The 57,671-nt window shown below is 41.6% G+C and carries 58 protein-coding genes, 2 pseudogenes and 1 riboswitch (1 of these 61 running past the window's edge); of the genes and pseudogenes, 14 read left to right on the top strand and 46 right to left on the bottom strand.

The window, feature by feature from the left end; all coding sequences use genetic code 11:
* From BLS15_RS27265 to BLS15_RS27195, 14 genes are all read right to left on the bottom strand, one after another.
* Positions 1 to 595: the 5' portion of a penicillin acylase family protein gene (locus BLS15_RS27265; protein ID WP_090514695.1), read on the bottom strand. Its footprint begins 1,817 nt before the window's first position; the window shows 595 of its 2,412 coding nt (coding positions 1-595); it begins with the start codon at positions 593 to 595; its stop codon lies off the left edge, out of view.
* Between the two features lie 453 nt (positions 596 to 1,048).
* Entirely contained in the window at positions 1,049 to 1,291 is a 243-nt protein-coding gene (locus BLS15_RS29710; protein ID WP_254777415.1) for an acetamidase/formamidase family protein, read from the bottom strand.
* Positions 1,292 to 1,570: 279 nt separating this feature from the next.
* Entirely contained in the window at positions 1,571 to 2,323 is a 753-nt protein-coding gene (locus tag BLS15_RS27255) for a class I SAM-dependent methyltransferase (RefSeq protein ID WP_090514692.1), read from the bottom strand.
* Positions 2,324 to 2,488: 165 nt separating this feature from the next.
* Positions 2,489 to 2,974: a hypothetical protein gene (locus tag BLS15_RS27250; RefSeq protein ID WP_139170730.1), complete on the bottom strand. Its 486-nt coding sequence runs from the start codon at positions 2,972 to 2,974 to the stop codon at positions 2,489 to 2,491.
* A 57-nt stretch (positions 2,975 to 3,031) separates the two neighbouring features.
* The gene (locus BLS15_RS27245; RefSeq protein WP_090514687.1) at positions 3,032 to 3,940 is read right to left on the bottom strand and encodes an RCC1 domain-containing protein; all 909 of its coding nucleotides are present in this window, start codon (positions 3,938 to 3,940) and stop codon (positions 3,032 to 3,034) included.
* Positions 3,941 to 4,113: 173 nt separating this feature from the next.
* A complete protein-coding gene (locus BLS15_RS27240; RefSeq protein WP_090514684.1) occupies positions 4,114 to 4,857 on the bottom strand; it encodes a hypothetical protein in 744 nt (247 codons plus the stop codon).
* Between the two features lie 344 nt (positions 4,858 to 5,201).
* The gene (locus BLS15_RS27235) at positions 5,202 to 5,465 is read right to left on the bottom strand and encodes a CPCC family cysteine-rich protein (protein WP_090514680.1); all 264 of its coding nucleotides are present in this window, start codon (positions 5,463 to 5,465) and stop codon (positions 5,202 to 5,204) included.
* Positions 5,466 to 5,671: 206 nt separating this feature from the next.
* Positions 5,672 to 6,070, bottom strand: a complete 399-nt coding sequence (locus BLS15_RS27230) for a DUF4259 domain-containing protein (protein WP_175460853.1) — start codon at positions 6,068 to 6,070, stop codon at positions 5,672 to 5,674.
* A gap of 144 nt (positions 6,071 to 6,214) precedes the next feature.
* Positions 6,215 to 6,634 carry a DUF7674 family protein gene (locus BLS15_RS27225; protein WP_175460852.1) on the bottom strand — a complete coding sequence of 140 codons (420 nt, stop codon included), beginning with the start codon at positions 6,632 to 6,634 and terminating at the stop codon, positions 6,215 to 6,217.
* A 238-nt stretch (positions 6,635 to 6,872) separates the two neighbouring features.
* On the bottom strand, positions 6,873 to 7,127 hold the full coding sequence (locus tag BLS15_RS27220; RefSeq protein WP_090514674.1) for a hypothetical protein: 255 nt from the start codon (positions 7,125 to 7,127) through the stop codon (positions 6,873 to 6,875).
* Between the two features lie 300 nt (positions 7,128 to 7,427).
* Positions 7,428 to 8,234: a hypothetical protein gene (locus BLS15_RS27215; RefSeq protein ID WP_090514671.1), complete on the bottom strand. Its 807-nt coding sequence runs from the start codon at positions 8,232 to 8,234 to the stop codon at positions 7,428 to 7,430.
* 994 nt (positions 8,235 to 9,228) lie between these two features.
* The gene (locus BLS15_RS27210) at positions 9,229 to 9,762 is read right to left on the bottom strand and encodes an SF0329 family protein (protein WP_090514668.1); all 534 of its coding nucleotides are present in this window, start codon (positions 9,760 to 9,762) and stop codon (positions 9,229 to 9,231) included.
* Positions 9,763 to 10,361: 599 nt separating this feature from the next.
* Positions 10,362 to 10,622 (bottom strand): DUF4240 domain-containing protein, encoded by a 261-nt coding sequence (locus BLS15_RS29705; protein WP_254777414.1) that lies wholly within the window; start codon positions 10,620 to 10,622, stop codon positions 10,362 to 10,364.
* Positions 10,623 to 11,060: 438 nt separating this feature from the next.
* Entirely contained in the window at positions 11,061 to 11,978 is a 918-nt protein-coding gene (locus BLS15_RS27195; RefSeq protein ID WP_028532040.1) for a LysR family transcriptional regulator, read from the bottom strand.
* Between the two features lie 119 nt (positions 11,979 to 12,097).
* On the opposite strand from BLS15_RS27195, the gene hutG reads away from it, so the two are divergent.
* Both hutG and gltS read left to right on the top strand, forming a co-directional pair.
* Positions 12,098 to 13,078 carry a formimidoylglutamase gene (gene hutG, locus BLS15_RS27190; RefSeq protein ID WP_175460851.1) on the top strand — a complete coding sequence of 327 codons (981 nt, stop codon included), beginning with the start codon at positions 12,098 to 12,100 and terminating at the stop codon, positions 13,076 to 13,078.
* A complete protein-coding gene (gene gltS / locus BLS15_RS27185) occupies positions 13,062 to 14,252 on the top strand; it encodes a sodium/glutamate symporter (protein ID WP_028532042.1) in 1,191 nt (396 codons plus the stop codon). The genes hutG and gltS overlap by 17 nt, the downstream gene beginning before the upstream one ends.
* A 208-nt stretch (positions 14,253 to 14,460) precedes the next feature.
* Here gltS and BLS15_RS27180 read toward each other — a convergent pair whose 3' ends face one another.
* Both BLS15_RS27180 and BLS15_RS27170 read right to left on the bottom strand, forming a co-directional pair.
* Positions 14,461 to 14,727, bottom strand: a complete 267-nt coding sequence (locus BLS15_RS27180) for a GNAT family N-acetyltransferase (RefSeq protein WP_021255870.1) — start codon at positions 14,725 to 14,727, stop codon at positions 14,461 to 14,463.
* A 269-nt stretch (positions 14,728 to 14,996) separates the two neighbouring features.
* A complete protein-coding gene (locus BLS15_RS27170) occupies positions 14,997 to 15,473 on the bottom strand; it encodes an ankyrin repeat domain-containing protein (RefSeq protein WP_090514659.1) in 477 nt (158 codons plus the stop codon).
* Between the two features lie 424 nt (positions 15,474 to 15,897).
* Between BLS15_RS27170 and BLS15_RS27165 the strand changes: the two genes are divergently transcribed.
* Both BLS15_RS27165 and trxA read left to right on the top strand, forming a co-directional pair.
* Positions 15,898 to 16,269, top strand: a complete 372-nt coding sequence (locus BLS15_RS27165) for a MerR family transcriptional regulator (RefSeq protein ID WP_028532044.1) — start codon at positions 15,898 to 15,900, stop codon at positions 16,267 to 16,269.
* A 2-nt stretch (positions 16,270 to 16,271) separates the two neighbouring features.
* Positions 16,272 to 16,589, top strand: coding sequence for a thioredoxin (trxA, locus tag BLS15_RS27160; RefSeq protein ID WP_028532045.1), 318 nt, complete (start codon positions 16,272 to 16,274; stop codon positions 16,587 to 16,589).
* A 424-nt stretch (positions 16,590 to 17,013) separates the two neighbouring features.
* Here the strand turns inward: trxA and BLS15_RS27150 are convergent, their stop codons facing one another.
* From BLS15_RS27150 to BLS15_RS27120, 8 genes are all read right to left on the bottom strand, one after another.
* Positions 17,014 to 17,403: a hypothetical protein gene (locus tag BLS15_RS27150; protein WP_021255866.1), complete on the bottom strand. Its 390-nt coding sequence runs from the start codon at positions 17,401 to 17,403 to the stop codon at positions 17,014 to 17,016.
* A 103-nt stretch (positions 17,404 to 17,506) separates the two neighbouring features.
* Positions 17,507 to 18,394 carry a CPBP family intramembrane glutamic endopeptidase gene (locus BLS15_RS27145; RefSeq protein WP_021255865.1) on the bottom strand — a complete coding sequence of 296 codons (888 nt, stop codon included), beginning with the start codon at positions 18,392 to 18,394 and terminating at the stop codon, positions 17,507 to 17,509.
* 70 nt (positions 18,395 to 18,464) lie between these two features.
* Positions 18,465 to 20,399, bottom strand: coding sequence for a serine hydrolase domain-containing protein (locus BLS15_RS27140; protein ID WP_090514656.1), 1,935 nt, complete (start codon positions 20,397 to 20,399; stop codon positions 18,465 to 18,467).
* 183 nt (positions 20,400 to 20,582) lie between these two features.
* A complete protein-coding gene (locus tag BLS15_RS27135; protein ID WP_090514653.1) occupies positions 20,583 to 22,931 on the bottom strand; it encodes an ABC transporter permease in 2,349 nt (782 codons plus the stop codon).
* Position 22,932: 1 nt separating this feature from the next.
* Positions 22,933 to 23,694: an ABC transporter ATP-binding protein gene (locus tag BLS15_RS27130; protein ID WP_028532048.1), complete on the bottom strand. Its 762-nt coding sequence runs from the start codon at positions 23,692 to 23,694 to the stop codon at positions 22,933 to 22,935.
* Between the two features lie 29 nt (positions 23,695 to 23,723).
* Complete coding sequence (locus BLS15_RS30125; protein ID WP_139170732.1) at positions 23,724 to 23,810, bottom strand: DUF1543 domain-containing protein; 87 nt, start codon at positions 23,808 to 23,810, stop codon at positions 23,724 to 23,726.
* The gene (locus tag BLS15_RS27125) at positions 23,811 to 25,070 is read right to left on the bottom strand and encodes a HAMP domain-containing sensor histidine kinase (RefSeq protein ID WP_021255861.1); all 1,260 of its coding nucleotides are present in this window, start codon (positions 25,068 to 25,070) and stop codon (positions 23,811 to 23,813) included.
* The gene (locus BLS15_RS27120; RefSeq protein WP_021255860.1) at positions 25,067 to 25,753 is read right to left on the bottom strand and encodes a response regulator transcription factor; all 687 of its coding nucleotides are present in this window, start codon (positions 25,751 to 25,753) and stop codon (positions 25,067 to 25,069) included. Before BLS15_RS27120 ends, BLS15_RS27125 begins: the two co-directional genes overlap by 4 nt.
* Before the next feature lie 115 nt (positions 25,754 to 25,868).
* Between BLS15_RS27120 and BLS15_RS30120 the strand changes: the two genes are divergently transcribed.
* The 4 genes from BLS15_RS30120 to BLS15_RS29895 all read left to right on the top strand — a co-directional run bounded on the left by BLS15_RS30120 (position 25,869) and on the right by BLS15_RS29895 (position 28,946).
* A complete protein-coding gene (locus BLS15_RS30120) occupies positions 25,869 to 25,973 on the top strand; it encodes a terminase gpP N-terminus-related DNA-binding protein (RefSeq protein ID WP_269321442.1) in 105 nt (34 codons plus the stop codon).
* Between the two features lie 74 nt (positions 25,974 to 26,047).
* Entirely contained in the window at positions 26,048 to 26,764 is a 717-nt protein-coding gene (locus tag BLS15_RS27115; protein WP_021255859.1) for a CAP domain-containing protein, read from the top strand.
* A 233-nt stretch (positions 26,765 to 26,997) separates the two neighbouring features.
* Positions 26,998 to 28,494, top strand: a complete 1,497-nt coding sequence (putP, locus tag BLS15_RS27110; protein WP_021255858.1) for a sodium/proline symporter PutP — start codon at positions 26,998 to 27,000, stop codon at positions 28,492 to 28,494.
* Between the two features lie 329 nt (positions 28,495 to 28,823).
* Complete coding sequence (locus tag BLS15_RS29895) at positions 28,824 to 28,946, top strand: hypothetical protein (RefSeq protein WP_021255856.1); 123 nt, start codon at positions 28,824 to 28,826, stop codon at positions 28,944 to 28,946.
* Between the two features lie 269 nt (positions 28,947 to 29,215).
* Here the strand turns inward: BLS15_RS29895 and BLS15_RS27095 are convergent, their stop codons facing one another.
* The 10 genes and pseudogenes from BLS15_RS27095 to sdaAB form a co-directional block, all read right to left on the bottom strand.
* Positions 29,216 to 30,748 carry a vanadium-dependent haloperoxidase gene (locus BLS15_RS27095; protein WP_028532049.1) on the bottom strand — a complete coding sequence of 511 codons (1,533 nt, stop codon included), beginning with the start codon at positions 30,746 to 30,748 and terminating at the stop codon, positions 29,216 to 29,218.
* 124 nt (positions 30,749 to 30,872) lie between these two features.
* Positions 30,873 to 31,302 (bottom strand): annotated as a pseudogene (locus BLS15_RS29700) (DDE-type integrase/transposase/recombinase); the annotation flags it as partial.
* 36 nt (positions 31,303 to 31,338) lie between these two features.
* Positions 31,339 to 31,959: a GNAT family N-acetyltransferase gene (locus BLS15_RS27090; RefSeq protein WP_021255854.1), complete on the bottom strand. Its 621-nt coding sequence runs from the start codon at positions 31,957 to 31,959 to the stop codon at positions 31,339 to 31,341.
* A gap of 37 nt (positions 31,960 to 31,996) precedes the next feature.
* A complete protein-coding gene (locus tag BLS15_RS27085; protein ID WP_028532050.1) occupies positions 31,997 to 32,572 on the bottom strand; it encodes a TetR/AcrR family transcriptional regulator in 576 nt (191 codons plus the stop codon).
* Positions 32,573 to 32,784: 212 nt separating this feature from the next.
* Positions 32,785 to 33,420 (bottom strand): annotated as a pseudogene (locus BLS15_RS27080) (alpha/beta hydrolase family protein); the annotation flags it as partial.
* Between the two features lie 64 nt (positions 33,421 to 33,484).
* Positions 33,485 to 34,714 carry an aminopeptidase gene (locus BLS15_RS27075; protein WP_021255851.1) on the bottom strand — a complete coding sequence of 410 codons (1,230 nt, stop codon included), beginning with the start codon at positions 34,712 to 34,714 and terminating at the stop codon, positions 33,485 to 33,487.
* A gap of 264 nt (positions 34,715 to 34,978) precedes the next feature.
* On the bottom strand, positions 34,979 to 35,683 hold the full coding sequence (locus BLS15_RS27070) for a helix-turn-helix transcriptional regulator (RefSeq protein ID WP_028532051.1): 705 nt from the start codon (positions 35,681 to 35,683) through the stop codon (positions 34,979 to 34,981).
* Between the two features lie 210 nt (positions 35,684 to 35,893).
* Positions 35,894 to 37,216, bottom strand: coding sequence for an aromatic amino acid transport family protein (locus tag BLS15_RS27065; protein ID WP_090514650.1), 1,323 nt, complete (start codon positions 37,214 to 37,216; stop codon positions 35,894 to 35,896).
* A 293-nt stretch (positions 37,217 to 37,509) separates the two neighbouring features.
* Positions 37,510 to 38,400 (bottom strand): L-serine ammonia-lyase, iron-sulfur-dependent, subunit alpha, encoded by an 891-nt coding sequence (gene sdaAA, locus BLS15_RS27060; RefSeq protein WP_021255848.1) that lies wholly within the window; start codon positions 38,398 to 38,400, stop codon positions 37,510 to 37,512.
* Between the two features lie 22 nt (positions 38,401 to 38,422).
* Entirely contained in the window at positions 38,423 to 39,121 is a 699-nt protein-coding gene (gene sdaAB / locus BLS15_RS27055; protein WP_021255847.1) for an L-serine ammonia-lyase, iron-sulfur-dependent subunit beta, read from the bottom strand.
* A gap of 589 nt (positions 39,122 to 39,710) precedes the next feature.
* Here sdaAB and BLS15_RS27050 point away from each other — a divergent pair.
* Positions 39,711 to 40,376, top strand: coding sequence for a helix-turn-helix transcriptional regulator (locus tag BLS15_RS27050; RefSeq protein ID WP_021255846.1), 666 nt, complete (start codon positions 39,711 to 39,713; stop codon positions 40,374 to 40,376).
* A gap of 214 nt (positions 40,377 to 40,590) precedes the next feature.
* Here the strand turns inward: BLS15_RS27050 and BLS15_RS27045 are convergent, their stop codons facing one another.
* The 3 genes from BLS15_RS27045 to BLS15_RS27035 form a co-directional block, all read right to left on the bottom strand.
* On the bottom strand, positions 40,591 to 40,917 hold the full coding sequence (locus tag BLS15_RS27045) for an AzlD domain-containing protein (RefSeq protein ID WP_021255845.1): 327 nt from the start codon (positions 40,915 to 40,917) through the stop codon (positions 40,591 to 40,593).
* Positions 40,908 to 41,636, bottom strand: a complete 729-nt coding sequence (locus BLS15_RS27040; protein ID WP_021255844.1) for an AzlC family ABC transporter permease — start codon at positions 41,634 to 41,636, stop codon at positions 40,908 to 40,910. Before BLS15_RS27040 ends, BLS15_RS27045 begins: the two co-directional genes overlap by 10 nt.
* A 79-nt stretch (positions 41,637 to 41,715) precedes the next feature.
* On the bottom strand, positions 41,716 to 42,525 hold the full coding sequence (locus BLS15_RS27035) for a TrmB family transcriptional regulator (RefSeq protein WP_021255843.1): 810 nt from the start codon (positions 42,523 to 42,525) through the stop codon (positions 41,716 to 41,718).
* Positions 42,526 to 43,002: 477 nt separating this feature from the next.
* Positions 43,003 to 43,087: riboswitch (cyclic di-GMP riboswitch) on the top strand.
* A 111-nt stretch (positions 43,088 to 43,198) separates the two neighbouring features.
* On the opposite strand from BLS15_RS27035, the gene BLS15_RS29890 reads away from it, so the two are divergent.
* The gene (locus BLS15_RS29890) at positions 43,199 to 47,317 is read left to right on the top strand and encodes a glycosyl hydrolase family 18 protein (protein WP_217635876.1); all 4,119 of its coding nucleotides are present in this window, start codon (positions 43,199 to 43,201) and stop codon (positions 47,315 to 47,317) included.
* A 166-nt stretch (positions 47,318 to 47,483) separates the two neighbouring features.
* On the opposite strand, the gene BLS15_RS27020 is transcribed toward BLS15_RS29890, so the two are convergent.
* On the bottom strand, positions 47,484 to 48,602 hold the full coding sequence (locus BLS15_RS27020) for an RICIN domain-containing protein (protein WP_231515081.1): 1,119 nt from the start codon (positions 48,600 to 48,602) through the stop codon (positions 47,484 to 47,486).
* 464 nt (positions 48,603 to 49,066) lie between these two features.
* Here BLS15_RS27020 and BLS15_RS27010 point away from each other — a divergent pair, with 464 nt between their 5' ends.
* From BLS15_RS27010 to BLS15_RS27005, 3 genes are all read left to right on the top strand, one after another.
* Complete coding sequence (locus BLS15_RS27010; protein ID WP_028532056.1) at positions 49,067 to 49,654, top strand: TetR/AcrR family transcriptional regulator; 588 nt, start codon at positions 49,067 to 49,069, stop codon at positions 49,652 to 49,654.
* Positions 49,655 to 49,750: 96 nt separating this feature from the next.
* Complete coding sequence (locus BLS15_RS29180; RefSeq protein ID WP_051614044.1) at positions 49,751 to 49,996, top strand: hypothetical protein; 246 nt, start codon at positions 49,751 to 49,753, stop codon at positions 49,994 to 49,996.
* Positions 49,997 to 50,052: 56 nt separating this feature from the next.
* Entirely contained in the window at positions 50,053 to 52,014 is a 1,962-nt protein-coding gene (locus BLS15_RS27005; protein ID WP_175460850.1) for a serine hydrolase domain-containing protein, read from the top strand.
* Between the two features lie 402 nt (positions 52,015 to 52,416).
* On the opposite strand, the gene BLS15_RS27000 is transcribed toward BLS15_RS27005, so the two are convergent.
* From BLS15_RS27000 to BLS15_RS26975, 6 genes are all read right to left on the bottom strand, one after another.
* Positions 52,417 to 52,962: a hypothetical protein gene (locus BLS15_RS27000; RefSeq protein ID WP_028532058.1), complete on the bottom strand. Its 546-nt coding sequence runs from the start codon at positions 52,960 to 52,962 to the stop codon at positions 52,417 to 52,419.
* A 118-nt stretch (positions 52,963 to 53,080) separates the two neighbouring features.
* The gene (locus BLS15_RS26995) at positions 53,081 to 53,803 is read right to left on the bottom strand and encodes an ATP-binding cassette domain-containing protein (RefSeq protein ID WP_021255840.1); all 723 of its coding nucleotides are present in this window, start codon (positions 53,801 to 53,803) and stop codon (positions 53,081 to 53,083) included.
* A gap of 14 nt (positions 53,804 to 53,817) precedes the next feature.
* Entirely contained in the window at positions 53,818 to 54,105 is a 288-nt protein-coding gene (locus BLS15_RS29230; RefSeq protein ID WP_217635875.1) for a hypothetical protein, read from the bottom strand.
* 545 nt (positions 54,106 to 54,650) lie between these two features.
* Positions 54,651 to 55,058 carry a YrvL family regulatory protein gene (locus BLS15_RS26985; RefSeq protein WP_175460849.1) on the bottom strand — a complete coding sequence of 136 codons (408 nt, stop codon included), beginning with the start codon at positions 55,056 to 55,058 and terminating at the stop codon, positions 54,651 to 54,653.
* A gap of 225 nt (positions 55,059 to 55,283) precedes the next feature.
* A complete protein-coding gene (locus BLS15_RS26980) occupies positions 55,284 to 55,664 on the bottom strand; it encodes a hypothetical protein (RefSeq protein ID WP_254777413.1) in 381 nt (126 codons plus the stop codon).
* A gap of 604 nt (positions 55,665 to 56,268) precedes the next feature.
* Positions 56,269 to 56,478 (bottom strand): helix-turn-helix domain-containing protein, encoded by a 210-nt coding sequence (locus BLS15_RS26975; protein ID WP_021255836.1) that lies wholly within the window; start codon positions 56,476 to 56,478, stop codon positions 56,269 to 56,271.
* 170 nt (positions 56,479 to 56,648) lie between these two features.
* On the opposite strand from BLS15_RS26975, the gene BLS15_RS26970 reads away from it, so the two are divergent.
* A complete protein-coding gene (locus BLS15_RS26970) occupies positions 56,649 to 56,936 on the top strand; it encodes a hypothetical protein (protein WP_028532063.1) in 288 nt (95 codons plus the stop codon).
* An 85-nt stretch (positions 56,937 to 57,021) separates the two neighbouring features.
* Here BLS15_RS26970 and BLS15_RS26965 read toward each other — a convergent pair whose 3' ends face one another.
* Entirely contained in the window at positions 57,022 to 57,318 is a 297-nt protein-coding gene (locus BLS15_RS26965) for a hypothetical protein (protein ID WP_254777412.1), read from the bottom strand.
* Between the two features lie 89 nt (positions 57,319 to 57,407).
* On the bottom strand, positions 57,408 to 57,671 hold a 264-nt coding region (locus BLS15_RS26960), incomplete at its 5' end, for an integrase core domain-containing protein (protein ID WP_139170729.1).

The raw sequence follows: 57,671 nt of genomic DNA, 5'->3' as shown, positions 1-57,671 counted from the left end.
CCATGTATTTGCCAATCGTCAAGGAGTCCACAGGCTGCCATTCCGCGGGTTCATACCCCAGAATCGCAAATTCGACCGGAAGTGAATTGGCGGCTTTTGCATGCTTGATGTACTTGTTGACGCCATCCGCATACCATTGCAGCACCTGTCGGGACTCTTTCGAGTAAGCGCCAAGAGAAACCTCTGCCGCACGCCGCAAACTAAACGCCCGGAAAAATTTATCCCGGTCGATAGCCTTAGCCCCCACCACTTCACTTAGCTGTCCGGAAGCCTGTCTGCGGCTCAAATCCATCTGAAACATGCGATCCTGCGCCGTTACGTAACCTTGAGCCATGTAGAGATCATGTTCGTTTTGCGCCTCGATATGCGGAACACCGGAAGCATCCCTCCATACCGTCACTTCCTTTTCTAGTCCAGAAATATTGAGTTTCCCTTGTACGACAGGCAGGCTTTTATTCACGAACCAATAAACGTATCCCCCTGCGCAGGCAAGCAAAAGAACTAAGACCAAAACAATGATTCCGGTAATGCGCGGCCAGCGTTTTTTCTTGTGACGTTTGACGCTCGGAACGGTTACAGCGGCCAAAAGCTTCATGCAGAACCCCCTCTAGACTAATTTGGATATTTGTGGATTATCAACCATTATAAGTGGTTAAGCGCTTACAAACAAGCACAATATCTATTCATAATCATATTAATGAATACTTTGTCTAATGTTCATATTTACGGGTAACGTGAAAGCCGTAAATCATCGGAAACCATATTTGCGAGAATCGATCTAATTCCTGGCTATACACGAGAAAAATGGCGATCGCTCCCGGTTCTATACCGTAGAGTGATCGCCATTTTGTCAGATAAATTGATCTTTTATAGCATGGACAGCACGGCTTTTGGAACTTTACAAACGATGCTGTAGGCGGGGTTGAACACATTGGCCACCTCGTATTCCACAGCCTGGCCCAGGAGCAGGCTTGCTTCCGAGGCAGTCAGGCCGTAGTCTTTCGTCAGTATAACCAGCATTTCTGTCGTTGCATGCTGCAGCGCTTGCTCAAGCGGCCTGGCGTTGCCGATGCAAAAACCAATGCGTGTCCGATTCGCCTCGGGGCCAACCGATTGTTTTCCCCTTCAATACTTGAACAGTGAAACGGACGTCGAGCGATATTTCCAAGCCGGTGCCTACAATTTCCCCACAGCCTTGAACGGCATGCCCGTCCCCAAGATGGAAGAGCGCCCCTCCACAAAAACCGGTATATAGAGTGTAAACACCGGCTACAAGGCCTTTATAGTCCATATTCCCGCCCTTGATACCCCTTTTTTAATCATTCGTCCGTCACTCCCTTCTATTATTTGTCTAGGTAATTGAATTTAGTCTATTCCAGCAATCTTATGATAGACCAATCCATTAGGTGTTGTGCAGTATTGGAAATTTCGTTTACATAAAAGAGACACCTCTTCCGCCTATAAGCAGATTAAAGTGTCTATAATTACATCATCTATTCTCAATACTCTTTCTCTGAATTTAACGGTAAGTGATAACTGTCCATCATAGTTAGCTTTTATCTGGTTTTGACTACAGCTTCCTCGCTTTAAAAATAGCTGTTAACGGAACCATTTGCGATTTTTTTGTCCAATCACTAAGATCGCCTGTTAATTGCAAAGTTTCGTCGTTTGTCTCCTCAATCAATTGCTCAATTACAAAACCTGCCTTCGCCAAGGCGTTTACGTAAGTAGATATTTTCCGGGAGCAGAGTAAAATATTTTTCCCATCAAGATCCCGCTCAGACCATGTTTCATCAAAATAGCTATTTTTAAAATAGACTTTACCTTCTTCAAATGCAGAGCACATATGGATATGGTGCGACCAACTGAATATAAACACCCCATCCTTTTTTAAACATGATGCAACCCTATTAAATGTACCCTGTAAATCCGTTGTCCATCCTATTGCATAAATGGAATAAATATAATCAAAATAATCTGTTGGTAGTCCGCATTCGTCCTCCATTGCCCCACAAATCAGATTTGCTGTGTAACCACTTTCTGAAAGGCATTTCGCTGCCTTCTCAATCTGGTTTTTAGAAATATCTATGCCCCAAAGCTCAGCGCCCTTGTTATTGCCATGATATTTAAGAGATTCACCGTTTCCGCAACCAATATCTAACAGTTTTTTGCCTGTTACATCACCAAATAAGTGTAATTCATTTTCCGTTAACGTATTACAACCGTAATAAGGCAGTACAATCGCTTCTAAAAAATCGTTACCGTTCTCGTCCCAATAACTCTTGTTCGTGTGGTGAATATTGCTAATATCAGTTTTATTCATATGATTACCTCCACGTAATAGAAATGATCTTACTACAATCGTTTACTATGGTTGTCGCCTGATTACAATTCCTTGCTATATGCTCCGTAATTGCTTCTTGCATTCCAGGGGCAAATGCTCCGTGCGTGAATATTATGTGATGCCAGGGACTTCGTTGAAATTACCTCAAAATATTTTTACTATTTGTCTATTTCCTTCTTCATCTTCATACTGAAAATTACTATTATCTATCCAGCCTATTATCCTCTCATAAGGTTTTATTCTCTTTATTTCTTTATATGGTAATTGAAGTGGATTGGAAAAATCATATAATACAATTTCGTATTCATCCGCCCAATAGCATCCCCCTACTACCAATACATCAATTTCGTTCGTATATTGTATTTCTGCCCAACAAAACCCCTTACCCTCGTAAAATTCCTCCGGTACAAAATCAATAACTTTCATGTCTTTTAAATTTACTATTGTATACCCTTGATAATCTTGCCCACATAGTAAATAACTCTCTTTGTCTTTCAGAACCCATTCGAACAGAAAAGTACCTATATTACGTATCAACACAATTTCATTTCCTGTGCTGCATTGTGTTACGATCACCCTAGTATAATCCCATCCTTCATTTTCTTTAGAAATAAAATATTCAATCGTCAACTTATACTCCCACATCTTTTACTATATTCTTCAATGCCCATTCCCCCTAGATTTCATCTATCGTCTCTTGTAATTGCCGGGCAGTTGGATGCCGCGCCAGCCGCTTACATCGCATTGACCATATTTATTATCACCCACAGCAACCATCCTTCCGTCAGATGTTAGGCCGAGAGAATGAGCGCAACCTGCCGCTATCGCCACAATATCGCGCCAGTTACTTACATTGCATTGGCCATACTCATTCCAACCCACAGCCTCAACCGTTCCGTCTGATTTAAGGCCGATGGTATGATAACTACCTACCGCTATCGCCACAATATCGCGCCAGTCACTTACATTGCATTGGCCATACTCATTCCAACCCACAGCCTCAACCGTTCCGTCTGATTTAAGGCCGACGGTATGAAGGTAACCCGCCGCTGCCGCCACGATGTCGCGCCAGCCACTTACATTGCATTGGCCATACCGATTATTACCCACAATCGTCACGGTGCCGTTTGATGTAAGCCCTACGGTATGCCAGTCACCCGCTGCTACCGCCACAATATCACGCCAGTCGCTTACATTGCATTGGCCTTCATTATTTCGACCCACAGCAACCACCGTACCATCCGATTTAAGCCCAACGGTACGACGCCACCCCGCCGCTACCGCTACAATATCGCGCCAGTCTTCTACTTCACATTGGTTATGTTTATTCCACCCCACTGCCTCAACCGTTCCGTCAGATGTAAGACCTACTGTATGAGCATTACCCGTATTTGTCGCCATATGTACATTTCCAGCTGCAACCATCACAATATCGCGCCAGCCGCTCACATCACATTGGCCGTATTTATTATCACCTATAGCCGTCACCGTTCCGTCTGATTTAAGACCAACGGTATGACGACGACCCGCCGCTATGGTAACTTTAGGCCACGATTTTATCTTTGGAGCTGCTTCAATCTGTGAAGTGTAATCCATGTGTTACCTCCATGAACAAGAACTATTTTGGAAATACGTTGCTTCTGTCTTATGCTCATAGGGGCTCTCAGATAAGGTTTTTGTATCTACTACGAACCCGAACCCTGGAGGCTTAAGGTACGCATGCGCCGGGTCCGACGGACTTAGCCTCGTAGGATTGTCCTGCTGATATCTCAAAATTTGTATATATGTATATTTGTATAAAGTCCTTGATAAAGATGATCTTTTAAGATTTGTTCAATATTATCATTATTATTTATAGTGGTTGTATACATTTTTTCATTGTCCTGATAAGTATATGAAAATTGCAATTCATAAACCGGATAGGTAGATAAAAAATGTGCACCAACTTCAGAACACGTTTTAGCAAATTCCTCCTTTGATAATTTTCTTTTCCCTTCCCAACCAATATGAACAACCAGTACCAGATCTCCGCTACTGTTGTGAACATATTGAATATTTCCTTTGCCAAACATATTATAATAGGCATCTTCATCAATTAATTGATGAAGAATATCGACTTTAGCCGTAGGAATAATTTCTCGAACCTCATCATTAAATTGATCTTCTGCATCAGCTTGTAATGCCCAAAACAAAAAGTCATCATTCCTCAAACCATTAAACATATTTAGGTTAACATAGAATTTAATTTCTTGTTTTTTATTTTGGGTATATACGGGAATTTTATACCAGCCATCTAATATATTGCTTATAATACTCTGACTGGGCCAACCAATACTTATATCCATATCAGAATATTTCTTTTCGAGGTAACTTACTGCTTGTTGACGGGCTACCCAATAAAAAGAAAGGTGAATCACTAATATTAGTGTAGTAATAACTAGAACTATCAATACAAATGTTTTTTTTATTTTGATCACTACTTTCGCCAGTTTCTTATAAGTTCCTGTATCCACGACAACCTACCGACTTTAGGGTTTCGCCCGAAACCCGGCCGCGATGCGGTTAGTCGGTGCGGATGTGTCCGCGATCCACTTCCCTGCCGATTGCTTCTCGGGGGCCGAGGAGCCGTCAGGATCCAATACGTGAATGCCGTGTTTAGGTGAAGTTCCTGTCTTCTTCGAGTAACCACAACCTATATCATTATTATTCTCTTTGAAAAGAGAACTAAAAATGAATTGAAAACCGTATACTTTCGGCTCATAATTTGTAGTATTGTTAGATAGGCTGTTATGAAGGTGCTGGCTTCGCAGAAATACAATTAAGTTATTTCGTTTTTCTATTAATCTCTTATAAGATCTTAAATTTTCTTTGATCCTTCATATACATCATCTTTATTTGGTTTTCTTACGAATTGTTTACATCTCTCTTCACATGCTCCGAACTTAAGGAAATTATATTGTCCCTGTCTTAATGAAGCTACATTAGCCCCACCTTCATAGTCAGGATCATCAAATTGAACTCCATCATCTTCCCAAAAACAAATCTTACAGATGGCATATGTTCCTGGCGGTTCTTCATCAAGTGTTCTATAACCACAACATGGACAAGTATATTTGTTCATTTTTTCATTTCCTTTCAATGATTTCAGCACTTTTACCTAACGTTTTTGTATCTACGAACCCGAAAGGCTTAAGGCACGTACACGCTGGGTCCGATGGACTTAGCCTCGCAGGGTTGTGAGCTACTTCTTCGCGTACACTTCTTTCGAACCAAGGACGCAGCCCGCAGCGTAGATACGGTGTTATGTGAAGTTTCCGACATCTTGAATCAACCTAACATTAATCTCCCTTCTAATTCTTTGATAATCTTTACCCATTCCTCAAATTTTTCGGATCCTTCCCTTAATCCTCTTAATTCTGATTCATCTAAGATTTTCCCTAATGCTTTTTGAGAATGTACTAATAATTCTTTGCCTTGGCCTTTATGACGGTTTATCCAGTTTTCAAGTTCTTCATCATATTCTTCATTTCCTGGTCTATCTTGCAAGGCAGCAAGTATTTCTATCGCTCCAAGTGCAATTTCTGCAGTATATGATTCTATTTCACTATCATCAAGCACCATTTCAATTGATTCAGTAATTAAACTTAAATCTTGTGTTTCTAAAAGATCCTCTACCCAATCTAAAACAGTATCATTTTCAAGAATTCCATAACCCCAAGCTCCCATGTTCATCATCCTCGCTTTTATTTATTCTTAATTTTTTTGTATTTTGGGAATTTCACTTAACTCGCCGGGTACGACGAACTTAGCCTCGCAGTGTGAATACGGTGTTAGCTGATGTCACCGACTTCTTTGAATTAACCTAAAGCTCTATTTTTCTTTTAGTGGACCTCCAACATATTCTGTATTCCCATTCCAGAAATCAATTAAGTGTTTCCACCATTTCAGTGATTCTTGTTTTAAATAGGTTTCAAAGCTCTTATAGTCTATATTCTCGTGGTCTAAATGGTGTTGAAGACTTTCTAAGAATCCTATGGTAGCTAATTCTTTTACATAATCATCTCCATTGATATGTAACTCTTCAATCACATCAAAGATTCTATTAAAATCCTCTGTCCTCTTATCTATATATAGATCAATAATAAAATGATTAAAGTCAGATACTTCTAAATAATATAGTCGTTCATCACCTGGTTCGTAATTCTCTTTGAAGTATTGCTGCGCTCTACTTCTATATGAGGGGCAAGCCTGTATTAGCAAGTCAATAATCTGTTCTTGATTTATCTTCAATGGATTCACCTACTAGAGTATATTTACATGTTTCGGTGATTTCAGATAACGTCTTTGTATTCACGACCCTCACTGGCTTAAGGGGCGAATTCCCCGGATAACGACGGACTTAACCTCGCAGGGCTGTGAGCTGATTCCGCTTCTCTGCTGACCTTATTTTGCGAACCCAGGGCATAGCCTGCAGCGTAGATAATGTGTTAGGCGACGGATCTCTGAGTTACCAAAAAACACTTCTCTTTTAATCCTCATCGCTTTTTACTTCTCGAAGGCTTTCATCATCACCTATTATTTCAAGTACTGGTTTTTCAAATGCTTTCATAACAAAATTCAAATTACTTTTTAGATCTTCTTCGTTTCCCCCACTTAGGACATTCTTGCCCCAAATCCATGATGTTGGTCTATCATTTTCATAATATACTTCACACACTTCGTAAGAATACAATTCCTCACTCCATTTTTTCTTTATTACTCTATAATTCCAATAGTTTTTCATTTATGTCTCCTTAGTTAAAGCCGTTAATTCGATAGTGAAGTCACCTATTGAATTTGTATTATCGTTTTTCAAAGAATCTTATATATAAACTTTCCACATTGATCTGCCGCCTAACGTTATTGTATCTACGAAACCGAAAAGCTTAAGGAAGCGAACGCGACCGGATCCGACGGACTTAGCCTCGCAGGGTTGTTCGATGATCTGCTCCTCTTCACTTCTTACGAACCAAGGGCAAAGCCCGCAGCGTAGATACGTTGTTATCTGAGGCTGGTGTCTACTTAGGATTAACAATCGCGAACTTTAAACTATTATTTCTAACTGGTTATTAAATAAGTTCTTCAATTTTGGAACTACCTTTTTAGTAAAACAATCATGATTATATGTCCTTATTAAGAGTACCATCCCATCAAAATCCCCATCATTTAATCCATGCTCTTCTGTATATTCTAGGAAATAGTTGTAATCAGCTGGATTTTTCTCGCTATCTGTTATTACACATGAGAACCACCAATCAGTTTTCTCCAAAGTCCCCATTATGTCTTCAGGTGATGTAGAATTAAACCATATAATTCTCTTTAGATGTTGTGGTTTCTCATACTGAAACAGCCAATCAGTATTAGTAGTTATCGTTCTACTATTAATAGACTCCTGTAGACCAAGATCTTGTTCGTGTAATTCAGTATGAAATCGAAGATTGTACAAAAGTTCCTTAATAGAATTTATTAAATCATTGTCTTCTTCTTTAAGATGTTCTAATTTCTTATCCCGAAATTCTTTTAGTAAACTTATTTTTAACTCTTCCTCATTTTCTACGGACTCAACTTGAGAATAATAGTATTTAAATAAATGATCACACATAGTTGCTTCAAGTTTCCCATCAGGATCAAATAAAACATTATAGTGAAAGCCAGACAACTCATTTTCTGCAATCATTTCTTTATGTGGTTCTAAATTTTTATCATATTCACAATAAGGGAAAAGTATTAATTGATTCTCATCATGAAATGCCATAATAATTTCTACTAATTTTGGAAAGCAGCTTGGGCCAAAACCCAGATCATATCCGTGCTCAAATCTGTATGGATACGTATTTAGAAGTAATTTCATCAACGGTTCACCCTAGTTCTCTTTTATGTTTTTAATAGTCCATACACCGGTTTCAGATAACGTTCTTGTATTCGCGAAACGACCGGGGTTATCTGCCTGATCCTACTTCTCCGTACCACCTCAGACAGACCAAGGAGCCGGCAGGCGACGCTGTGTGAAAACGATGTTATCAGTAGTTGACACTTCTCTTAACTACTTACAATAATCTATTATTACTATCAAGACTATCCCTAATAGCCCGATCAATTTGTTCTCTGGTTACAATCAGTAAGTTTGAGGTATCATAAGTATTCTTATTAGCATTCCGAAGATAATGAAGGTATCTTATAAGCCGAACAAAAGCCATTAATTTCTCTTCCGACCATGGTATTACTACACCGAATCTACCTAAAGCAGAAGCATTAATTGCTCCCCCCCATAAGGTGTTTTCTACTTACATTATTTTCTATCTCAATTACCATGAAACACCTGGCGTTGTGATTCATATGTATAATATCTTCATACTCAGGTAAGTAAACAAAATCATCATTTATTAGCCTAATATTCCGTCTATTATAGTCATACAACGATCTTATGAAAACTCCAATATCACTACGATTTAGCATTCTATCGTACTGATAACCATTGTTCTTGGGTTGCGAATGGACCTACTGCTACGTCTATTCGTGGTGCGTATATCGAGAGTCCTCGTTCATCATTCATAGAAGACCACTCTGACTCAGCGAAACAACCCCCAAATAAGATATTAAGCCGTGTAACCAAATCAGTTTGGTAGTTATGAATTTTTATTTTTCTTATGAATTTTCCTTGACTATCCCTCATCATACCTATCCTTTTAGTCAATTTCTTACAACGTTTTTGTATCTACGAACCCGAGAGGATTAAGTCGCATCACGCCGACGACGTACTTAACCTCGCAGGTTGTTTACTGGGTCACCTCCTCGAAATGCCTCTTGCAGTCTAAGGACTGCACGGCCCGATCTTAGATACGTTGTTAGACGAAGTTCCCCTCATCATCGATTAAACCTTCAACTTTAAGTCTTATATTTCTAAATTTATTAACTATTATGTTACTATCTACTTCAGTACTTCTTAGTCTTCTCTTACCTAATCTCTTATCAAACCAAGATATAGCTTTAATTATAGTATTTTGTGATATCATGGCTTCATCAATCGATAGATGTAAGTATTCTTCGATTGCTTTATAAAATTCAAATTGATTGTGTATACCTTGTATCTCCATTTCTTTATCCGCGATATTATACGCTTCATAATACGCTTTCTTCTGGTCTGGATCTCTCCAATCTAGAGAATTAGTTTTTTCTCGTATCCTATTTGCTGTAGTATTAAATTTATATCTCAACTTAACAGTACAAAAATCATGAATGATTTCATCATCAAAAGTGACCCACGATCTTCCAACCCCATCGTGAGATCTCCTATATCTTGTACTATTGAATTTGACTCGATCTTTAAGAGATTCGCATAGTTTTGATTCAAGTTGTTCTTTCATCTTGCTCCATTGCAAGTACTTCACCTCGATTTCAAGGAAATTTCGTCTAGCGTTCTTGTATTCATGAACTCGAGAGCCTTAATCCCTGACGGGGCGGTTCGCAGGGTTATTTCATCAATTTAAATCACTTGAATATCCTTAATTTTGGAATTTCATTGATTGTGTATAAATTATTCAAAATTTATCTTCTAGCAATTAGTTACCCCACATAAATCTCTAAAAATATGTTTTGTAAAATTAAGTCCCAAGGTAATAAACGATATCAAGATAACTAGAAGTAATATTAGAAACACTATAAACGCTCTCTTTACTTTTCTTCTTTGTCTATTTAATTTATAGTCTTCACTTTCTTTCCATCTATCATCTATCATTAAATTAGAAGACCTCCCAAGAATTTAAATGACCTTGTCGAATCTCACATAACGTTGTTGTATTCACGACGTCCACCTTAAGCCTCCTATGTAAGCGGATTGTCTCCGAATCTTCCCCATAATAATGGATATCTTACCTCTAGGTCTTCTTCTTCCCAATCAATTTCGATCTCTATTGGTTCAAATTTATATCCTCTGGCTTCTAATTCATCTAAAAACTCTGTATTAATTTCGTCATCATACTCAAATTCCGTTTTTTTGATAAGTGTATGCATCTGATGCCACTGATAAAATCTCTTCTAATTGAGGTGCAAATACATCTTCTTGTAAATTATCTTCCGTCAGATATTCAGCCAAATATTCAGGATTTTTTAATGCCTTATTGTATACTTCTTCTCCTCTAGAAATTAGCCAACTTCTGAAGTAGTCAAATCCATCATCGGAACATCCCCCCATTATTACGAAAGCTGCTCCCCATAATGAAGGTGTATAGGACTGATCCATCTTGTTCTTAAACTCTATTTCAGTTTTTTGTTTAACTAATTCATTGGTTAACCACTTTTTTGCGAACTTCGCAAAGACCCTATATACGGTAAAATCTACGAATTTCGCAATTACCTACAAAGTCGTGAAAATGTACGAACCTCCCTTCCTCGAAGGCAGTTACTCTCCTGCATTTCATTTTCCCCTCCCATATATCACTATTATCCGGCTGAACAGACTCATAACGAGCCGAATGGGATCGTTGCTGACATGCGTGTAAAACGCTCCGTTGTTCGAGAGTTCGGATACTAAGAAGCTCCTGAATATCCGCACTCTGTACCCGCTTTCACCTCCTCCGCCTACAGACAGATAGAAGTGTCTCTGAAAAGAACGATGTACGCACATCCTTTTTTTATTGACGATTCTTGTGCGCTTTTGTTTGAACTCATTTAAAATCCTTCATATCTCTTCAATAAGATCCGTTGCTTTATGCCTCAGCTCAAAGTTACGTTGAATCTCTTCCAAAAAGCATTGAACCGCAGGTGCCAAATACCGATTCTTCATAACCATCAAATAGACGGTACGTTCCAACGCAGGCGAATACAACGTTTTGCGGACAATCGATTCATCCTTCGGTTCAACTAAATAATTTTCTGGAATAATAGCAAGCCCAAGATTCTCTCTTACCAATGTCAAAGCGGTCTCGAACCGCTCGATTTCGAATTTGATGTTCGGTGATGCTTGCTCAAGCGCAAAGGCTCTCAAAATATCTTCTCTCGTCTGGAATCCTTCCATGCTAATAATGAAGGGTTCTTTCTCCAACTCTTTGAATGTAATGGAATCCTTCTGGGCTAAAGCGTGTTCCCGATGCAGCACTAGGACTAACCTTTCTTTATACAAAGGGAGCGATTCAATATCGTCTTCATGGATGCACTGGTTCGTAATGACGAGGTGGGTATGGTATTTCCGCAAGGAATCGACCACCGCCTTTCTGCTCAGTACCTCGAACAGCTTAATATGCATCGAAGGAAAGCGGCTGTGATATTCACGGATCACTTGGGGCACCCATTGCCTTACGGACTCGATCATGCCAATCACGAGCTCCCCTCTTCCGGTCAGCTTTACTTCCTCCATCTCTTTTTTCAAAATGTTCATTTGGGAGAGCAGGCGAATCGACTTCTCATACAACACGCTGCCCGCGTCCGTCAGTTCGATTTTTCTCGTGCTTCGTTCGAACAACGGTGATCCGACCTCATGCTCCAAGTTTTTAATAGCGTTACTTAAAGATGGCTGTGATATATGCAGTTTTTGCGCGGCTCTGGAATAGCTCAACTGATCGGCAACCGTCACAAAATAATGGAGTTGTTTGATATCCAGAACGATCTTCCTTTCTCTATTTATAGCTAAAAGCTATTAATATATTTGTATTATATATTTAAATTTATAAGAATGTCATCATATAATGAAACAACAGAATACGAGAAAGGGTGGGGTCATTGCGAAAATCGATTGGAGCCGATGTATGGGTCGGCCGAACGGATCATGCAGAGAGAAGAAGCAGCTTCCGCTACCATCAAATTGTGGAGCGGATGGAGCTGGATGCACCATGGGAAACCTTTTCTCCAAACACTTGCGCCATCATCGGATTTGAATGCGAGGAAGGCGTTCGGCGCAATCAAGGGAGATTAGGCGCAGCGAACGCTCCGAATGCGATCAGGCAAGCGCTCGCAAGTCTCCCCTGGAGTACAGCGGAAGATCATCACCTTGTCGATGCAGGAAATGTGACTTGTTCCAATGACAAGCTTGAAGAAGCCCAGGCAGCATTGGGCCATGCCGTATTTGACCTCTTTTCCAAATCCGCTACTCCCATTATTTTAGGCGGAGGACATGAGACGCTATATGGACATTATTTAGGTGTCCGTCAGCATATCGGACCAGATGCTTCACTAGGAATTATCAACATTGACGCCCATTTCGACCTACGCCCCTACGACACTCAGCCATCATCAGGAACAATGTTCCGCCAAATAGTAGAACAGGATCACAACAGCAGCTACTTTGTGCTTGGCATCCAGCGTTTCGGGAATACACAAGAATTGTTCGACAAGGCGGACGAGCTCGGTGCCCGCTACATTCTAGAAGAAGACATGCATGAAGGACAGATGGATAACATCCTTTCATCCTTACGTACGTTCATCGAACAACAAGATTATGTCATGCTCACCCTTTGTACCGATGTTCTCAATGCGGCATTTGCGCCAGGAGTCAGCGCTCCCTCTCCTTTCGGATTAACGCCGATGGTCGTTCGTACCCTTATTCGCACAGTCGCCGCTCATAAGAAAACGCTTTCTTTTGATATTTGTGAGGTGAATCCGGTTGTTGACGAGAACGGGAGAACCATAAAGCTGGGAGCATACTTGACGAATGAAGCAATCATGACATTTATGGGGAGGAACACTGATGACGCTGGCGCTTAATCAAGTGAATACGATATTTTTAGCTGTAGCCCTGCTTGTACTTGGAATCTTTTTTGTCAGAAAATCGGGAGTACTGCAAAAGTTTTGTATTCCAGCGCCTGTTGTCGGTGGACTGCTGTTTGCTATCCTAGCTACGATCCTGAAAACGACAGGTCTATTAGAAATTACCTTGGATACTTCGCTCCAAAGTCTATTCATGCTCACGTTCTTCACCACGGTAGGATTGGGAGCAAGCTTTCAACTCATCAAGTTAGGTGGCAAATTGCTCGTCATTTACTGGCTTGCCTGCGGATTCCTCGCTTTGGCGCAAAATGTAATCGGGGTTTCCCTCGCCTCCTTATTCGACATTCATCCGCTTATTGGGATGATGGCAGGAGCCGTGTCTATGGAAGGCGGACATGGAGCGGCAAGCGCATTTGGACAAACCATTGAAGATCTGGGAATCCATTCGGCATTGTCTATTGGGATCGCGTCAGCTACCTTCGGTCTTATCGCAGGCGGTCTGGTTGGCGGCCCGACGGTAAAATATTTGATAGCGAAATACAACCTGAAGCCGACGGAAACAAATGAAGAAGCAGCAGCGAGCGTAGAAGCATACGTTCAACCGATAACGACAAATTCCTTCTTCATCCAAGTGCTGCTCATTACATTCTGTATGGCGCTTGGCACGTATTTGGGAGAGCTGTTCACGTCAGCGACAGGCTTTGTCCTTCCTGGATATGTCGGAGCCATGTTCGTGGCTGTTATCGTCCGCAACATCGTGGACAAATTTAATCCGAATGCCATCGACATGAAGAGCATCAACCTAGTAAGCGACGTTACACTTGGCATCTTCCTGTCCATGGCGCTTATGAGCATCAAGTTGTGGGAAGTGGCGGATCTTGCCCTTCCGATTCTCGCCATCGTGCTGGTCCAAGTCCTCTTTATCGTTCTGTTCGGGATATTTGTTTTGTTCAGGTTGCTGGGCAAAGACTATGACGCCGCCGTGATGGTTGCCGGGTTCACCGGACATGGCCTCGGCGCCACGCCTAATGCAATGGCCAATATGGCCGCGGTAACGGAACGTTTCGGTCCTTCCCGCAAAGCGTACCTGATCGTTCCCATTGTAGGAGCCTTTCTTATCGATGTGTTTGCCATGCCGATCATCATTACGACGCTGAATTTATTTAAATAGGTTACTCAGTGCTCTTTTAGGGATCACCATTCAAAACAAAAAGACCTCCAGCCCACGATGTGGAACTGGAGGTTTTACTGTATTTGCGCAAATGCCATTACTGTTGGTTTGGAGTAAATTTTTCCTTCTGAATTTTTGTGTTTATTATGGGTCGAGACGTTGAAAGCTTGCATTTCTTTCCGAGAGATCCTATTCTACATGGATTCTGTTATAGGGTTACATATTCTGCTTCCCCATACGGCATATTTTCAATATCCATCAACATTTTTTCAAAAGCAAGTTTGCCATATCCTTTCCCTTGATAACTCTTATCAATCATAATATGCCATATAAAATAGCTCTTCTTCCCGTAAAAATCTTTATTTTCAAATGATTCATGATCCAACGTATCATAAATATACATCAAAAATCCAACCGCAACTCCATTGGCATAAATGGCAATGGGAGCCGCCGGTATCCCATCTGCGTTCAACATATGCGCGTCTGTAGACTTCCTCGCTTCCCTATGTCTCGATTTCAGAATCATACTCGAAATCAATTATACGGTCGATATATATTCCTGGATTGCGTAAGAAGCTTTCCCAAGTCATATCATGCAAAATATATACCCTCTCATGTTCAATGTCCACACTGACAAACTTGTTCAAACTTGGGCACCATGTGAAAAAGCCAAATGCGTCATAATTATCTACCTCTAACACGAGATTATACAATTCATAGTCATAATACACGAAACGCACAACATCAAAAATGATCAGTTATTGTAGTGTCAGCACCATTTTGAATGAAATATGTAACGGCCTCTAATTGCTCACCCTGCACAGCAGCAATTAGGGGTGTAACGCCATGACAATATGAATGGCTATCCGTTATGTAACAGTTGATGTCCACACCTTTACTTACAAGAAGTTCTATAAAATGATTTCTGCCGTCATAAGCACAACCGATAAGCGTGCTCTCACCTGTAATTCTTAGATCGATTCCTAAGTCAATTAGCGCGTAAGCACCTGTTTCATTGTTGAATGCAAGAGCCCTGCTAAGTGCAGAGTGTCCAACATGATTAATTGCATTTATATCCGCACCCTTAGAAAGCAAATATTCAAATAGACTACGATCTGCACATCTAGCAGCATTGACCATTACATCACTCGAGAGTATCGTGCCGAAATCAATGAATAATCTTGCAATTTCAATTTGTTCATAATCAAAAGCACATTCCAAGTAAGAATCATAACAGCTCACGGACTGATTGGGTTTAATCCATCTTGTAAAAGCAATCGAATACGTTCTATGTCACCTTCTTTTATGAGCTTTCCTACTAGCTCGGATTGTTCCATATTATCATTCATCTCCTTATTCATTAGACACAGACACAAAGATATTCATTTCTCTACTCTTTCTTAATTTCCAAGCCTCTCGCTCTCAGACTCCCATTGCTTCTCACACGATCTGAAGCTGTCCAATCCTAAGTATAACTACCGATCATGTTATTGGAATAACATTATCAATCGGGACTTAGTATTTACGATGGCCATTAGCTTGGTAAAACAACTATTTTGGATACATTACATCAAGTAGTGGTTGACCTTAACACTAGTGTCAGGGTTTATAATGAAGAAGAATCATTCGTGAAGGGGATTTGAACATGAGAATCGGTGAACTTTCCGCCCGAACTGGGGTTAGCCTTCGCTCACTACGTTATTATGAGCAGCAGGGATTGCTTACTCCCGCTAGGCATACGAATGGCTACCGCGAATATTCAACGTTTGCGGAAGAACAAGTTCGCACCATTCAGTTTTATTTAAGCCTTGGACTTACAACGGAGCAAATCGCCGGATTTCTGCAATGCGTCCTCAAGAATGAAGAAGCCTTCTGTCAAGAAGTGCTCCCGATATATGAGCAAAAGCTTGCGGAAATCGACGAGCAAATCCATCTTCTTCAATCTATAAAGTCCAATCTGCAAGAGCGCATCCGCTTCATTATGAAGGAAAGACAAACAACGAACCGGGAGGAATAACGATGAGTATATACGAAGTTAATGAACAATCATTTCGCGAATCTATTCGCGAACAAGGGGTTACACTTGTTGAATTCGGAGCAACTTGGTGCCCGCCATGTAAAGCGCTTCTGCCAATTCTTGACGAGTTGGATCATCAATATGGGGAACGGGTAAACGTAGTCAAGGTAGACTGTGACGACTCCCCTGCCATCGCGTCTGAATACCGCGTTATGTCTATGCCGACCGTCATTATGTTTCATAACGGCGAGCCGGTAGAGAAATTAGTCGGACTCCGTCCAAAAAGTGTGTATGAAGCGCTGATCGAGCGATACGCTTAATTTCAGGAGCTCCATTTCTTATGGAACAAAGAAGGGCATTTCTGTCCTGTTTTTATCCATGACTGAGCCGATCCCCGTAAAATAGACAGTAGAATAAAATGCTTTAACAGTCTTAGCTCGTGCTTCCATCGGGCTAAGGCTGTTTCGTTTTTGCTGTAACCCGCAGTGATATCTGCTTTTTCCACTACTAGATCCCTCATTCAATTCTCCAACCATGTATATCATCTTGGAACGCCGATATGCCGCTGCGTAATTTCACCATGCCTGTCTTCGTAAATAATTTCAACCTGCCGCCAAAGTAATTTTCCTGATGCATATTCACCATCACAACATCAAGGGCTCAAGCATAAAAATATACCCCCGTAAAAAACTACGTGGGGTATATTTTTTCAACAAAAAGTATTCTATTTGAGGTCTGATCCATTTAATTAATGAAATTTTGAGGAACACATTCACGAACACCAGCATTTTTCAATGAGTTAAATAAAGCTGCATCGATGATTAATATAACATTGTTGTCACTTCCATTTTCTAAATCATAGATTACCCAGTATGCGTTATCTACTGTAAAAATACATTTTCGTTCTAATTTAAATCCAGGTGGTACAATTGGAAGTGTCGCAACTGGTACACACTCGTTCGTATCTCCTTCAGCACTGATAAAATTGAAAGTTTGCTGGTCAATTTCATAGATATTAACCGGATCAATCTCCACACCTTTATCTGGAACTGTAATTTCATCTTCGACTAATAGGAAAAAGCGTTCGTTTCGAAAATTGAAAAGACATCTCGCCCCAATTTCAAATGATGCCATTATATCCATCCCCTTTTCGCAACATTTGTATAGATTTCACGTTGCTTTACATAATATGCTATATTAATAGATTCGATAACGGCACGTACCAGTCAGAAGAAAATCAAGGTTTACAACTACCTTCCAGACGCGATCCGGTGCGGCACGATCGGCGCACAAGTACGAACACCAGCAATACACAAGCAAGCCCAAGTACAAATGTAGTAATTGCGCTTCCCTCCAGGCCAAAACTGCCTCCGCTTAACCATTCGGCGCCATGCAATTCCACAACATAAATGCCCTCCGCCGGATGGCCACTTACCGCTACGCCGAATACATAGCCCTGGAACAAATTCCATGCGGCATGAAGTGCTATGGCAAAGTAAAGATTCCCGCTTCGGATCGTCATACCAGAAAAAATCAGCGAAACGAGTGCGATGTTAATTGCGCTAATCCATGTGTAGCCGCCATTCGTCATATGGCCGAGCGAGAATCCGGCCGAAATGATAAACGCCGCCCAATAGGGAGACAAACGGCTCGAGAGAAGGTGCTGGATATATCCCCTGCACAAGACTTCTTCTGAAATCCCTGCCAGAATTGAAACGATGAAGAGTTGGATGATATCGACCCGGCTCCATTGCGGATTCGACCAATCTCCTTGTAAATGTGCGATATTCAAAGTCAGCAGAATCATAATGACAGTGGTCAGCAATAAGGTACCGCATATGAAACCCGTGCACAGCCTTTTGCCATCCGGACGGGTAAGTCCGATGGAGGCTAGCGGCTGTTTATGGACAACCTTGACGGCAAACCATATGACAAGCAGAATATATAGGCCAAGTCCCTTGAACACACTTATCCATCCATCCGGGTCAGCCCCAAACCCGGAATCCTCCAACAGTGACAGGCCAAGCGTACAGACTCTCTTCCATACAAATATCGCCGCCACCACAAGCAAGATGTCCCATCCTGCCCGCAATTGATTGGATCTATTTTTAAACATATACCGCATAACTAAGCTACCTTCTTCCTAAAAAATCACACTTGTCAGATGAGATCATTGATCGCCTACCCGACTGGAACTATGGGATGAAATAAAAGAAGTTCCAATTGGCTAACAACAGGGCAAAACTGGTGAACAGCACTCCCACGACGATCCGGAACCCTTTGTGCCCTTTGGACATCACTTGATGTCTGCCTTTAAAGATAGAGAGTACAAACAGAGCTGCGGCGAGTGTTGCCAGAACCCAATTCAAGGAGACGCCAACATTCATCTGACCTACCGTTACGTTTTCATTAATCATGGCATTCACCAACAAGTATAGGATGTTGACAACTAAAATCGTCCCACACCATATAACAGCCATTAGCAGGCGGCTGGATGGGGCTGTAGATGTGGATGCGGATGGACTTCCCTTTCTTTTCCGAAAGAGCCAGCGAACCAACAGCACAAACGGAGTCAGCAGAAAGAATGCAATCGCGATCACGGCCAGTACCAGATAGCTGGTTAGTGCCGGAAGCGAACGGCTTCCTTGGAGCGGCAGTATATCTGTAGCAATTCCTTTGCTTAACCGCACGACCTGGCCATCCTTCGAAATTTTCGCATACAGAACCGGCGCCAAGCGTTCGAATCTTGGATTATCGGACTTGGCGTATTTGTATACATTCGGCTTGATTTGCCTCATCTCTCCCGACATCCCCATCACGCTAAGAGTAAGATCATGCTTGCCCTTAGCTTCTACCTTGATTAACCCCAGATAATTGATAACCTCATGATACGTGGTGAAGGTACCGCCCGATTGCACATAATATCCGTTCAATTCGCTGGACGGCGCCAAATCATCTGCCGGGGTCACGGCCTCCTGCGTCTTGTCCTGAATCAGCAGATTAATGATGCCGGAGGTGAGTTTCTGCTCAATCTCCATATTCGTCAAGACAACGATGCCTAGCTGTTCATCGGGGACGACGGCAAAATTACCGGAGAACCCCTTCACATTTCCACTGTGACCAACGGTATGCGGCTTAGCTCGGTACTCCCAGAATCCATGCGCATTGGACAGAATCTCCGCATTCGGCGTATAGCTCTGGGACAGCATCGTCTGTACGGTCTCCGGCCGGGTGAAGAGCGGACTGGATGGGGCATTCAGTGCTATAGCGAACCGAGCCAGATCCTCCGCTGTTCCTTCCATGGCACCTGCTGGATACATGGGAACAAAATAGTGCGCTCTTGCCTCGAAGCCGCCCTCAGGCTTCATCGCATAACCTGTAGCTTCCGCATTCTGCAATTCAGGGCGATCCTCCAAGGTCGGATGGCCGGAGGTCAGGTTCATTCCCAGCGGGCGCAGAATATGGTTCATTTCATAGTCCGAGAAGGACTCCCCGCTTACCTTCTCCACGACCAGTCCGGCCAATGCGGTGGCAAAGTTGGAATAGGCGATCACCTTGCCAGGTTCATAGATTTGCGCTGGCTGGCTAGATATCAGTGTCTCTTCCAATGAAGTCAGATTATCCTCCGACATAGTGAAAGTGCTCAGCGGATGCTGCTCAAAACCAGCGGTATGGCTCATTATATCCAGCATCGTAATCCTCTTCTTAATCGACAGTCTCTCGGCAAGCTCTTTTTGAAGGTAGGCTCTGATGTCTTGATCCAGCTTCATCTTGCCCGCTTCCACCAACTGCATCACAGACGTCCAGACAAACGCTTTGTTGATGGAGCCGTAGGCAAATACAGTCTTGGCTGGATCAACCTCCGTTTTCTTCTCGATATTGGCGTAACCGTAGCCTTTAGAGAAAATGATCTTGTCGCCCTTGGTCACCACAACCGCAGCTCCGGGACTTGCCTTTCCGATATGGGCCTTTACATAACTGTCGATCTCCTGCTCCAGCCGATCGTAGGGAATCCCCGAAGGCGTTTTTCCTGCGTTTGTTGTATCCGTCGCATTGGCCGGGAGTGAAAAAACAGGAAAGAGCATACTTATCAGAAGCGCAATAAGGGAGTTCCGTATTTTTGTATGCATATTATCCACCTTTCATTTATAGATATAATAGTTATTTAATATCTGTAATTGTTTTTGCTTACTGCTCTGCCATTCCGCAGCTTATTGATTCAACACTAGAATGCCGTCAGCCAAGGACGGCGCTCAGGCACTACTTATTCCTGTTCATCTATAATTGTGCTGAACCAATGAACTGCCGTCCGACTACTCTGTTATTAAACAGTATGGAGTAATTTTTCTTATCCTGTATGCTGCCAGTAAGGACACCAGAAATGATAAGGCAATGATAGCCATGCAAAGAAACGCAACGAGCGGCACATGAACAACGAAGCGTACCTTGAAAATGCCCGCATCCGTAAGCAGCAGCTCTAGTATGACATTCGTATACAGGCCGCCCAGCACACCGCCGCAAATGATACCGACAATAGCGATGGGCATAATGCTCAGCGTAACCTGGGTCATCAACTGGAATGTTGTGTAGCCTGCCGCTTGTAGAATACCAAGCTCTCTCCTGCGCTTAAGAACTGCCGTTCTGATGACCAGATAAAGAATGAGGACAACCACCAGCACCGTAATTGCCAGAATAATTGTCATAACGGCGAATACAGCCGAGTTATAAACCTGCATCCCACTTTCCTGTGACTCATCCACATTAGTTACTGACCAGATCATATCCCCGTACTCCGCTTTGACGTTCTGAATAAAATCCGATTTGCTGACGCCTTTCAGGTATACATTAACTGACATTTCTTTGAGTCCAGGGATAAGATGATGCACTCCAGATAGAGTTAATGAAGCTCCTTTTCCTCCCGCACTGAACGATTGGCTCAGCCCTGTGATCAAAAATGAATAGGAGGTATTTCCCGCTTCTAACTTGATTGAATCGCCGATCGTTTTGCCGAGTAGTCTGGCCAGACCGCCGGTAATGGCCACCTCATTGTCATACAGCGGATAGCGGCCCTCATAGACCGTTTGGTTGTTCAGCATTTCGAACTGATCGGAAATTTCCGTATTTACGATTTGACCCTGAATTGCCATTATAATCGAATCCATAATAACGGCCTTGCTCACACCGGTCATCTGTCGGATCCCTGCAAGTAACTGCAAGCTGTCTTTTCCGGTCTGAACTTGAATCCCGACATCTGGCATTTCTGAACCAAGCACTTGGTAAAAGGCCACTTTATCCCCGGCAATGTTGGAATACAGCACCACTGAAAATACCGACGCGAAAGTGATCGCGGCCATAATGCTGCCGATCAGCAGATTTTTCCGTCCATTGGTCATCATGGCTTTACAGGCATGCACCCATTGGAGTCCGCCTTTGGTCTGATCCAGTGGGAAGAAGTTCCGTTTGAAATGATGGGTCATGAGCCCGCCTCGCAGAGCTACGGCGGGATGGAGTCTGCGGATGCGCGCTGCGGAGAGCAGCGCCACCGTGCATACCAGCAAAGCCACAGTTGCAATACTCGTCAGACTTACGCCAGCAATTGCGCCGCCCCTCCATATCAGCCCCGTCAGAGTAGATACGACCTGCCCATATGCAGGTAGTATTGTACAAGAGACGACCACACCTGTGGCACTCCCTGCCAACGCAATCAACGAAAACTGCACTACATAGGATAATATAATCTGCAGACTAGTGTAGCCCATCGCTTGGAGGACACCGATGTTTGCGATCCCATCTTCGATACTGTCCCAGATGCGGAATGCAATGACAATGAGCGACACTAGAACAATCACAGCCGCGAACGCAGCCAAGATCATGGAAATAAAATTAACGATGAATGCCCCGCCGTCCTTCGCCGTTTCCGTGTCGGCAGCCCAAAAACTGGGGATTATGACTTCATTCGAATGGGGAAACTGTCTGTGATAATTCTTTAATACCGCACCCGATTGCTTGTTGTCCGATAAAATGGCAGACATCAGCGTTCCCTGGGCCTCGGGGCCGACTGCCCTGGTAAATTGGCGGTAGGCTGCATCCGGCAAATAAAACTTCAGCATATTCAGCCTAGAGGAACCCATTAAAGTCGACTCAAAAACTCCAGTTATTCGGTAGGTGTACGCTTTACCCCGATAAGTTATGGTTAAGTTGTCCCCCAACTGGTAGCCGTTCCTCACCTTCCAACTGTAGGGAACATATATACCTTCTCCCGAACCCGTAGATGCAGCCTCAATTAGCTTAACTGGTGCGATACTTCGCGCGGCGTCCGCATTCAGCAACATGGTGCGGATACCAAAACCGGAATCATTTTCATAGAAAGGGATCGTGGATGTGGATAGCAGAATCACCTGTTCCGTCTCCATCTCTCGTACGCCTGAATAGGACGCAAGGAACTCTCCGTAAGCCACTTTGAAGCTGGCGCTATTCATCGCAATACTGACATGTGGATCGCGCAGCTCGCGTACCTTGTTTTCGTAAAAATGATTCATAACGGACATGGCCGTCAGTCCGATATTCAATAGCAGCCCCGCAATTAGCATCAAGATAAACAGGAAGAGGGCGGCGCTTTTTGATTTTTTGAGATTAGCAGCTGCCAGCTGTAACACATTCACTTTACCACCCCATTTCGGCCAGAAATACCTTCAGCCTTTCTCGGCGGTTCCGGTCATGTTCTCCCTGAAAAGTGCCTAGCATCAAATCTCCGCAAATGACGCCATCGTGCAGATATAGGATGCGGTTGCCCCGCAATGCCGTTGTCAGATCATGCGTTACCACCACGATGCTCTGCCCGCCCCGGTTCAGCCCGGTCATGATATCCAGCACACTGTCGCTGGATGCGGAATTGAGCGCGCCGGTAGGCTCATCCGCGAACAGCATTCGCGGATTGTTCATAATGGCGCGGACGATTCCGGCCCGCTGTGCCTCGCCACCGGATAACTGGGAGGGAAATTTACTCCACGAGGATTCCGGCAAACCTACATTTCCCAGAAGTTGTCTGGCTTTGGCGGCGACAGCCTGCCTGTTCTTGTTGACCAGCAGCCCACTTGCCAGTGCGTTGTCCAGCACGCTCATATTGTCCAGCAGGTGGATTTGCTGGAACACGAAACCGCAATGAGTTCTGCGAAAAAGAGCCAGTTGATCATTGCTGAACCGCGAAATATTCTCCCCTTCAAAATAAATTCCGCCAAGCGTTGGTCTATCCATGCCCGAGAGTGCATAAAGCAGTGTCGATTTGCCAGATCCAGAGCTGCCCATAATAATCGTAAAGTCCCCTTCCAGCAGCTCGATGTCCAGATTTTTCAGCACATGCTGCTGAATTCCGCCGGTAGAGAAGGTTTTGCATAATTTCTCTGTTCGCAGTATCGTCTTTTGCACGAAAACGATCATTCCCTTGTCGACAAATTTCATAATCGGTATCCGGTACACATTTCTATCATACAAAATGAATCCTTATGTAATCTTTGCCCACTCCTTAACCATTCCTTAAATATTCAGGCAAGCTTGATCCGAAGAGTCACCGTAAACCCGTCATTGCGATTATGGCATTGAATATCGCCCTGCATGCTCTGCATCAGATATCGGGAAATAAACAGTCCCAACCCCGCTCCGGACTGACCTTGGATATTGCTTCCCCGGTAAAACTTGTTGAAAATCAGAGGCAGTTCATCCGGGCTAACTCCTGTTCCGTAATCCATAATCTCGACTTGCAGGTGGGTGCGATCAATAAAAGAAGTAATTTTAACGGAGGTGCCGGAATATTTGAAGGAGTTGCTCAGGACATTGTCGATGACTTGCTGCAAACGCATGGCATCGGTCAAAATAATGCATTCCGGAATGGGGTCACACACAATCTGATCATCATAATTCACATTCATGATCATTTCTTTCATAATCGCGCTGAATTCCTCGGCAACGTTCACCTTAAGCTCCTGCAATTCTTCTAGCGACGCATGGAACATATCCGTAACCAGAAGGTTGATCTGCTCGGCCTTGGCATAAATCATGCCAAGCTGCTTGATCGTCTTCTCATCGTCTGTTCGCATCAGCATCAGCTCGCTTACTGCCTTGATAGAGGCGACCGGCGTTTTGACGTCATGGCTTAAGCTGGCTACAAGTTCCTTCTTGCTGCGGTTGGCTTCGTATTCACTCTGCCGCGCTGCCGCCAGTTCCTCGCGCATAATGTCGAAGCTTTCGGTAAATGCGCCGAACAGGTTATTTTTGTCCATCTTCAACGGGAAGTCTAGATTGCCCCGCGCCACATGGAGAGCGAAGTTTTGCAGCTTGCGAAAAGGCCGGATAATGGAACGGTTCAGAAATACAACATAAAGCGCGCATAGTACCGTCACTATCGTAAACGTCGTCAGCATCACGATCATCAATTGCCGTTTTATGTTCTGAATGGATTGCCTATAATCATCATGGATGATCAGCTTTCCAGCAAGCTGCCCCTCTATTGTCACATCCAGCACTGCGTCCCTATTCCTGATCGCATCATATACGGTCTCGGACAGTCCGCTCGCTGTCCGATAGCGAACATTCCCGCTCTGGTCGAGCACGACAAATTGCTGGGTAATACCACTGTAATCACCTTCCCCGATTTGCGGCCAATGGCTTTCGACCGTCTTCAGCACCTGATTCGCCATGACAATATCGACCCGGGTATCGACTTCGGCTTCGATCACCCGCACCGACAGTACGATGCCGGCTGCCATTACCACAAGCAGCAAGAGGAGCATCCCCTTAATTCTCATCGCTCGCCGTCCTCCAGGACATATCCCGTCCCCCATACCGTTTTGATATATCTCGGACGATTGGGATCGACCTCGATTTTTTCACGCAGGCGCCGGATGTGCACGTTCAGGGTTCCGTCCCCCGTGAACGAGTCGCCCCATACCTTGGCAAACAGCTCTTCTTTAGGTATTACCCGGTTCTTATGCTGGGCCAAATAGCTGAGCAGACGATATTCCAGCGCTTTGAATTTGACCTCGGCACCGTTCAGCCGTACCCGGCAAAGTGCTAGGTCGATCTGTACTCCCCCGAATTCCAGCATGTCCACGCCCGGTCGCTGTTTTCCATAGCGTCTGAGCACGACCTTCACCTTGGCCAGCAGGATACTAAGTGTATACGGCTTTTGAATATAATCGTCGCCACCGATGTTGAGAGCGATCAACACATCGTCGTTGCTGGAACGGGCGCTGATGAATAGAATCGGAATTTCTGTCGTCTTCCGCAGCTTTTTGCACAGGTCAAACCCCGAGCTGTCGCCAAGATTGATATCCAGCAGGATTAACGAGGTGTCATTTTCCTGCAAAAACCGTTCGCACGCCTCCGCACTGGTCACATAAGCCGATTTAACCTCAAACATATTCAAATATTCGCATGTCGTTTCCGCAAGCACCGTCTCGTCATCCACAATTAAGCAATCAAAGTTCATACTGTTTCTCCATGGTTCCCCAGAATATAATAGATTCGTTCTCCCCTAAGATACCACGAAACCGGGTGGGTCGGTAAAACTAAGTAATGATAAAGTGCAGAGATGAGGTGATAGGATTCATGAAAAGTACAGAACAGCAGAAATCGCGCGTAGCATTGGAATCCATCCTAATACTGTGCGCCTTTATGAGGAACTTGGTCTTACGCCAAAACCGTACTGAGGAATAAGTAAAAGGCTTGCAGGAAAACCTAAATCCGGTAACTTCATTAATTAACGGATCTAGGAGGTTGGCTAATGGCAAAGTTTTTTGTATTAGCAGTATTATTATTGGTGGCAGGTTGTTCGTCCCATAACAATATGATGCAAAAGCAAGTGACTCCTAAGCAAACACGAACTTCAACTCATGATCATACTACTGCGCCAAGCTCTGTCCTCACACAGGCATCATCAACAGCTACGTCATGGAAAGAGCGATCTTCCATGACAACAAAAGAAGCACAAAATGGAATTCCATTGGATTTGATGGATCTGATTCGAACACCGGATGGAAATCCAGCAAACCAGGTACCTACAGGGAATCCTGAAAATAAGGAGCCAACAGGTTCAACAGGATCAGCACAGGAAGGTACTGTGGATAATCATTTATCCGAATTCGAGCAGCAGGTTCTAGATCTAGTAAATCAAGAAAGGTCCAAAGCAGGATTAGGTTCCTTAAGTAGGAGTGGAGAATTGTCAAATGTGGCTATGGTCAAGGCACAGGACATGTACAACAACAATTACTTTGATCATAATTCTCCCACACATGGATCCCCCTTCGATATGTTGAAGGAATTCGGGATTACATTCAACACCGCTGGAGAAAACATCGCAAAAGGGCAAACTACCCCTACCCAGGTTATGAAGGATTGGATGAATAGCCCCGGCCACAGAGCAAATATACTGAATAATAACTATACCCATATCGGTATTGCTTTTTATAACAACACATGGGTTCAGGAATTTACTGGATAACGCCTTTCATCTCCCAACAATAACGATTCAAAAACCCGCAATTTATGCGGGTTTTTGGCACTTCAAGCTGACCCCTCTCCGTCTATTGGCAAGTTAAAGTTCTCTGATGCTCCCAGATAACGATGTACGAACATCCCACTTATTAGCGTTCAACTCACTTTTGAAATCCGTGTCAATATGTTGATTTAATGGTAATATATTGAATAATATCATCTTTTAAACGAGGTGGAACAGTGTTGGAGGATATTTCAAAAATGATTGCCATCGTGATATATATGGCAACTATGCTAGGTATAGGGTGGTATGCTTTCCGAAAAACAACAAACTTGACGGACTATATGTTAGGGGGACGTTCCTTAGGGCCTGCTGTAACCGCTTTAAGTGCTGGCGCTGCCGATATGAGCGGATGGCTGTTAATGGGTCTTCCGGGAGGGATTTACCTGACAGGACTGTCAAATATGTGGATTGCCATTGGCTTATCGGTTGGCGCCTATCTGAACTGGCTGTTTATTGCTCCACGTTTGCGCACATACACGGAAGTTTCCGGGAACTCCATTACCATTCCGTCATTTTTGGAAAATCGATTTAAGGATAGCACCAAACTTCTGCGGATTGTTTCCTCCATTATTATCCTCATTTTCTTTACGTTCTATATTTCCTCAGGTATGGTGGCAGGAGCCGTCTTTTTTGAAAACTCCTTCTCCCTTCCTTACATAGCGGGGCTGCTCCTCGTATCCGGAGTGGTTGTTGCCTATACATTGTTTGGGGGCTTTCTTGCTGTCAGTTGGACGGACTTTGTCCAAGGACTTATCATGCTGCTTGCTCTTATCCTTGTACCGGTGTTAGCAATGAGCGAGACGGGTGGGTTTGCCAACACCGTTGATACAATCAGAGCCATAGATCCGTCCCTCCTAGATTTATTTAACGGAACTACTGTGCTCGGCATCATCTCTGCAGCTGCCTGGGGACTTGGCTATGTTGGCCAACCGCATATTATCGTCCGATTTATGGCCATCCGCTCTGTACAAGAGACCAAAACTGCGCGACGTATTGGTATGGGCTGGATGGTTGCCACATTACTTGGCGCTTCATTAACAGCATTAGTAGGTCTTGCTTTTTTTGCACAAACAAATTATACATTGTCTAATCCAGAAGCTGTCTTCATTCAACTTGGACAAATTTTATTCCATCCGTTTATTGCTGGACTTGTCCTTGCTGCCGTATTGGCTGCAATAATGAGCACGGTTTCTTCTCAGCTCATTGTAACATCTAGTGCATTGACAGAAGATTTATATAAGCTGATTCTGCGTAAAAATGCCTCTGATAAAGAACTTGTGTTCTTTGGAAGAATGGCTGTTCTAACGATTTCAGTCATCGCCTGCCTGCTCGCGTTGGGCGGTGAAAATAAAACCATTTTAGGTCTCGTCGCTTATGCCTGGGCCGGTTTTGGCGCTTCCTTTGGCCCCGTTATCCTGTTAAGCCTATACTGGAGAAAAATGACCAATTGGGGTGCCATTGTCGGAATGTTAGCAGGCGCAACAACAGTGATTATTTGGAAAAATATTGACTTGCAAATTACTAGAGATGTATACGAAATCATTCCCGGATTTATCGTCAACCTTATCGTCATTATTGCCATAAGTCTGTTTACCTATCAACGGGACGAAGCTATCGAGAAAGAGTTTGATACCAGCTTGAAACGGTTACACACGAATGTAGAAGAAGCATGATCAATTTTGGCTTACATCCCTGCAATACGCCGAGAACAACGCTCGAATGATGCTCACTCACCTTGGAGAAATGAAAACGAAATTTACAACAAACCCTACACTTTAACACCAGACTTTGCTCTGGTGTTATTTTATTTATGCAAAGAGAGCATTAAGGAGGGATCTGATCACGTAGAAACAACGATCAAGGTAGAAAACTTGAGCAAGTCTTACGCCAATGTCAAAGCAGTTGTTCATCTAAATCTATCGATTTGTCGTGGTGAGGGTTTTGGCTTATTGGGCGCAAACGGTGCTGGCAAAAGCAAAAGGTCGGTGGACTGGCGCCAAACATGAAAATAGCAAGTGCTGTAGCCAGCCAGCTCTATTTCCCAATGCTTATTTTCTCTGGTGCTACCTTGCCTTATGAAGTAATGCCTGCGGCGCTTCAAAAGTGGCCGATATATTACCGCTAACACAGGGCATTAAGATGTTAAAAGCCGCTTCACTTGGCCTGCCAATGGATAGTGTCATCATTCCCGTGGTTGTAATGATTGTACTTACAGTAATATGTATGAGTATGTCTCTGCACTTCTTTAAATGGGATTAATAGTGATATAAACAGTGACAGTCTAGGACTTAATTTTTGCGTCCATACTGTCACTGTTTCCTAACCACCTTTATTTCCATACAACACCTTGCACTACTTTTCGTGGAAAGTCCGAGGCTGCTTTATCCCCAGCGGTCATTTTACAATTATAGTTGTGCCGTCGAATTTCGTAAGCTTAAATCCTTGGAATGGCTCGTTAAACGTATGCTTGTAGTTGCGAAGCAAACCGATGGCGGTAGCCTCGCCCAAATTCATGCCGTGAAAACAATCAGAACGATAATGAATACCTGCAAATGCCCGAGCGATGGCCAGGTTATTGGCAAGCTTATTCAATTCACCGCCTATTGTGAGCGGCGCTCCGTTAAAGGGCTCAAGGTACAGACCGTCATCGCTCACTGTAACTGGGTTCGGGAGAACAAAATCTTCGTTGAAGAACGCCTTTAACATCGTAACACCTGCACCGGCAATTACGGCATGACCTGCCGGATAGGACGGATGTGCCGGGCACCCTTCCGGATAAGCCTGTGGCAGCAAATAGGTTCCGTATTTATTGAAGGTTAGATCTACTGCAGGAGAATTCAGAAGCTGCTCATGAATCGGATAATTTGCGTTGTTCGTTATTTTCTGTTGAACGAGACCGCCAAACTCCTCCGGCCGCAGTCTCCGATGCACAAGAAATTTCTGATACCAGGCAGACTCCATCGAGAAATTCGCGGCCCGTGCGACCAAATCCAAAATATACGGAGATCCAAAGGTAACAAATCCAGTTTGGGTACGCGAATGGAAATACGGATTGGCCGGATCAAGTGCAGAAGATCCCAAGCTCAACAAATATAAACAGGCCATTAACACACCTTGATAAGAAAAATCTTTATGCACCCATTCACTCAGATCTCTTCCGTTTCTTAAAAAACGAGGTTCAGGATCATATACGATGGAAGCAGACGGAGCAGCGCCATTTTGAATGCTCAACCATGTTTGATAATCCGTTAAGAAATGTTGACCCGCCAAAGGGACTTTGTATTTTTGAATAATAGAAGTGGCGCCAAATGGAATATCTTTGTATAAAAATTGCGAGATATACGGCCCTACCAGATCGCCTTGCGTAACGCCGCGAAATAAAGTTTGCGGTGTTACTTGTCCATTTATTTTAGGCCCGTAAAAATCCTTCAGATTCGAAAGGTTCTCCGCTGCTGCAGCCGCTAATGGATCCCTGTCATAGCTGTTGAACGGAACATCCCGCAACAACGATTGCCAGTATAGTTCTACCATATCGCTGGCAGCGGCTGCACTGTTTATCGAAGACGGAGCCGGAATCGTTAAGGAATGTCCGTCGGGCCCGGCAAGATCATACACGTAAGCGCCTTGCGGATTAACGAGCTTGAGCGTTCCACCGAGTGGAATTTCCTCGAATTTACTTGGCTTTCCGCTATTCAATGCTTTGAGATATGCTTGGTATGCATGTTGATCAACTTCTCCAAGACCGTTATGCAGCAGTCCCTTCGTGAAGTTTCCGATTTTGTTCGGATACTTTCTTTCATCGTGATTGCAGGGCTGAGGTAGGATTTTGCGCGACTTTTCTTCTTTAGCGGCTTGTTTCCGAATTTGATATGCGTTACGTTGCCTTTCCTCCGGATCTAAAGGGCCGAGTACACATGAGTCATCCATACGATTCCTCCTTGAGCGATCAGTGAAAAGCACATAGTTCTTTACAGTCTATTCAAATATATCGATTTAGTATGGATATATGTAGAGGACATGACCATAAAAGGAAACCTATTTGGAATACAGTCAACGTTTCATCGATCAACTTATTCTTAAACTCACTACCACGATCGGTATGGAATAATTGGATCTGACGTAGAACATTTCGTGCTAAGCAAATGCCCGCATTTCGAGTGCAGCATCTTTGTTAGGCCCCGCACTGAATCTATTAATTTCTCGATTAAAGAGATCGACAAACATACAGATGTAGTGCCATCTGTTTTTGACTCTAACATAAGTCAGGTCGCTGACTACAACGCGTTTAGCTTCATCTTGCTGGAATTGGCGATTCAGTTCATTTGTTTGCTGGGACTGATTTCATACAGTCTTATGAGGTTTATAACGAGGAACTGTGTAGGAGATACAAGGCCTTGTGCCTTCATGATACAGCCAATTCGTATCCTGGATACGATAAGTCCACGTTCGTGAAGTTTAGCTTTAAGCTTTCTTGTGCCATATGCTTTAATCAAAAGGGGTAATTCGGTAACTTTTTATTAACGGTTGTAAGGTTCTACATTTTTGACCATTCTGTACAACGATAACTTGGGTTTATTGATTTCACCTGAAATCTGGTAGCCTATCCTCTGATACAATTTAATGGCAAGATGGTTCTCTTTCTTTACCGTCAGAGAGCATTTGGCAAAGCCTTGCAGGCAAGCCTGTTCCTCGGCAAACTCAAGCAGCCTGGTCCCCATCCCTAGTCCCCGGCTTTCGGGCAATAAGGCGATTGTTCCGATGTGAAACTCGTCATCTTCTCCCTCCTTCATGGTGATCATGGAATATAACATTTTGATATTCAGAATATTATAAACAACAAGACCCAGCTTTCGGAATGAAAGCAGCTGTTTAAATGTGGGCCATGCAAGACGATTTAAAACAGGTACGGGATAGCAAGTAATCATCCCTAAAGTTTTCCCGTCCATTTGAGCTTCGTAAGCGTATTGATGACTAAAACGATTGTTCTCCTGCTGCCATAGCGTACGAAATGTCCCTTCGACCGTGTTCTTCTCCTCAGATCCTGCAAGTGAAAACGCCATGTATTCCAATGCCATTACATTTAGCTTAGCGCTGACCATGGATCGATGATCAGCCTTTACAATAGAGATTTGATTCATTTCCTAGCACTCCTTTTTTCTTTCTATATTATTGATGTTAATTATCACCCTTCGCTTTGAAACCATAATAAAACGTATTTAAAAAAAGCTCTGCAGCCGATTTTTTAGGCACATTACCTTCATGTACCTGCTCCCATGTATGGAAAAGCAGGGCATAAAGCGTATTCAAAATCCATTCGCTGCTAACCGTTTGCTGAAAGTAACCTCTTTGTTGTAACAACTCAATAACGCGTCGTAAGGGTTCCCTCAGCTTCTCTTCGGCTTCACCTAATTCTTTGTTGTTAAATACAGATGCATCATGACCTAGAAAATAGATTTTGTCACCTAAGGGGATTAACGCTTCAATAAGTTCCGGGATATAGTTTTCGCTTCTTTCCTCATCCAGTGGAATCTGGTTTACGGTATCACTTACCAGTTGTATAGCCCGATGGCCCAAGAACAGCATCAATTTCTCTCTGCTTTCGACGTAGCGATGAAGTGTAGCAATACCAATTCCCGCATATTCTGCAATTTCATTCATCGAAGCAGTAGGATTTTCAACAAGCAATATAGTAGCCGAATCAAGAATTGCATTAAATCTCGCTTCCTTCAACGCTGACAAGTCTTTCTTCATCGTCAATCTCTCCCTTTTTCTGTATAAAGTCGTCTTTTTTTGATAGATAAATATATCATTTGATATTATCATAAATCATTTAAAACAAAGTGTCCAACTGTTGAATGTAGCTTTTCATGACGAAGTTACAGTAATTTTTCTACTATTATCGAACTCCGATTGTACTTCATTTTGCAGAATATTTTTTTAATGAAGTTGATTTCTGCATAAGGTTATCGGTTTACTTTAGAATTCACTTCTGGGTATTTGGTTATCAGCCTTTTAAGGGGTGAGCCGTCGTCCTTCTGTTTTACATACTGGTCAAAAAATGCCAGGCTGAATTCGTTGATCATGCGATGAACTTCTTTTGGATTTTCACCTGGGCTCCACAACAGTGGGGAGAACAAATGAAAATCAGTGAAGCTTGTATGATCCGTATGGGGAATGACTATTGACATCCCACCGCCAGCTAACCCACTTTCAGGCAAAACTCCCCCATACAATGTGCCATCCATATCGATGGCTGCTTTGACACGAGAGTCTTCTGCAAGTATTTGTGCTGCGGTAGCCCCACCGTAAGAGTGCCCAAACATTCCAATACGCGAGGTATCAATCTTTCCTGTAAAGAATCCTGTCTCATCGTTTTGATTAAGCTTCTCTAACTGGTCAAGTACAAAAGTGACATCTTCTTTCCATAATTTGATGTGGCAATCGCGTTCGTCAAAATCAGTTAAATTGACGGATTGTACGTAAGCAGTTCGACCATCTGGAAAGACGGTAGCTGCAGCATCAAAGGTATGATCGATACCTAGAACAATATATCCTTGACTAGCCAACTCCTCAACTTCAAATGTGTTTTGACACCTATATAGTTGCACCAATTATGCTTAGTAATCGTTTCATCTACTCTACTCCTTTCTTCAAATCAAAAACTTAAAATGCCCAGCTACCTTTACGGAAAATTGGCTCTACAGTTCCATCTGGTAGAATACCGTCGATGTCCATCTCACTGCTGCCAATCATAAAGTCCTCATGTGTTACTGAAATATTTGCACCTAACGCTTCAAGCTGATCGTTTTCTAAATCTCTTCCACCCTCTAAGCAAGTTGGATAAGCATTACCAATCGCTAAATGGTTCGATGCATTTTCATCAAACAATGTATTAACATATAAAATCCCCGATGCTGAAATTGGCGATTCATGTGGTACAAGTGCTACCTCACCTAAATAGCAAGAGCCTTCATCCACATTCATAAGCTCCTGTAATAAATCATGTCCTATCTGTGCTTCAGCTTTAACAATTTTTCCTTCTTCAAATGTCAGTTTAAAGCCGTCGATAATATTCCCTTGGTAAACTAATGGTTTTGTATTGCTTACATAGCCATTTACACCTTGTTTCATCGGTAACGTATAAACCTCTTCTGTCGGCATATTAGCCATAAAGATAGTATCATCTGGCGTTTTACCACCTCCAGTAATCCATTTATGCTGTGGTGCTAATGCAATTGTTAAATCAGTACCTGGCGCTGTATAGTGAAGCTTCGCATATTTTTTATTGTTCAGTAGGACCGCACGAGATTCTAAATTTGATACATGTTCACGCCATTTTTCAACAGCATTGCCTTCACCGATACGAACAGCTTTAAAAATAGCCTCCCATAATGCTGGTACTCGATCTTCAGCTGCTAAGTTCGGGAACACCTTCGATGCCCACATTGGTGAAGGAACTGCTACCATCGACCAAGCTATTAAATCCTTCATTACGGCGTTACGATTGTTTCTCAGAGCAGCTCCTGATACCTTTTGATAGGTAGCTAGACGATTGGCTGAAATACCTGTAAATTTATCAGGGTCTGCAGCATCTATCATTAATAGTGCTCCTTTACGTTCGATCAGCTCATCATTCATTTTGACTATCCACTCTGGGAAACGATTAAATTCTTCATCTGAGGCATGCTCCAAGTAAGCACGATCCATTTCATCATCTGATAAGTTAACATGAACACGTCCTGCACCAGCCTTATAGGCCTCTTTCACAACTAAACGGGCGAAATCCAATGCATCCACCGATGTATTGACTAATAAGTATTGCCCTGGCTGAATATTGACACCGACTTTTACCGCAAGTTCTGCATATGCTTGTAATTTTTCTTCAAAAATCATATTATTTACCTCGCTTCTGTCCAATTGTTTTTTACCCTCCGCTTGCTTGTATCCATTTTTGATAGATCAACATATCAATTGATATGAATATAAATCATTTTAAAAGAATTATCAAGCCGTTGAACCTCATTTTTTCAAAAGTGTGGTAAAAAATGTGTAAATCTAGGTTATAGAGTAAATAAAAAAGAATCCATTTTGACAAGAGATTAATCAAAATGGATTCTTTTCTTTTTGAATGAACATTCCTTTTTATAAAAAGTTTGGTCAATTAAATGAGCCTTGTTTACTGGTTGTACAGGTTTCCTTCTCGTTTCTGGGAGTATGATTACGCAAATGCAAATAAACGGTATGTTTCGTAATTTTCAACATATTTGCCACGATTGTAGCCGCATTTCTCATATTAAACACTCCCCGATCATACAAAAGACCGATAATGTGCTTATTTCGATTTGCATACGATATGTCAGGAGAAGCATCCACCGCTTCAATCGTCAGCTCTATCATTTCAAGAATCATATCCTCAATGGATAATGAAAAATTTTCCCCCTGTACTTTTGTTTCAAAACCCGCTTGCGGTAAAAAAGTCTGAAGAAATCCAGAAAACGATTCATCCAAGTTTATGTTAATGCACATAAAACCAATAATTTTGCCAGCTTCACCACGAATGGCTATCATGCTTGATTTCATTGAGTGGTTGTCCTTGCTTTTGGTAAAATAACTGATCGCTTGCTTTGCGTTAGAGTACTTAGCCTCACTCAACATCTGCAAAGCCATATTCGTAATCGGGGCTCCTAATTCTCTGCCCGTATGATGCCCGTTCGCGATTTTGATAACGGTATTTTGATAGTCTTCCAAGCTATGCAGCACAATCTCGCTGGCATCTCCCAAATAATCGGCCAAGCCTTCCACGATGGAGTCATAGGATTGCAATATGGCCCGATCATATTCTGTAAAATTCTTATTCTTCATAATTTGTAATCCTCCTTTCTATGTGTATAGCTGCCAATAGAACTGATTGACTCAAAACTCCAGCTAAGACGGGATAATCATGCGACTAGGTTAAATCATAGCCCCGATTCATCTTATGATTGAAATCACGAATGAGTCGACTAATCAATAAAAAGAGAGCTTTCTTAGGTGCCAATGACAAGCCACCTGAGAAAGCTCAAAAATATTTAATTAGAATAATGCTTTCAAACTTGCAAGGACAGTGAGAACGCCCACAACAGTGACAAAAATATTGCTAAGTTTTCCTTTATATTTAGCTAGAGCAGGAACTTTATTGATCGCATACATTGGTAAGAGACATAAAATAGCAGCAACTAGCGGTCCGCTGAGAGTATCTATAATTCCAAGAATGCTTGGATTTGCATAAGCGGCATACCAGCATGTTAATACTACAAAAACAAGGATCGCTCTCTTAACTGTTTTTTCTTTTAGGTTTTTTCCACGTGCTTTACCGGCCGAGATAATCATGTCACGCATTACCTCGTATACTCCTACATAATGGCCAAGAAAGGACTTTGTTACGGCCACAAACGCAATAATAGGAGCTGCAATAGTGATTAGAGGCGAATTAAGCCGATTGGCAAGGTATGAAAGTACTGATAAATTCTGTTCTTTTGCTATTACAAGATCATCTGGAGTCAAACTCAAGACACTACTCCAAACAAAGAACATAACGACAATGAAAGTCATGATATAACAAACTTTTTGTATTTGAGAACATTTGGCGTCTGTAGCTTGTATTCCATAAGTTTGTCTCTGTTTCATAACAAATGACGATATCATAGGAGAATGATTAAACGAGAATACAATAATTGGCAATATCATCCATATCATATTGAAGTATCCTCCTACTCCTGTTGGAGCAGTAGAAACACTTGAAAAACTAAGCATCGACGTATTCCACTGTGGAATTAAAGATATTGAGATAAAAAGCAGCGAAGCTATAAAAGGATATACTAGCATACTCATTACCTTTACAGTAATATCTTGACCGAAGTTCAGTATAGCTATAAGACCGAGTACTAATACAAGCGATAGAATGGCTCTTGGCGGCTCATTCATGTGCAATTGATTCACCATAAAACTACTTGCAGTATTTGTTAGTGCAACCGAATACATCAGCACGATAATATAAATCGATAAGAAAAATACGAGGTTAAAAATTATACTTGCCTTATTACCGAAATACTCTCTTATCGTACCTGTAATCCCCTCATCAGCAGATTTGGAAGCATATATCATTTTAGCAAGCGCCCTATGCGAGAAGTACATAACAGGAAATGCAAGTATTGTAATTAACAGTAACGATAATAAACCTCCTGCTCCCGCATTTATAGGTAGAAAGAGTACGCCTGCTCCAATTGCTGTTCCAAAAAGGCTCAATGCCCAGGTGGTATCTTGCTTGTGCCACTTTTTGGGATCTGGATATTTTTCGTTTTTCCCTGTAGTATCTTCAGCAGTAAATTCAAGTTTTTCGGCTGTATTCCCATTCATATTATAATTCCTCCTTGTATACTGGTTAACTACTTTATCATTTCCTCTCTTTTAAAACTGTTAAAATTGTTTACGTTTACAAAACTATTTAATGCATACTATTACATTATATGGCATTAATAGATATCGATATACACTCCTCTCATCCTTGATAGAGAATTGGAGAATGAACCTTAATAACTGTGATTTTTTTCACAAAGCATGAGTTGAAATTCCATTATTTTGCTATAACGCTTACATTTCTGTGTAAATATTGTAATCTTTTATTACTATAATTATATATTATTATTATCTTATTTTCTAGTAACCTTATCTTCGAAAATTTTGTTTTTAATAGCAATTCCTGTGGGAGTGGCTGCAATTCCACCTAAACCTGTCTCTCTTAATTCGCGAGGCATCTGTCTTCCTACTACGAACATCGCTTCAATTACTTCATCAGCATTGATGATGTTGGTTACGCCTGCTAATGCAATATCCGCTGCTACTAAGGCATTAGCCGTTCCAATAGCATTTCTCTTTACACAAGGAACTTCTACCAAGCCTGCAACCGGATCACAAACTAGACCAAGTAAATTTTGCAGTGCAGTTGAGAAAGCGTCAGATGATTGCTGAGGTGTTCCTCCGGCAGCTTCTACTGCTGCTGCTGCAGCCATTGCTGAGGCACTACCTACTTCAGCTTGACATCCTCCGAAGGCTCCGGAAATACAAGCGTTATTTGCTACTACCATTCCTAATAAAGCTGAAGTGAATAGAAAATGAACCTTGTCTTCATGACTTAATTGTAAACTATCTTGGATACTAAACAGCACTCCCGGGATTGTCCCACTTGCACCTGCAGTTGGAGTTGCACAAATAACTCCCATCGACGCATTTACTTCATTAACTCCGATAGCGTTTTGGACCCCGAGCATCATCAAATCTCCAGAAAGGGTTTTTCCACTTTCACGATATTGTTTTATTTTAACAGCATCCCCTCCGGATAAACCGGTCGGAGAAAATACTCCGTTGCCCTCAGCGCTTTTCTTTACAGCATTCTCCATAGTCACTAAATTTCTTTCCATTTTTCTCCAAACATCTTCATAAGAAGTTTTAGTTTGCTCGATTTCCTGCTCGATTGCTAATTCATAAATTGGCTTTTTCCTTTGATTAGCTGCATCGATAATTTCCTTTATAGTCATGTACATAAACTTTTCACCCCTAATCTAATTAAAGAATAATGATATTAGCTGCACTGCTAGAATTTCTCAATTCCTTCTGAACATCACTAGATAATTGAGAATCCACATCAAATTGATATAAATATTTTCCTGACTTCTCCAAACTATTAAAATTGTTAATTTCCACATTATATTGTTTAAAGATCCTGCGTAATATAAATTCAAGGTCATCTCTCTCGGAAATCGCTATAATAACCGGCAATGGCCCTTGAAGATGTAAGCTAAACCCGTCAATTTCTATATGTTTAATTTCAATTAATCCGCCACCGACTGAAGTTCCCATTGTTCTAATATTTCGATTTCCATCCTCCAAATAAATATCTGCAGTATTCGGATGACCGGCAGGACTATCACCTGCTTCTTCTAAAAAGGTAATGTCAATTCCTTTAGATTCTGCTATTTCAATAGCACCAGGCACCCTACTATCGTCGGCAGCAAATCCTAATATACCGGCAATAATTGCAAAATCAGTTCCGTGTCCTTTATGGGTTTCAGCAAATGATTCATAATACCTTACCACAACTTTTTTGGGAAGACCTTGAAATAGTTTATTGGCAACTGTTCCAATAGCTAAGGCACCTGCAGTATGTGAACTGGAGGGGCCGATCATAACCGGTCCAATCACATCAAAACAACTTTTGTAATTAACAACCCTTTTTTCTTTAACAGGTACTAATTTCATATTCATATTAGTTTCCTCCCCATAGTTGCCATACTAGTCACCCGCCCACCATGTAAGGGTTTTCAAAAGTAACACTAAGAATCATCAAACCCTTTCTTAGTACGAATTGAATACTTGGATAAATTATCGTTGTAATCATACTCGTTGCAATCAATGCCATCAAAACAACGATGTTTTCTGATCCTTCTCACATAATTTGAAATAATTTATTATAGTAATTATTTTTTATTACTACACAGACAGAGTACCACATAGATATTCATGCAGTCAAACAAATGATAATAAATTATTATTATCGGAATTTTTTATTACAAATTTAATGTTTCTCCCTTTTAAAATTCTAAAAAACTTGTTATAAGTTATAATAGGGTTGTCTATTTTGAATGCTGGCTTCTTCATTAAACGAAACCTTGCCGATAAAAGACCCGAAGTTGGGTTGTCTATAGCTGAAAAAAGAAGAACGCATCTATGTACGAGAAGTAAAGCGCATCTTTTATTGAAAGAGATTTTGCTCAACCTTGGAATTGAATATGAATTCGCGAGCAATTTCATAGTGAATGAAATTCAGGAATAACTGATTAGGAGGAATACTTAAATGGATAATGAACTATTTCGACACTATCAAAACATAATGAATTATTTCGGGGAAATTTTGGGATCTAATTATGAATTTGTATTACATGTTTTAAATCCTAATGGGGGTTCTCAAATCGGTCACATAGTCAATGGAGACTTAAGTGGAAGATCTTTAAATGGCCCTTTAACTGACTATGCAAAAAAATTAATCAACGAAAAGGTATATTTAAAAAAGGATTATGTTGTAGATTATGTTGGAGAAGGACCCAGAGGTAAAAAATTCCGTTCATCAACTTTATTTATAAAAGATCGTGAAGGTCAATTACAAGGTCTTTTATGTATAAATTTTGATGCGGATGTCTATAGGAAAGTCGCAAAGGATATATTAAAATTGGCCAATCTAAGTTCAGCTATAGATCTTATCGAACAAGAAACTGACCAGGAACAACCTATTGAAAAACTTACCGATAATATTCGTAATATCATTTATTCAGTAATAGATAAAGATATATTAGAATCCGGTGCTCAGTTATCACCTGAACAAAAGAGACTTGCTATTTTCAAATTAAAGGAATATGGGGTATTTGAAGTTAAAGGTACAATAAATGAAGTTGCTGAAATAATGGGAATGTCGGAATCAAGTGTTTATCGTTATCATCAAATGATATCTCGCAACGACAAGTAGCCCCAATCGAATCAGAACAATAAATCGAGCAATACAACCTTGGATCAATCCGAGGCCGTAGAGCGAAACAAAAGACGACTATTATTCTATTTATGGGATAATAGTCGTCTTTTTCACTGTATACACAAGCCTGTACCACTGGCTTCTCACTTCGGTAGCTTTACTATTCTCTTCACGTTAAGAGCGAAGATTGCCAAAACTCTAGTATCAAGTTTCAAAACAATAAGCGTAAAATGATTATGGAGATAATACCGCCCAGTACGGTTCCCAATAAACTTCTTGTTTTTATCGCAATTAAAAAAGTCGGTATGGCTGCAAAAAATTCAATGTTGTTGGTAAGAGATGTAAGCTTTCCGTCATGGATAAATATCTCTTGACCTATCAGAGCAGCTATTACAGAAATGGGGACATAATTTAACCAACGCATTGCCCATTCTGGTAATTCAAACCGACTAAGCACCATAAGAGGAACGACCCTTGGAATGAACGTGACAAAAGCTGAGCCTAGAATAATCAAAAAAATGTCCCATCTTACTTCCATTTTTCTACCACCATTCCTATTGTTGAAGCAATAATTGTAGCCACAATAACGCCCATACTGCTGGACAAAAAGAAAGAACTTCCCACAGCAATGACCACTGCAATAATTGCGACAACGATATCAAGTTTGATTCTATTTCGCCCTACCATAGAGAGTACGAGAATTCCAATAAACATAGCTGGCAAGGCAAATGCTAGTCCGAATTTCTCAGGATTCGAAATCCATTGCGCCAAAAATGCTCCTGCTAGATTCGCTGCAAGCCAATTTACATAAGCGGTTATGTTGAGGCCATGCATCCATTTCTCACTGATTCGCTTTTTCTTGGCCGCCTCGGTAATCGCGACACCGAATGTCTCATCGGTGAGTAGAGAACCTACTAGCATGTTGCGAAGTGGAGTAAGATGCCGGAAATAAGGTGCTAGTGCTGCACTAAGTAAAATATGACGAAGATTTACAAAGAAAATCGTAATAATAATGGCAGTAATCGAACTACTTGCTGCTATCATACCCGCAGCAATAAACTGAGCTGAGCCAGCATAGAGAATCATAGACATCAGAGCGATCTCAGCGATGCTAAGTCCCGCAGTCTTTTGGATCACACCTGCAGCTAATCCGATACTTAAATAACCCAGCAGCGTGGGGACACAATCTTTTACTCCTTGGATAAAGCTATCTTCAGCTCTCGGAGACGAATTCATTTGGACGTTCGACAGACTCATTTCATTCCCTCTTTATTTTCAAGTATTAGAAGCTAACTTACTAACTACTACGAAAAAGTGAAAGAAAATACGGTTCAATTTATTTGAACCGTTTCCCGGTAACAACATGAAATAGGTTAGGAGCGTTTTTCCAAAGCGCTTCTGCTTTCTCTGGGCCCACTTCTTTCACTAATTCTGAGAACATAATGTCATGCCTGATGTATTCCATCGCGATTAACACAAGTGCCGGGTCTTCCGTTTTTACCGCCCATGCAGGTGTATTTTGCGCGAAATTTGCAATTAATACTTCTTCATTATCCCGTGCAACAATCGTTAAGCGGCCGTTCATACGTTCCTCAGCTACTTCTGGAGCCATGTAGTTGTGATGAGTCGTTGCCCCAAGCTGAATCTCAGGTGCTCCAAAAAGAATAGAAAAGACGTGGGTATCATCCTTTATCCGCTCATCTATAGCACCTTTTATCGAAGCGACTTGTGGTTCCCAAATCGACAACCATATTTCTTTTTTAGCTTTATCGATTATGTCAATCATTTCGGCCACAACGCGCTCATCACTGCTGATGCGTCGAATGACATCTACTTCTTGTTCACTTTCTAACGCAGATAAATTCTTTTCAAGATAATCCATAGAATTGTCAAAGTCATTACGCAATCGACGGATTAATTCTTTTGCTGGTAATGGCGCATAGGTTACAGGATCAGTAGGTACTGTATACACCGCACCTTTATCCATTAATTTTGCCAGTACTTCATATATCGTTGAACGAGGTACACCTGACCTTTTGCTTATTTCATATCCGGTTATAGGAGAATTTTTCAATAGCCCTATGTACGCTTTACATTCATATTGTGAAAAGCCCCATTTCTGAAGTTCTTTAAAAAGTTCTTCCATGGCAACTCCTTTAGTAGTTAGTGTGTTACTTACTATAAAATAAAATGAATTAGCTGTCAAAGCAATCCTGGTTCCGTTATCGAAAATGATCGTCAGACCACTGTTTTGTTCCTGATTCTTCAACTTTTGGGCGAGGTATAATTGCCCAGAAAAGGAGGATCAGTCCTTTTTAATTCCCTCCCTAAGACCTACTGCCCAAACCTTGTCGGACATGTGGAATATGTAAAAAAGCATAACAAGGAATAACAAGGGATCGGTGCAGTTACTAGGCTGATGTCCAGTATCAAACCATATGGAATTAACATACATCCTCTTATTCCATCCGGATTTCAACATGATATATTTCTAGTGAATAATAATATCGAACTATGTTCATATATTCACAAATAATCCGTATGACCCATTAAATAAACGTGAAACTGCTGTATATTTAACGGTGTAAACATGTATCGTTATGCAAGAGTATGCATGTTTGCAGGTATTACTAGGCAAAGCTAGGGAAATCTAGTGACGCAAAACTAAAGGGGCTAAGGAAGAAATTCTATGCCAGCCAGTTGCCGATTAATAGACCCCCATCTCTATTAGTCGTATGGTTGTTTTTGTATGATCCATGGCGAGATGCCCCACCCTAGCTGCCTATTAATAAAATCTATTGATAGGAAGTGAATAACGGATGAAGACTGGGAAAAAGCAGAGTGCACGGAGATTGTTCGCAATGACGGTAGTGACCATCATGATGTTCGTGTCTTCGTTGGCACCGGCTTATGCAGGGTCGGCTGTTTCCGCAGCACAGGAACCTGTGGTCAAAAACGCGACAAAGGAAATAAGGAATGTTATGTACTATGGCGATTGGTCGATTTGGGGAGGACAAGGGAACTTTTATCCTAAGGATATACCGGCCGATCAATTAACCCACCTGAACTATGCGTTTCTCGATTTTGATGCCCAAGGCAACCTTGTCTTTACGGATAAGGATGCGGCAGTAGAAGCGCCTGTCGGCCAGGATGGCGTTCAATGGCAAGCGGCCAATGCAGGCATCCTTATCGCCCTGCAGCAATTGCGCGCAGAAAACCCGAATCTGAAGATCGGCATCTCTCTTGGCGGATGGTCGAAATCAGGCGACTTCGCTGTCGTTGCAGCCGATGCTTCCAAACGGGCAAATCTGATCCAAAATGTCATGAAATTCATCAAGTACACGAACATGGACTTCGTGGATGTCGATTGGGAGTTCCCGGCTGAAGTTCGACAGCCTGATATGGTCGATAATAAGAACGATGAAGGTACGAAATACGCTATACCAGAGGATAAAAACAATTATATTTTACTCCTGCAAGATATCAAAAACGCATTGAATAAGCAAGGAGCCGAGCTTGGTAAAGCGTATGAACTGTCTGTTGCACTTCCAGCGCCGAAGAGTAAGATCGATATCGGCATTGATGTGCCGAGACTGTTCAACATTGTAGACTTTGCCAACATTATGACTTATGACATGCGCGGTGCATGGGATGAAATAAGCGGCCACCATACCGGCTTGTATACGAACCCGAACGACCCGCTCACGGGCAACAACCTGTCCATAGACGAGAGCGTGAAATATTTGATTCAGCAAGGAGCCGAGCCGAACAAGATTGTTGTCGGGGCAGCCTACTACACTCGCGGCTGGGATAAAGTATCGCAAGGATCCGATCCGAATCATCCGGGGCTATTCGGCGAAGCAGCACTATCAGCCAAGGATGCGGATCAGACTCCATCCCGCGGCGCGGTTGGCGAGGCAGCGCTCGCTGTTGGGGACGGCGGCCGCCGAACAGGGATTTGGTCTTATCGCAACCTCGACAAGCTGAAGGCCACTTACCCGAATCTCAAGGAATATTGGGATGATGCAGCCAAAGCTCCCTATCTGTATGATGGGACAACTGGCGTATTCTACACGTATGACAATGAAAGATCCATTCAAGAGAAAACGAAATATGTGCTTGAAAACGGTCTGGGCGGCGTCATTGCTTGGATGGCTTCCAATGATGCCCCTACTGCGGATCCTGCCAAGCGCGACAAATTAACAAAGGCAACGAAAGAAGGCCTCTTCGGGAGCCAGGCGTTGACAACACATGAAATCCAATATACCAAGCTGGACGTTACGGCGGATGTGAAACCGTATACTGAGGCTTGGGGCAACAGCAAAGGCTATGAAATCACCCTCTTCAATAACGAGTCTTTGACCGAATCGAATCAAGTGTTGAAAGCGGTGGAAAGAGGAGCTAAAACGGTTAAGCTGCCGAAGCTCTACATCCAAGCCGATGGACCGCTGACTTCAGGCGATTATTTGGCGGGAACCGTAACAAATGAGAACGGTTACACGGTCGTCGATTTGAAATCGGTCTATGATGCTAAAACGATTGAAACTGGCAGATCCTATACGTTCAAACTGAAGGGAGATGCCAAGATTACAAGCATGGAGCTGGTTCAGCGGGTGTCGGATAACAGCCCAGAGATGAACAGACAACTCATTTTGGGTGATGAAGCTCCAAGCAAGAATCAACCGCCTGTATTGCATGGCGTAACGGACGTGACGCTTACAGTCGGCGACAACTTTGATAAGCTGGCCGGCGTAACGGCTACGGACGCAGAAGACGGAGATCTGACATCACGTATTAACGTGACGGGAGAAGTCAATACGAATGCAGCCGGCAAGTATGAGCTGGTTTACTCCGTTTCCGATTCGCAAGGATTAACGGTCGAGAAAAAACGCACCATTACAGTTATCGAAGCTCCAAGCAAGAATCAACCGCCTGTATTGCATGGCATAGCAGACCTGACGCTGAAAGTCGGCGACAGCTTTGATAAGCTGGCTGGCGTAACGGCTACGGACGCAGAAGACGGAGATCTCACATCCCATATTGCCGTGACGGGAGAAGTCAATACAAATGCAGCCGGCAAGTATGAGCTGATTTACTCTGTTACGGACTCGCAAGGATTAACGGTCGAGAAAAAACGTACCATTACCGTTATCGAAACGACAGCACCGGGGTATGACTTTGGGGTTGGTCAAGGAATCGAGTGGCCGAAGCAAGTCAATTCCCCATTCATCGACATGGTTGCATGGGTTACCAAGCCGGGCTATTCCAACAATGGCGCTCCTAACCTTGCCAGAATTTCCGAGGATACCGGCGTGAAATTCTTCAATCTCGGCTTTGTTCAGCCCGTTGGGCGTCAAGTAGCGGACGGCAAAGTGCAATGGGGCTGGGGAGGACATTCCTTACTAAGCGAAAAGAATCCGAACGACACCCAATATCAAGGAATTAAGCAGTCCATCCGGGAAATTCGTGAGTTGGGCGGAGATGTCACGATCTCGCTAGGCGGTGCGAACGGAGCTGCATTCTGGGAAGTCACTCAAGACACCGATACGCTCTTTCATACGTATATGGAGCTGGTTCAAGGCTATGGACTGACCCGATTTGACCTTGACATTGAGGGCGCTGCTCAGGACAAAGACATGAATATCGCTAACGCAAAGGCAATTAAGAAGCTGCAGGATGCAACAGGAGTCGATATCGTATTAACACTCCCTGTACTACCAAGCGGTCTGACTTCTGTTCAACTGGATGTATTGGAAGCTTACTTGTCTGCTGGCGTGGATGTCCACGTCGTGAACATCATGACGATGAACTACGGCAATGGTACGCTCCAGCCTGGCGAAAACTATGGTTCCGCTTCTCTGAGAGCCGTTGATTCGACGAAGAATCAAGTGAAGCAATACTACAAGCAATTCGCTAACATCGATCTAACCGATCAAGAGGCTTATGGAATCATTGGTACGACGCCATCTATCGGGTTCGAAAGCAACCTTCATCCGATCTTTACGACGGAGTGGTCGCAGTTGGTTGTGGATCATGCGATCGAGAAAGGGCTGGCGATGACCTCCTTCTGGTCGATGAACCGGGATGCGATGTTGGAAAACAACAGCGGCGTAACGGCGCAATATCAATTTACCGATATTTTTAAGACATTCGGAAATGGAAGCATTCCGCCGGTAATTTCAAAACCTGTGATTCATGGTGCAGCAGATAAAACGATCTTCGTGGGCGAGCAATTTGATCCGAGAGACGGAGTTACCGCTACGGACAAACAGGATGGCGACCTGACCGATCGCATCGTGATCGAAGGAGCGGTTGACTCCTCTACCCCAGGAGCCTATAAGCTGGTATACACCGTAGAGAACAGCCAAGGACAGCAAGCAGTTGCTGAACGTACGATCACTGTGGCAGAAAAGATCAATCACAAGCCAGTGATTCATGGCGCTACGGATAAAACAATTCTCGTGGGCGATCACTTCGATCCGAAAGAAGGAGTTACCGCTGCGGATGAAGAGGACGGCGACCTGACCGATCGCATCGCGATCGAAGGAACGGTTGACTCCTCTACTCCGGGAACCTACAAACTGGTGTACACTGTAGAAGACAATCAAGGCCTGCAAGCCTTGGCAGAGAGGAATATTACCGTTACCGACGGGCTTGCGGATACGTATGATCCGAACAAGATCTACTATGAGGGTGATACGGTTATCTACAAAGGAGAGAAATACACAGCAAATTGGTGGGTACGAGGCGAAGCGCCGGATAACTCCATAGCATGGCATAAAGAAGTGAATCCAAACGAAGACGGCAGTGTAGATTACGTGCCGGGCAATGTATATGTGAAAGGCGATTTGGTTCGCTATGAGGGCAAGCTCTACCTAGCCGAGTGGTGGACGAAGAGCATTCCGGGCAGCGATGAATCCTGGAAGCTTGTAGAATAATAGCAAGACGCAACGGGACTGACCCTTCACGGGTTAGTCCCTTTTGATAATCAAGTCAAATCTTACATATTCCGGCTAAGGGCCAACGTCCTTCCGATTACACGAAAATATGAAAAAAACAGCTAGATCAATTAGATCTAACTGGTCATATGAATTCCTACCCCTATTATTTTAAAAGTACCAACTTCCACTTTTGAGCAGCGCTCCCATTATCCGTCCAGATTTGCACGTTCGTACCGTCGTTCGTGCCTGATGCGGATACATCCAGAGCCTTATTGCTGTTACTATTAATTAGTTTATACGAGCCATCTGTATTACGCATTAAGCTCCATTTCTGTGCACCTGAACCGTTGTCATCCCAAATCTGTACGTTTGTACCGTCTGCTGTCCCCGAACTTGTCACATCCAGTGCTTTGGCACTAACCGCGTTAATCAGTTTATATGTGCCGTCTTGGTTTCGATACACGGTCCAACGTTGAGCTGCTGATCCGTTATCTGAATAAATCTGAACATTTGTGCCATTCGCTGCCCCTGCTCCTTGAACATCCAATGCTTTTCCACTGTTTACATTAATTAATTTATAGGGTCTTCCCACAAGCACATCGTTGCTAGTCAAGTTTGGATCCTTTGAATATTGCTGCCATAACTGATCGACAGTCTGGCCAGTTAACTTCACCCATAATTGTTCACTATAAGTCCGATTACGAAGATTGGAGTCCATCTCATTGACGATCGACGGACGGATCCGATTTTCCAGCCATACGAAAAAGCGAGCTGTAACTTGGTAACTATCCGTATATTTATGATTAGGGCTATAATTAGGCAGAACCCATCCTGCCGGCCCATTATTTACGCCATATTTGTAACGGGCATAGTCCGCGATCCCTTCGGTTAACCATCCCGGGCTCCCCCCAGGATAGGCTTGAACGATATGCATTAACTCATGGGTCACCGTATCAATATCTTCCGGATTCTTTCGCAGCCAATTAGAGCTGAATCTAACATTGCCCCCTCCTGCTTCCGCAACACCAGAGTATGTCGGATCAATTGTAAAATGTACTTTGCGAACTGCCTGACCATTGAAACGTGCAACCATCTGAGGATATACGATAAAGAAGGTATCAATCATTCGTTGTTTCACTGTCGAATCAAAAGAAGGATCCTCGTTATTCACTTCTAATGTGTAGGTTCCGTCTGTGTAGGAAGCAGTCTCGGCAGAGACCACCATTACTTCAGAACTGAATAGTACCAGCATCATCAAAATCATTGACAATTTTCGAATCAAATCCTATTCCTCCTTGTTTGAACCTTACTAGCTCTGTTTTGGCCACATAACACCAGGGGCATGCGATATCGCTGATAATTTCCACCTTCGAAACGTTCCTCCTTCCCACCCTATAATCCACAGCTGTTCCGTTACTTTCGCGATAATGGTTCCTCCAAAAGCCGTCGCCCACCAGGGAATATTATGCAGATTATTCTTTTTTATGTAGTCTACTACTGATTTTGTGATCTCTTCATGGGTTACTTTAGGATCGATCTTGGCTCCACTCAGGAGTGTAGACCGTAGACCCCACATCGTATCCGTTCAAACCCCTTCGAAAGTAGTAAATCTAGATCACTTTTTATGATTTTCGTTAATTATTATCAAGCAAAATATATCTGTTGACAGCTATTACAAGAGAGCGTATGATTCTATCATGAATTAAAAAATAAATTTATTCATAATAAAATAAGGCGGTGTAATGGATGACAAGAGGACCGAAAGGCTTTTCTGATGAAGAAAAAGTTGAGCTAAGAACAAGGCTTTGTACGGAATGTGAGCGGAGTTGGGCATTGCATGGATACAAGAAAACAAGTATTGGTGAATTAACAGCAAAAATAGGAATATCAACAGGAGCATTTTATTTATTGTATTCGGCTAAAGAGGATTTGTTTTGCGACACCTTAGAGCGCGTGCAAAATAGGTTAAAAAGCAAATTGCTAGAAATTATTAATAGTAAAAGGGGCAAAGCTGGTTTTATTAGTTCCATGAAATGGCATTTCGAAGAATTTGATAAATTACCATTTCTATATGATCTGGGAACTCCAGATTTCTTGGCCTTTTTAAACAAATTACCTAAAGACCGTATCGAAAAACTACACTTTGATAGCGAAACTTTTTTCTACGATACCATTGATCTTGCAGGACTCAGACTGAAAATTGAAAAAGAAAAAGCATATGCTGTAATAGGTTCGATGCTATTTATGGTGACATTGAAAGATAAACTTGCTTATGACCGTTTTGAAGTATTTGAATTTCTATTAAATAGTACGATAGATCAAATTTTTGAATAAAGAGAGAAATATAGCACCAGTATTCATTATTTTAAATATTGCTGTCGGCATTTCTAACTGGGGTGCTTCTTATTTCATATGTTAGGAGTGAAAGATATGATGATTGATAAAGTGTTTAGCAGCATAAATAGCGCGTGTAAAAAGGCTGGGGAACGGGCAGGAATTTCTATCAGCTTTCCCAAACCCAGCAAACGGTCATTCCTAATAAGTTCACTTACAAATGGGATAACGGGGATTGTTTTTATGCTAGTTGGAATTTTCTTATCATATAAATGGATGCTAGCGCTAGGTGTATTAGGCATTGCAGGCAGTGTAGTAACAGGTATACAAGCAAGGAGATAAAACTGGTGTTTCTAAAAATATATGAAGATTACATAATGGAAATAAGGAGACTTGTAATGAAAAAAATAAATAGGCTGGTTGCTTTTGTAACTATCGTAATTTCAATTTTCAGTTACTTTTTCTACTCTCCCATGTCAGCATTTGCAAGTACTGAAATAACTCCATCAGGTGTGGATATTTCAAAAATCGAAACAATAGTTGATGATATTATGGAAGGTAAAATAGGGGTTACCGTACCGGGAGCGGCAGTTTCTATAGTTAAAGAGGGAAAGCTAATTTTCAGCAAAGGGTATGGGGTAGCAAACATAGAGAAGAATATTCCTGTTGATCCCACATCTACTGTATTTGAAATTGGATCGGTCAGCAAAATTTTTACATGGACAGCAGTAATGCAACTAGTTGAACAAGGAAAGATCGATCTACATACAGATATACGAGAATATATCGGGTATGATCGCCTTAATTTGGTTTATGATAAACCAATTACGATATTAGATTTAATGAACCATACCGCAGGGTTTGAAGAAAATGCAAGCGAAATGCTTACTTTTGATAAAGAAAAAGTTATTCCTCTTGAAAAATGGGTGAGTGCAAAACATCAGCCCAAACAAATATATGAACCGGGAACGGTTATCGCATATTCTAACTTCGGTACAGACATTGCCGGATATATAGTGGAAATTAAGTCTGGGGAACTCTTTGAAGAATATGTAAAAAACCATATCTTTGATCCTTTGCATATGCAAAGAAGTACTGCCTATGCAAATTATTATCACCTGCCTGGGTTTGCAGAAAATAAAAGCAAGGGTTATGGCAGTGCGTCAGAAGGATTCGAGCTGCTACCAGAAAACTTTTTAAATGAAGCACCTGCCGGCGCGATTACCTCAACCGCAGAAGACATGGCAAAGTTTATGATCGCACAAATGGATTATGAGGGTGCTTTAGATAACTCATTATTTAACTCGCCTCAAACGCTTAAAGAAATGCATGCCGATTCCCTTTCTGTTTCTGCCGGTATGCCTTCTAATGCCCATGGGTTTTGGCAGCGTCAGGAAAACGGAGCTCGCTTGCTGGAACATGGAGGGAATACAACCAATTTTTCTGCATTTTTAAGTCTCCTCCCGGAAGAGAATTTCGGTGTTAGTGTGCTTACCAACGTAGCTGGAGAATCGGGTGGTGTGCGGACTGAAATTGTAGATAAGCTTTCTGCCCAATTTTCTCATCAAGCAAAGGTTACTGTGCCAAATCTCCATACCCAAGATCTCAGTGGAACTTATTATTCGGGCCGAATGATTCATAGCAACTTCCTGTCAAGTTTATATTTGCTTTCTGGTGATAGTATTGTGGTAAAGGACATGGGGAACGGGGAAATTGAAGTACGGCCTTCCATCGATCCAAATCGAGAAACACTTCACTTTGCAGAGGTCGCCCCCTTGGTTTTTGAACGAATGGATTCCAATCCATCTATATTGGAACGAAGCGGTGGGTCTCTTGCATTTTTATCCTTTGAGTTAGATGAAAACGGTCAGGTTGAAAAAGTTCGCACAGGAAATATTAGGGACTATCTAAAAATGCCGTTATACAAAAACATCCAAATTAATCAGATTGCTTTTGTTTTTTGTATAATAATTTTTATTACAGGCTCCATCGCTGCACTCGTATCCGTCATTTTATTGAGAAAACGCAAAAAGCAGGGAATCTCTCTTCATATACCGGCATATAAACAAACAAATCTATTACCGGTTATCGGTCTATTATGTATGGTTAACATGATAGTAACTATAACGAGGTTTATGTCGGCTATGTCCTCTCCAATTGGAGATTTTAGGATACACCTAATAATCAATGCTGTTTTTTCTATTGGCATGGTAATTGCAGCTATCCCTATTTTACGATCATTTAGGGATAAGCAAGTTAGCAGAAAAAGAAAAATATGGAATGCTATATTGGTAGCAACTATCTGTATGTTCATTTTATTGATGATTCAGTACCGCTTTCTGTTGTTTTGGACTATATAAATAGTCGCCAAAAGAAACGGTTCGAAAGAATCAGAAAGGATAATTGCGTAAAGACTTTTCCTATAATCATAGGGTACTTCGTACCCGAAACGAACGCGAACATTTTCAAGAAGCCAACTATTGTAGCTGGCTTCTTTTTTCATCATATCCTCACCTCGAGTACATCTCTTTTAATCCTTGATTTCCAAGCCTCGTGCTACCTTCCAATTATGAGGGAGAACTTACAAGCTACAAGTTTCTGTTCCTGTGAGTTCATTACACAGCTCAACTACCGGGTACATCAAGGGAAAGAGAATTTCCTTGATTATCGATTTCTAAATAAACATCCACACTGTTCACCCCTTTCCTGGTCTTATGAACGTAGATTGAATCTTTTCGCTTGCCTGTACCTTATCTATGTCATCATTTCTTTTTTCTGTTTTTAATAATATATCTCTTGATCACGTATTCAAAACCAACGCATATTTGACCAAGAACCAAAAGAAGAACGGAGATATAAAAAGCGGTGTCCAATCCCGAAATAGATACATACGGAAAAATGTTAAAAACAAAGTAAATAACTAACGTATCTCCAATCACATTGACAATGTGACTAATCACTCGAGTAGGCTTTTTTTTCAAGAGGGCCAATAATAACGCATAAATGAACGGATGTATAAATGATTCTACTAGCAGAAACAAGAGAATTATGTACATCGAAACTGTGAACGCGGCATAATGATTTGGGAATGTGAGTGTGTGGTTTAATGCTCCGATTCCGGTTAACAATAGTGCGAATAATCCAGCCAACAACGAAACGATTGTGAGTAATAAAAGCGCCAACACTGGTATGAGCCACAACTTTACTTTAAATGGCGGCTTGGGTTCATTATCCTCACGATTGACTATATAATTCATAAGATGTAAAAAACCAATAAAAATAATGATCACAAACAGTAAATAGGTCATACCATCTCCCCCTCCAATTAACATAAGTAAAAGGACACAATAGAGCTTTTTATTTGCTCTACTGTGCCCTGCCCATCTGAATTCTTCTGATGTAAAATGTTTTGGGTGGACTTTATCATTACTCTGCTTGATGTAGCAAGAGGTTTTGATAAAATGCTGAGTCTGGATCGCCGTTTTCGCCTTTTTCGGTAAACTGCTCATACGTTCCTTGAAATCTTATACTCCCTTTATGCAATAAATGAATTTTACAATGTATATTTCGAAATTCATGTAAAGTGTGAGTAGAAAGAATGACTGTAGAACTTGTACCAAGAGTAAGCCTTTCTATTCTTTTTAAAATTTGCAATCTTGCTTCGGGATCAACTCCGGAAGTCGGTTCATCGAATACATACAGCTTCCTTTGCATAAGCGTTACCGCTAAAATACTTAAGTACCGCCGCTCGCCTATAGATAACTGACCGAATTGGGTGTCCCATACTTTTTCCATTAACTCAATTTCTGAAGATTCCATGTATTTATCGGTATAAGGAGTATTCGAAACTTTTATACTATTATTGTGATCCGTGTACAAAAAAAACCGAAACAAATCCTTCCCTTTCAAAGTCGAAGGAAACGATAACCCCTGTAATTGATAAATAATTTCAGAATGGTTCGGTACACCTTTGATTTCTTTGGGTCTTGGAATAACATTTGTAATTAAATCAAATAACGTCGTCTTACCGGAACCGTTTTTTCCTATAATGACGTTTACTATACCCGGTTTAAAATCTACAGTTACATTCTCCAAATTACTCTTATTACAATTCTTATGCCTATAATTTAAATTCTCAATTGTAATCATATACCTGCCCCAATTCATGTTCGATTTGTCGAGGATACGATTCTTGTATATCTCATCCCCAAAAGTCCGATAATCATATATAAAATCAGGCCGAATACGATATGAGCCGAGCCAAAATTCATAAATTCCTTACCCGTTATGAATTCCGCTATTAATAGATTCAAAGCTCTAACCAGTTCTAATGGATTGATATATAACAGCAGGATTCCCCACGACAATGATTGCGACAAATTATTAGCGGTTACGATCAAAAATACAAGTAGAAGCATATTCAATACAGTAACTAGTGATTCTTGCTTCATCGGGAAAATCATAAGTATTAAAAAGAAGAACATTATCGGAATTGCCCCGATTAAGCCCGCAACGACGGAACTAATCATAAATAATATAATATCTGTAGGGTTATGTAGACTACATAAGCTGGTCACTAAAGAAAAGATGAGGATCGAAAGAATCAGGAAGGATAATTGCGTAAAGACTTTTCCTATAATCATAGGATACTTCGTGCCCGAAACGAATGCGAACATTTTCAAGAAGCCATCTTCTCTCATACGGATCAAGCTTGTCGTAACCTCAATAGACATGACGAATGTTATATAGGCTAAGAACATGCTGGCTTGGTATTGAAAAAAAGATGCTTCTGGACTATTCATGATCCAATTGTAATGATATACGAAAAAAAGAATTAAGGGTAAAAGCAAGTACCACAAAAAACTCACTTTCTGATTCAACGTTATTTTTGCATACAATCGAATATACTCTCGAACAACTGACAATGTAATGTTCACTCCCCGTTAACCGAATGGAATCATTTGAATTGCAAACTCATTATTTTGCTTCTTTCTTCTCAACGATCATGGTCTTTTTTCTGAAAAAGTAAAGTATCAATCAAATAGATAATAAGAACAAAACCAATCTCAGAAAAAATAGAAAAATGAACGGACGTCATCCATTCATCAATCAGATGAACAGCAACAAAATCGAGGAGTATTCGGAAAATAGCGTCATGATACTGCTTAAATTGCTGACCAGTAGAGAGGAAATACCTTGTCTTCATAAAAATAAATAATACTTTGGCAACCGCATCAGCAACGAACGATAAACCGATAAACAGAAATACCGATGCCCACGATTCGTATTGAATCCCTAATACCTCGAAAATACCAATATGGAAGAATAGGAAAAAGGCAGCCACACCAAGCAGAATAATGAGCAATAGTATACTTACTATCACATTAGGAATTATCTTTCTCATGATCTCTTTATTCCTTTTCGTTTTTACATTCACCATCATTTATTTGTAAACGGCCGAGAAGTCGAAAATAACGCCCCGGTTATTTAATTCAAGATCTGCTTCTTGTCTTATTGCTTTTATTCTACTTGCACTTATTTTTCTCTCCCACTAATTGGAGCCGGTTCAGTATGTCCGAGGTATCAATATAGGTCAATATAGGTCAATATAGTGTTATCTGCTGTTACACTACTTAGATTCTGCATTAAATTCCCCAATCATGTTTACATCTTGGAGCCCTAGTCTCCTTATGCGTTCATCAATAAGATTCTGTCCTTCAGTTGATTTAAAAAATTCGCTTACTTCATTTCTTGTAAACATAGTTTTATTAGATAAAGACTTTCTAGTCCTCTCTGTTTTAAAACCGATTAACGTTATTGCAAGTCCTAAGCTAATTAATGAAATTGCGTCACTCCATGCATTAACAGTCTTAACGGGAATGTCAATTTTTAAATTTGGCAAAACTATTATTGCGATTACTGCACATCCTAGAGAAGTTGAGCGTAGAACTGTTAAATTATTGACCTTGATACCTCTCTTTTCTTTTATTCCTTCTAAAAACGTATTCAATTACGTCCAATAGTATTAAAAAGAAAGCTGCAATGGATACATATAATAACCACTTCCCAGTTGCATTAATTATTGGTGTTAGCCTTAATACTGATAAAATAATAAAACCAATGCCAACTACTTTCGTGAACGTGGTAGTCAAGAGGTTCCCTCCTTACATTTTATTTGGGCTTTGGGGAATTGTAGATAAAGTTCTTGTACTACCGATCCAGAGAACCTTAAGGCGCTTTAGCGCCGGTCGCGATGCGGTTAGTCGGTGCAGGTTGTTCACTGAAGCCCCTATTATGCTTCCTGGAACAACTTTTGCAACGCTTGGCTCAATCCGGTATTCGGCAGATTCCAATAATTTTTCTCTTATATGTTCTTTATCTTCATTTTGCAGGGTCTTCACCTCTTAGTAATGATTTCGCCTAACGTTCTCGTATGTACGACACGACCCGGCCTTTAGATAACTCTTATCTTAGGTCGGGTCGGTGTTGTTTTAATATTCTGTTTTTTAGCATCTGGCAACCAAGGGGCTAAAAGCCCTGCAGCGTAGATGCATTGTTATACGACGGGGTACTTCTTTGAACCACAAATCTTTGCACTTTTATTTTAGGTTCTTTCACTTCATTCGTTCAGGAATATGCTCCAACAAATCACCAGGTTGACAATTTAGTGCTGAGCAAATTTTATCAATTACTTCTAATGAAACATATTCATTCGTATTTAACTTGGCCATTGTTGCAGAAGAAATCCCTGTCATTTTCAATAAATCTTGCTTCTTTATTTCCCTATCTATCAGCAATTTTTGTAATGGTTTATAACTGATCATCGTGAACTCCTCACAAAGTAGTTAAATATTTCTTTAATTATATTGAACAATCTTTACTTAATCAAAATTATATTTGTGTTCTCTTGACTATATTCTTCAATATGTTAAACTTTTACTCATGAAAACAAACTTTACTTTGTAATCTTAAATGATACTAGGAGGACTTATTCTTGCAAAATTCATTGGAGATAAATATTGATCCACTAGTTCGTGCTCGATTAAAATCATTGCACAGCAACCTTACAAATACAGATACTGATTTTTTACGATTTTCAAATGAAGCCATACAACACTATAAAGCAATCCGAGAAGCCCTGCCTGACAACCTCCAACATACCTTTTTCCTCTATGAAAATGCCCAAAGCTCTAAACAAACATTACTCGAAAGTAAAATTTATCTACATGGTTTCAAAGATGCCATATATCTCTTTGAAGAACTACATAGTTCTAGATTTTAAAAGCTTTTAAACGAAGTGGGTTAATAGAACAGCGATTTTATGAGGAGAGGCAGGTATATATAAGCTAACTAGCATCAAGAAGTCCTTATGTCGAGCTCAAATAATTATGCCTCCTTGCTAGTTCCCATTTCATAAATAAATTTATATCACTTATAGCATCTAATATTGTACCTTTATGTTCTATATTATTTTTTAGTTCTTTCAAAATGATTGGTTTTACTAGTCTTTTATCCAACTGTTTTTTAGTTCTTGCTATATGTGCTAACCCCAATATAGAATTCGCTCTTACATGTGGATTATCATGTTGCGCTAATTTAAGACATATATCTTGAGCAAACTTCCAATTGTGATGATACATTCCAACTGAAAGTGCTAAATACATTAGTTCTTCTACTTCTTGACGAGTTAGCGGATTAACCCCATAAATTTGGACACATAGACACTAATTCTAGCTTATTCATTCATTTTCGTTTAGACTCGAACCATTTTAATTGGAATCGCTTCCACCTGATTCTGGCTGTAAAATTTCTCTGGCGCCATATCCCTAATACTGGAATGAATCCTGCGTTCATTATAGAACCGTATGAATTCGGACACCACTTGATAGGCTTCACCATAAGTTTGAAATTCGTATTTATTCAAACAATCATCTTGCAAGATTCGATGAAAAGACTCAATATGGGCATTCATATTCGGTGTTCTAGGCGGTATTCTTTCATGCTCCATACCAAAGTC

Origin of the sequence: Paenibacillus sp. cl6col (genome assembly GCF_900102125.1) — a bacterium.
Taxonomy (GTDB): domain Bacteria; phylum Bacillota; class Bacilli; order Paenibacillales; family Paenibacillaceae; genus Paenibacillus_B; species Paenibacillus_B suaedae.
This window is presented reverse-complemented; position numbering and strand designations above follow the sequence as displayed.

Bases quoted from the DNA above. Each gene is read 5' to 3' on its own strand.
- BLS15_RS27010 (WP_028532056.1), top strand. From the start codon at position 49,067: ATGACAAGAGGACCGAAAGGCTTTTCTGATGAAGAAAAAGTTGAGCTA.
- BLS15_RS27005 (WP_175460850.1), top strand. From the start codon at position 50,053: ATGAAAAAAATAAATAGGCTGGTTGCTTTTGTAACTATCGTAATTTCA.
- BLS15_RS27125 (WP_021255861.1), bottom strand. From the start codon at position 25,070: ATGAGAATTAAGGGGATGCTCCTCTTGCTGCTTGTGGTAATGGCAGCC.
- sdaAB (WP_021255847.1), bottom strand. From the start codon at position 39,121: ATGAATATGAAATTAGTACCTGTTAAAGAAAAAAGGGTTGTTAATTAC.
- BLS15_RS27235 (WP_090514680.1), bottom strand. From the start codon at position 5,465: ATGAACAAATATACTTGTCCATGTTGTGGTTATAGAACACTTGATGAA.
- BLS15_RS27095 (WP_028532049.1), bottom strand. From the start codon at position 30,748: ATGGATGACTCATGTGTACTCGGCCCTTTAGATCCGGAGGAAAGGCAA.
- BLS15_RS27040 (WP_021255844.1), bottom strand. From the start codon at position 41,636: ATGAGTCTGTCGAACGTCCAAATGAATTCGTCTCCGAGAGCTGAAGAT.
- BLS15_RS27050 (WP_021255846.1), top strand. From the start codon at position 39,711: ATGGATAATGAACTATTTCGACACTATCAAAACATAATGAATTATTTC.
- BLS15_RS26995 (WP_021255840.1), bottom strand. From the start codon at position 53,803: ATGATTACAATTGAGAATTTAAATTATAGGCATAAGAATTGTAATAAG.
- BLS15_RS29705 (WP_254777414.1), bottom strand. From the start codon at position 10,622: ATGGATCAGTCCTATACACCTTCATTATGGGGAGCAGCTTTCGTAATA.
- BLS15_RS29710 (WP_254777415.1), bottom strand. From the start codon at position 1,291: ATGGACTATAAAGGCCTTGTAGCCGGTGTTTACACTCTATATACCGGT.
- BLS15_RS29895 (WP_021255856.1), top strand. From the start codon at position 28,824: ATGAAAATAGCAAGTGCTGTAGCCAGCCAGCTCTATTTCCCAATGCTT.
- BLS15_RS27045 (WP_021255845.1), bottom strand. From the start codon at position 40,917: ATGGAAGTAAGATGGGACATTTTTTTGATTATTCTAGGCTCAGCTTTT.
- BLS15_RS27140 (WP_090514656.1), bottom strand. From the start codon at position 20,399: ATGCATACAAAAATACGGAACTCCCTTATTGCGCTTCTGATAAGTATG.
- BLS15_RS26985 (WP_175460849.1), bottom strand. From the start codon at position 55,058: ATGAGAAAGATAATTCCTAATGTGATAGTAAGTATACTATTGCTCATT.
- BLS15_RS26965 (WP_254777412.1), bottom strand. From the start codon at position 57,318: ATGTATTTAGCACTTTCAGTTGGAATGTATCATCACAATTGGAAGTTT.
- BLS15_RS27230 (WP_175460853.1), bottom strand. From the start codon at position 6,070: ATGGGAGCTTGGGGTTATGGAATTCTTGAAAATGATACTGTTTTAGAT.
- BLS15_RS27215 (WP_090514671.1), bottom strand. From the start codon at position 8,234: ATGAAATTACTTCTAAATACGTATCCATACAGATTTGAGCACGGATAT.
- BLS15_RS26975 (WP_021255836.1), bottom strand. From the start codon at position 56,478: ATGATCAGTTATAAACCATTACAAAAATTGCTGATAGATAGGGAAATA.
- BLS15_RS27255 (WP_090514692.1), bottom strand. From the start codon at position 2,323: ATGAATAAAACTGATATTAGCAATATTCACCACACGAACAAGAGTTAT.
- sdaAA (WP_021255848.1), bottom strand. From the start codon at position 38,400: ATGTACATGACTATAAAGGAAATTATCGATGCAGCTAATCAAAGGAAA.
- BLS15_RS27000 (WP_028532058.1), bottom strand. From the start codon at position 52,962: ATGACCTATTTACTGTTTGTGATCATTATTTTTATTGGTTTTTTACAT.
- BLS15_RS27070 (WP_028532051.1), bottom strand. From the start codon at position 35,683: ATGAAGAATAAGAATTTTACAGAATATGATCGGGCCATATTGCAATCC.
- BLS15_RS27090 (WP_021255854.1), bottom strand. From the start codon at position 31,959: ATGAATCAAATCTCTATTGTAAAGGCTGATCATCGATCCATGGTCAGC.
- BLS15_RS29230 (WP_217635875.1), bottom strand. From the start codon at position 54,105: ATGAAGCAAGAATCACTAGTTACTGTATTGAATATGCTTCTACTTGTA.
- gltS (WP_028532042.1), top strand. From the start codon at position 13,062: ATGACGCTGGCGCTTAATCAAGTGAATACGATATTTTTAGCTGTAGCC.
- BLS15_RS27065 (WP_090514650.1), bottom strand. From the start codon at position 37,216: ATGAATGGGAATACAGCCGAAAAACTTGAATTTACTGCTGAAGATACT.
- trxA (WP_028532045.1), top strand. From the start codon at position 16,272: ATGAGTATATACGAAGTTAATGAACAATCATTTCGCGAATCTATTCGC.
- BLS15_RS29180 (WP_051614044.1), top strand. From the start codon at position 49,751: ATGATGATTGATAAAGTGTTTAGCAGCATAAATAGCGCGTGTAAAAAG.
- BLS15_RS27180 (WP_021255870.1), bottom strand. From the start codon at position 14,727: ATGTTGAACGCAGATGGGATACCGGCGGCTCCCATTGCCATTTATGCC.
- BLS15_RS27245 (WP_090514687.1), bottom strand. From the start codon at position 3,940: ATGGATTACACTTCACAGATTGAAGCAGCTCCAAAGATAAAATCGTGG.
- BLS15_RS29890 (WP_217635876.1), top strand. From the start codon at position 43,199: ATGAAGACTGGGAAAAAGCAGAGTGCACGGAGATTGTTCGCAATGACG.
- BLS15_RS27165 (WP_028532044.1), top strand. From the start codon at position 15,898: ATGAGAATCGGTGAACTTTCCGCCCGAACTGGGGTTAGCCTTCGCTCA.
- BLS15_RS27075 (WP_021255851.1), bottom strand. From the start codon at position 34,714: ATGATTTTTGAAGAAAAATTACAAGCATATGCAGAACTTGCGGTAAAA.
- BLS15_RS27145 (WP_021255865.1), bottom strand. From the start codon at position 18,394: ATGCGGTATATGTTTAAAAATAGATCCAATCAATTGCGGGCAGGATGG.
- BLS15_RS27115 (WP_021255859.1), top strand. From the start codon at position 26,048: ATGGCAAAGTTTTTTGTATTAGCAGTATTATTATTGGTGGCAGGTTGT.
- BLS15_RS27220 (WP_090514674.1), bottom strand. From the start codon at position 7,127: ATGAAAAACTATTGGAATTATAGAGTAATAAAGAAAAAATGGAGTGAG.
- BLS15_RS27120 (WP_021255860.1), bottom strand. From the start codon at position 25,753: ATGAACTTTGATTGCTTAATTGTGGATGACGAGACGGTGCTTGCGGAA.
- BLS15_RS27150 (WP_021255866.1), bottom strand. From the start codon at position 17,403: ATGGCATCATTTGAAATTGGGGCGAGATGTCTTTTCAATTTTCGAAAC.
- BLS15_RS27035 (WP_021255843.1), bottom strand. From the start codon at position 42,525: ATGGAAGAACTTTTTAAAGAACTTCAGAAATGGGGCTTTTCACAATAT.
- BLS15_RS27085 (WP_028532050.1), bottom strand. From the start codon at position 32,572: ATGAAGAAAGACTTGTCAGCGTTGAAGGAAGCGAGATTTAATGCAATT.